The following is a 55,901-nucleotide window of genomic DNA, read 5'->3' as shown; positions in this document are numbered from 1 at the left end:
GGGCCACTGGCGATGGCGGACAAACACATTCCCAATACGGTGCGGGTGTCGCGCGGGTCGATCACCCCGTCGTCATAGAGCATCCCCGACAGCACGAGCGGCAGCGACTCGGCTTCGATCTGCCCTTCGACCATGGCGCGCATGGCGGCATCGGCCTCCTCGTCGACCTGCTGCCCGCGGGCCTCGGTGGCCGCCCGGTTCACGATCGAGAGCACGCCGGCGAGCTGTGCTCCGCCCATCACCGAGGACTTGGCCGACGGCCAGGCGAACAGAAAACGGGGATCGTAGGCGCGGCCACACATGCCGTAGTGCCCGGCGCCATAGGAGGCGCCGAGCAGCAGCGAGATGTGCGGCACCGTCGAGTTGGATACGGCGTTGATCATCATCGAGCCGTGCTTGATCATGCCGCCCTCTTCGTAGTCCTTGCCCACCATGTAGCCGGTAGTGTTGTGCAGGAACAACAGTGGCGTGTCGGAGCGGTTGGCCAACTGGATGAACTGGGTGGCCTTCTGGGACTCTTCACTGAACAGCACACCGCGCGCATTGGCCAGGATTCCGATCGGATATCCGTGTAACCGTGCCCAGCCGGTCACCAACGATGACCCGTAGAGCGGCTTGAACTCATCGAAGTCGGAACCATCGACGATCCGGGCGATCACCTCGCGCGGGTCGAACGGGATGCGCAGGTCTGCGGGCACGATGCCGATCAGCTCTTCGGAGTCGAACAGCGGCTCGGTCACCGACTTTGGCTTCGGGCCCTTTTTTACCCAGTTCAGCCGGGCCACGATCCGCCGACCGATCCGCACCGCGTCGAGTTCGTCGTTGGCGAGGTAATCACCCAGGCCTGAAGTGCGCGAGTGCATCTCAGCACCACCGAGCGATTCGTCATCGGACTCCTCACCGGTGGCCATCTTCACCAGCGGCGGCCCGGCCAGGAACACCTTGGACCGTTCCTTGATCATCACCACGTGATCGGACATGCCGGGCACGTAGGCCCCGCCGGCGGTGGAGTTGCCGAACACCAGCGCGATGGTCGGGATGCCGGCGGCCGACAGTCGAGTCAGGTCGCGGAACATCTGACCGCCTGGGATGAAGACTTCCTTCTGGGTGGGCAGGTCCGCTCCGCCGGATTCCACCAGGGAGATCACCGGAAGCCGGTTCTCCAAAGCGATCTTGTTGGCCCGCAGGATCTTTCGGAGCGTCCAAGGGTTGGACGTGCCGCCCTTGACCGTCGGGTCGTTGGCGACGATCATGCACTCCACGCCTTCGACCGCGCCGATCCCGGTGACCAGGCTGGCCCCGACCTGGAAGGCGCTGCCCCAGGCGGCCAGCGGGCACAGCTCCAGGAACGGTGAGTCGGCGTCGATGAGAGCTTCGATGCGCTCTCGGGCGGTGAGCTTGCCGCGGGAATGGTGGCGCTCTACGTACTTGGGTCCGCCGCCGGCGAGTGCCTTGGCGTGCTCGGCATCGATCTCGGCGAGTTTGTCGTTCAGCGCCTCCGCCGCTTCGGTGTAGGCGGGGGAGGTGGGGTCCAGGGTGGACTTCAGGGTCGTCACGCTTGGTATCCCAGGGTCTTGGCGGCCAGTGAGGTCAGGATCTCGGTGGTTCCACCGCCGATGCCGATGATGCGCATGTCCCGATACTGACGCTCCACCTCGGATTCGGCCATATAACCCATGCCGCCGAACAGCTGCACCGCCTGGTTGGCCACCCACTCACCGGCCTCCACCGCGGTGTTCTTCGCGAAACACACCTCCGGGATGAGGAAGGCCTCGCCGGCCAGCTGCCGCTCGACGACGTGGCGGGTGTAGACCCGGGCCACATCGATGCGGCGGGCCATCTCGGCCAGCGTGTTCTGCACCGCCTGCCGCGAGATCAGTGGCCGGCCGAACGTCTCGCGGTCCCGGCACCACGTCAGGGTCAGGTCCAGGCAGCGCTGCGCACTGGCATACGCCTGCGCGGCCAGCCCGACCCGCTCGGAGACGAACGCCGCGGCGATCTGGGCGAAGCCGGTGTTCTCGACACCGACCAGGTTGGTCACCGGCACCCGAGCGTCGACGTAGGACAGTTCGGCGGTGTCCGAGGATCGCCAGCCCATCTTGTCCAGCTTGCGACTCACCTCAAACCCCGGCGTGCCCTTCTCGACCACCAGCAGCGACACCCCGGCCGCTCCCGGCCCGCCGGTGCGCACCGCGGTGACGACATAGTCGGCGCGCACCGCGGAGGTGATGAAGGTCTTGGAGCCGTTGACCACGTAGTGGTCGCCGTCCAGGCGCGCCGTGGTGCGCAGGTGCCCGACGTCCGAGCCGCCACCGGGCTCGGTGATGGCCAGCGAACCGATCTTCTCGCCGGCCAGCGTGGGGCGGACGAACTCGTCGATCAGCCGCGCGTCGCCCGAGGCGATCATGTGGGGCACCGCGATACCGCAGGTGAACAGGGAGGCGAACACCCCGCCCGGCGCCCCGGCCTGATGCATCTCCTCGCAGACGATCACCGCGTCGGCGCCGTCGCCGCCACTGCCGCCGACCTCCTCGGGGAAACCCGCCCCCAGCAGGCCGATTTCGGCGGCCTTGCGGTGTAGTTCGCGCGGCAGCTCGCCGGAGTGTTCCCACTCGTCGACGTGCGGCAGAATTTCGCGCTCGACGAACCCGCGCACGGTCTTGCGTAGCGCTTGGCGCTCGGTGGTGGTCCAGATACTCACAGTTCCCCTTCTGACAGCAGCTGCTCGGGTATCTCGAGATGACGGCTGCGCAGCCATTCGCCCAGCCCCTTGGCCTGCGGGTCGAATCGGGCCTGGTAGGCCACGCCCTGCCCGAGGATGCCCTCGATGACGAAGTTCACCGCGCGCAGCTTCGGCAACAGGTGACGGGTGACCGGCAACTCGGCGGTCTCGGGCAGCAGTTCGCGTAGCTTGTCCGTGGTCAACGTGTGGGCCAGCCAGCGCCATTGCTCAGCGGTGCGCACCCAGACCCCGACGTTGGCCGAGCCGCCCTTGTCGCCGCTACGGGCGCCGGCGATCGCCCCCAGTGGGGCCCGACGGTTCGGGCCGGCCGGCAACGGCTCGGGCAGCTCCGGCTCGGCGGCCGCAGCGAGTTCCAGGGTCTGGGCGGCAGGCGGAATGTCCACCCGGGTCCCGTCGGCGTGAACCGCGACGTGCGGCACCTGCGTGGCATCGACGTAGCCGGGGGTGAACACCCCGTAGACCTGGCCGTCGCCGGGCGGGGCGGTGACGCAGAACCCGGGATAGCTGGCCAGCGCGAGCTCGATCCCGGCCGCGGAGAACTTGCGGCCCACGTTGGCCGGGTCCGGGTCGCGCACCACGCAGTGCAGCAGGGCACTGGCGGTCTCTTCGGTGTCGGCGTCGGGGTGGTCGGTGCGGGCCAGCGTCCACTGGAGCTCGGCCGGGCGGACCGTCATCGCCGCCTCGAGCTGGGTGCGCAGCAGTTCGGCCTTGGCCTCGATGTCCAGGCCGGTCAGCACGAATGTGGTGGAGTTGCGGAACCCCCCGATGCTGTTCAGCGACACCTTGCACGTGGGTGGCGGGGGTTCGCCGGTAACGCGTGAGATCCGCACCCGGTCCGGGCCGTCGGGCGACAACTCGATGCTGTCCATCCGGGCGGTGACGTCGGGGTTGGCGTAGCGGGCCCCGGTGACTTCGTAGAGCAACTGCGCGCTGACGGTGTCGACGCTGACCAGCCCGCCGGTGCCGGGATGCTTGGTGATCACCGATGATCCGTCGGCGTGGATCTCGGCGATCGGGAAGCCGGGGTGCAGCAGCTGCTCGGTGGGAATCTCGGTGAAGAACGCGTAGTTGCCGCCGCTGGCCTGGGTGCCGCACTCGATGACGTGGCCGGCCACCACCGCCCCGGCGAGCCGGTCGTAGTCGGTGCGCTCCCAGCCGAAGTGGGCGGCGGCGGGCCCGACGATCACCGAGGCGTCGGTGACCCGGCCGGTGATCACGACGTCCGCCCCGCCGCTCAGGCATTCGGCGATGCCCCAGGCGCCCAGGTAGGCGTTCGCCGTCAGCGGCGACCCCAGACCCAGCTCGGCCGCCCGGGGGAGCAGGTCGTCGCCCTCGACGTGGGCCACCCGGGCCGGAACGCCGAGCCGGTCAGCCAGCTCCCGCACCGCGTCGGCCAGGCCGGCCGGATTGAGTCCGCCGGCGTTGGCGACGATGCGGACACCCTTGTCGTGGGCGAGCCCCAGGCACTGTTCGAGCTGGGTGAGGAAGGTCTTGGCGTAGCCGCGCTCCGGATGCTTCATCCGGTCGCGTCCCAGGATCAGCATGGTCAGTTCGGCCAGGTAGTCGCCGGTGAGGTAGTCCAGGTCACCGCCGGTCAGCATCTCGTGCATCGCGGCATGCCGGTCGCCGTAGAAGCCCGAGCAGTTGCCGATTCGAACCGCTGCTGTCATCCGCAATCCCATCACTCAACCAACCGGTAGGTTAGCCGGTACCGTCGGTGCCACGTCAAGGTGGGCGACGGCCGAGCAGAGCATTCGGCCCAGGCGCCGGTCCCGGCTTCGCCTCTCCTTCGTCGAGCCTCGCTGAACCGGCGGGTTGATAATTTTGGAGCCGACGCTGGTCACCCGCTATCCTTTCAAAAGTCCCGCCGCTGGCGTCTAGCGGCGATATGTCAATTTGAGGAGAGGCTCGACCATGGCCGTGCCGAAGCGCAGGATGTCGCGCGCGAACACCCGTAGTCGCCGCGCGCAGTGGAAGGCCGAGGCAACTGGCCTGGTCAACGTGTCGGTCGCCGGCCGTGCATACAAGGTGCCGCGTCGGTTGCTGAAGGCGGCTCGCCTGGGTCTGATCGACCTCGATCGTCGCTAATAACGCTCCGACACGAGCGGTGCTTTACCCACCAGATCGTTCATCAATGATTGGATAGCAGTTATGGCTACCCGGGTACTGGTTGTTGATGATGACCGCGCGGTGCGCGAGTCGCTGCGCAGATCGCTGTCGTTCAATGGTTACGCCGTCTCATTGGCTACCGACGGCGTCGAGGCGCTCGAGGCGATCACCAGTGACCGGCCGGACGCGATGATTCTGGATGTCATGATGCCGCGCCTGGACGGCCTGGAAGTCTGTCGCCAGCTGCGCAGCACCGGTGACGACCTGCCGATCCTGGTGCTGACCGCCCGCGACTCGGTCTCCGAGCGGGTCGCCGGCCTGGACGCCGGCGCCGACGACTATCTGCCCAAGCCGTTCGCGCTGGAGGAACTGCTGGCGCGGATGCGCGCGTTGCTGCGCCGCACCACCGCCGAGGACCTGTCCGAGTCGGTGGCGATGTCCTTCGAGGACCTCACGCTGGACCCGGTGACCCGCGAGGTCACCCGCGGCGACCGGCAGATCAGCCTGACCCGCACCGAGTTCGCGTTGCTGGAGATGTTGATCGCCAACCCGCGCCGGGTGCTCACCCGCAGCCGCATCCTGGAGGAGGTGTGGGGCTTTGACTTCCCCACCTCGGGCAACGCGCTGGAGGTCTACATCGGGTATCTCCGTCGCAAGACTGAAGCCGAAGGCGAGCCGCGGCTGATCTACACCGTTCGCGGGGTGGGTTACGTGCTTCGCGAGACACCACCCTGATGCAATTTTTCCACCGGCGACAGGACGGCGCTTCGGCGCAGAACACCTCCCTGTCGCTGCGCTGGCGGGTGATGCTGCTGGCGATGTCGATGGTCGCGCTGGTGGTGGTGCTGATGGCCGTGGCCGTCTACGCGGTGATCTCGGCGGCGCTGTACAACGACATCGACAATCAGCTGCAGAGCCGCACCGAGATGCTGATCGCCAGCGGCTCGCTGGCCGCCGATCCCCGCAAGGCGATCGAGGGCACCGCCTACTCCGACGTCAACGCCATGCTGGTCAATCCCGGGCGGTCGATCTACACGGCCAACCAGCCCGGCCAGCGATTGCCGGTCGGTCCGCAGGAGAAGGCCGTCATCCGTGGCGAGCTGTTCCTGTCGCGGCGGACCGCGGCCGGTCAGCGGGTGCTGGCCGTGCACCTGCCCAACGGCAGCACGCTGCTGATCTCCAAGAGCTTGGCGCCCACCCGGGCGGTGACGATGAAGCTGCGCTGGGTGCTGCTGGTCGTCGGCGGCGTGGGTGTCGTGGTGGCCGCGGTGGCCGGCGGCATGGTCACCCGGACCGGGCTGCGGCCGGTGGGCCGGCTGACCGAGGCGGCCGAACGGGTGGCGCGCACCGATGACCTGCGGCCTATCCCGGTCTACGGCAGCGACGAATTGGCCCGGCTCACCGAGGCGTTCAACGCGATGTTGCGAGCGCTGGCCGAGTCGCGAGAACGGCAGGCGCGGCTGGTCGCCGACGCCGGTCACGAACTGAAGACCCCGCTGACTTCGTTACGCACCAACGTCGAACTGCTGATGGCGTCCGCCGCGCCCGGCGCCCCGCAGCTGCCCGACGAGGAGATGGCCGATCTGCGCGCTGACGCAATCGGTCAGATCGAGGAATTGTCCACGCTGGTAGGCGATTTGGTGGACCTCACCCGCGATGACCGGCGCGAGGCCGCGTTCGAGCAGGTCGACATCACCGAGGTCGTCGACCGCAGCATGGAGCGAGTACGGCGGCGCCGCAACGACATCGAGTTCGACATCCAGGTGATCCCCTGGCACGTGTACGGCGATGCCGCGGGCTTGTCGCGGGCGGTGCTCAACATGCTCGACAACGCCGCCAAGTGGAGCCCATCCGGCGGAATCGTGGGTTTGCGGATGCGTCAGATCGACCCGACGCACGTCGAGCTGGTGGTCTCCGACCAAGGTCCGGGCATTCCCGAGAATGAGCGTGAGTTGGTGTTCGAACGCTTCTTTCGCTCCGATCAGGCCCGCGCGATGCCCGGGTCCGGCCTGGGGCTGGCGATCGTCAAACAGGTGGTGCTCAAGCACGATGGCGCGATCACCGTCGAAGACACCGTCCCCGGGGGCCAGCCGCCGGGAACGACGATCCGGATGGTGTTGCCCGGTGGACCCACCTCAGCGGGCAAGATGCCGGCCACGGCTGTCACAGGCGGTTCTCAGTCCACGTAGGCATGGTGGTTGAGGCAACTTCGCGTCCCTAGGAGCAGGCAACGACATGATGAACCACCCGGGGTATCCCCCGCCGCGTCAGCAGCCGCATCGGTCCGATCCGACGGGCGCGTCAGCGGCGGAGCAGCGTGGGCCGGCCGGCTATCCGGGCCGGGGCGCGCAGGGCCCGTACTCGCAGTCGTACGACTGGCGCTACGCCCAGTCGCCGGGCCAGCAGGCCCAGCAGCCGGCCTACCGCTCGGTCTATGACGGCTCCTACGGCCGGCAGCCGATCCCGGGTCCGGGCGTCCCCTCGAGACGCCCGCGCTCGGGCGCGCTGGTGCTCGGTGCCGTCGCCATCGCGGCGCTGTCGGGCGTGATGGGCGGCGTGGTGGGCTCGGCCCTGCACTCAGACCACAAAACCGTCGCCGGGGGCAGCCACACCAGCCTCCAGTCGCCGGGTGTGCCCGCCGCGGTGACCCTGCCCGACGGTTCGGTCGAGAAGGTCGCGGCGAAGGTGGTGCCCAGCGTCGTGATGCTGGAGACCGATTTGGGCCGCCAGTCCGAGGAGGGCTCGGGCATCATCTTGTCGGCCGACGGAATGATCCTGACCAACAACCACGTGGTGGCCGCCGCGGCCAAGGCTGATGCGACCTCCAAGGCGCCGCCGAGGACTACGGTGACGTTCTTCGACGGACGCACCGCATCGTTCAGCGTGGTGGGCACCGATCCGGCTAGCGACATCGCCGTGGTGCGCGTGCAGGGCGTTTCCGATCTGACCCCGATCACCCTCGGTTCCTCGGCGGATTTGCGGGTGGGGCAGCACGTGGTGGCCGTCGGGTCGCCGCTGGGCCTGGAGGGCACGGTGACGACCGGCATCGTCAGCGCGCTCAACCGGCCCGTTTCCACCAGCGGTGAGGCGGGCAACCAGAACACCGTGCTGGACGCGATCCAGACCGATGCCGCCATCAACCCGGGCAACTCCGGTGGGGCGCTGGTCAACATGAACGGCGACCTGGTGGGGATCAACTCGGCGATCGCGACGATGGGCGGGGACTCCGCCGAGGCCCAGAGCGGGTCCATCGGACTGGGCTTCGCGATTCCGGTGGACCAGGCCAAGCGGATCGCCGACGAACTCATCAACTCGCCGGATCACACGGCGTCGCACGCCTCGCTGGGGGTGCGGGTCAGCAGCGAGCGCAGCCTGCACGGCGCGAAGGTGGTCGAGGTGGTGCCGGGGGAGGCGGCGTCCAAGGCCGGTCTGCCCGAAGGCGTGACGGTGACCGCGTTCGACAAGCGCCCGATCGGCAGTGCCGACGCGCTGGTGGCCGCGGTGCGCTCCAAGGCCCCCGGCGACCAGGTGACGCTGACCTACCTGGATGCCGGCGGCGCCTCCAAGACGGTGCAGGTCACCCTGGGTAGAGCCCAGCAGTGACTTGACTCGCGGGCCGGCCGGTCCGTTGCGGCGGCCCCAGCTTCGGCTCTCCTTCGTCGAGCCTCGCTGAACCGCTCGGCTGATGCGGCGGTCCCAGCTTCGGCTCTCCTTCGTCGAGCCTCGCTGAACCGCTCGGCTGGTGCGGCGGTCCCAGCTTCGGCTCTCCTTCGTCGAGCCTCGCTGAACCGCCGGTGGATTCCGCGATATACGGTTGCACCCATGGAACAGACCTCAGAACTCGCCGGCCGCGCGCTCGTCGTCGTCGTCGACGACCGCACCGCGCACGGCGATGAGGACCACAACGGTCCGTTGGTCACCGAACTGCTCGCCGAAGGCGGGTTCATGGTCGACGGTGTGGTCGCCGTCGCCGCCGACGAGGTCGAGATCCGCAATGCGCTGAACACGGCGGTGATCGGGGGAGTCGACCTGGTCGTGTCGGTCGGCGGCACCGGGGTCACCCCGCGCGACGTCGCCCCGGAGGCCACCCGCGACATCCTGGACCGCGAAATCCTCGGCATCTCCGAGGCGCTGCGGGCATCCGGCCTGGCCGCCGGGGTTTCCGACGCCGCACTGTCGCGGGGCCTGGCCGGGGTCTCGGGCAGCACCCTGGTGGTCAATCTGGCCGGTTCCCGGGCCGCCGTGCGCGACGGGATGGCGACGCTGAACCCGCTGGCGGCGACGATCATCGGCCAGCTGTCCAGCCTGGAGATCTAGGTGTCCACGCCCGGCCTCGGCGAACACCAGGAGTCCTCCGACGAGCGCGATCCGGACGACGCCCGGGAGATCGAGGAGCGGGAGCGGTGGCTGCGGGACAACATCCCGCCACATCACGGTTGAGATCCGACTTCGCCCAATCACCCGCGCCGACGCGCCGGCGGCCATTACGGTTCGCTTGGGCAGTGCAGGGCTGTCCGCAGTGGTTCCGGGCGGAAGGGGTGCACCGGTGTTCAAAGGGTTCAAGAATTTTCTGATGCGCGACGACGTCATCACCGTCGCCATCGGTCTGGTGGTGGCGCTGGCGTTTTCCAACCTGGTCAAAGCCTTCACCGACAGCGTTATCAACCCGCTGGTCTCGGCTGCCCAGCCGGACACCGCCGGACTGGGGCTGGGTTACCAACTGGGGGCGGAGGGCAACGAGGCGACCTTCATCGACCTCGGTGCGTTCATCTCGGCGATCGTCTACTTCATCGTGTTCATGGCGACCGTCTATTTGTTTATCGTGTTGCCCTACAAGCACATTCAAAAGCGGCGCGGGAAGACGGTGTTCGGCGACGCGCCGCCCACCAAGACCTGCCCGGAATGCGTGTCCGAAATCGCCGCCGAAGCGACCAAGTGCAAGTTCTGCGCCAGCTCGCAACCGGCCGCCGCGGCGTGACGATTCAGCGCAGCGTGAGCGTCACCGACTGAGCCAATGTGGCACCGGCCACCGCCACAGCGGCGGTCGCCGGCAACGCCACCAGCACCACCCGATCGTCGTGATTCTGCTTGTCCGACACCAGCACCACGATCCCACCGGACGCCACCACCCTGGGTGCGCCCGGTGGGTCGGCTGCGTCGTCGGCCGTCACGACGTCGACGACGTCACCGGGGCGCACCAGGTCGACCAGTGCGGCGTCGGCCGGGTGCACGCCCACGATGCGGGCGTCCGGACCGGCGGCCGCTTCGGTGAGCCGGCTGCCCAGTAGACGGACATCGGTGAGTACCTCGCCGCGGCGCGCCGGTCCGGCCAACGTGGTGTGCAACACCGACGACAGGTCGGTGGCGACACCGTCGGGAACCGTTCGCGCGGGACGACTTTCAAGCGAAACGTCATCGGCGGTCAACGCCGCGCCGGGGGGCAGGTCGCGACTGGTCACCACCACCTCGACCCGTTCGCCGTGCGGATCGGGGCGGATCGCTGCGAGGCCGGCCAACACCACGAGGGCGCCGGCGGCAACCCGCCGTGCGCGTACCGTGCGCATCCAGTCCGGACGCAGCGCCTGCGAGACACGCGAGATCAATGTCGGGTTGAGCGACTCGCCCATGCCGTCACGCTAAACGGCCGGCCCGCCCGGGATGGCCGGCCCGGGTGCCGACCTGTGGATAACGCGTTAAGCCGAGGCGGCAGCAGGCGTGGATGCCGCGCCGGTCTTGGGCTTGTCGGCGGACTTGGTGCCGCTGTCCGCCGAGGACTTGTCGGCCGACTTGGTGCCACCATCGCCGGAACCGCCGGACCCCGAATCCGATGCCGTGGACTTGGCGGAGCCGCCGCCGTTCGTCGAGGTCTTGCCCGCATCCCGGCTGTCGGTGCGGTAGAAACCGCTGCCCTTGAACACGACGCCGACCTTGCCGAAGATCTTGCGGAGGCGACCGTTGCACTCCTCGCAGGTGGTCAACGCGTCGTCGGTAAAGGCCTGGACCACATCGAAGCGGTTGCTGCACTCGGTGCAGGCGTAGCTATAGGTGGGCACGCGAACCTCCGTGAATCGAACGATCGGGTTAGCACTCTACCGTGCTAAGTGCTAGAACCGCTATTTGGCATTGAGCATTCCGGGCCATTGCGGGCCGTTCCGGGGCCGTCGGGGCTTCCGGCCAGGGGCACCAGCCCGAGTCCGGGGGTCAGGGCGTGGGTCATCGGCACGTCGTGCGGTTCGGCGGGCAGTTCCAGGCGGTCGGGGAGCAGTTCCTCGTCGCGCACGACCGCCACCAGCGGGGTCCGCGGCCGGCGCAGCAGCAGGGAGCGGTCGTAGAAGCCCGCACCGCGGCCCAGTCGCACGCCCCGGCGGTCGAGGGCCAGTGCCGGGACCAGGACCAGATCCGCCTCCGCCAGCGTCTCCGCGGGCAGCCACGGCTGCGCCGGTTCGAGCAGCCCGAACCGGGCGGAAACCAGGGTGTCGGGCCGATAGTCGCCCCACAGCAGCGCCAGGGGCGTGCCGTCGTCCCCGGTGCGCACCACCGGCAGCAGCACCCGGATCCCGCGCCGGGTCAGGCCGTCGAGCATGGCGGCCGAACCGGGCTCATCGCCCACCGGCAGGTAGGCGCAGACCGTGCGGGCGCTGCCCGCCAGCTGTTCCAGGTGGCCGGCCAGCGCGCGGGCTTCGGCGTCGTGCAGGTGAGGCGGAACCGCACGGCGGGCTTCGAGGACTCGCGCGCGGATCGCGGACTTGGTGGCCACCGCCGAGTTGTCGGTCACGCCGTTCAGCCTGTCAGCACCGGCTCGCCCACCGCCAGGGGGAGGAGATGGAGTTGATTGCGGTTATCGTGTGAACAATGCCCACGCCGAAGGTTCCGATTCCGCGTACTGCCATTGTGCCCGCGGCCGGTCTGGGTACCCGGTTTCTACCGGCGACCAAGACGGTGCCCAAGGAGTTGCTGCCCGTCGTCGACACCCCCGGCATCGAGCTGGTCGCCGCCGAGGCGGCCGAGGCCGGGGCCGAGCGGCTGGTGATCATCACCTCCGAGGGCAAGGACGGCGTTGTCGCGCACTTCGTCGAAGACCTGGTGCTGGAAGGCACGCTGGAGGCACGTGGCAAGAAGGCCATGCTGGCAAAGGTGCGCCGGGCCCCGCAGTTGATCAAGGTGGAGTCGGTGGTGCAGGCCGAGCCGTTGGGGCTGGGCCACGCCATCAGTTGCGTGGAACCCACCCTGTCCGCCGACGAAGACGCCGTCGCCGTGCTGCTTCCCGACGACCTGGTGTTGCCCACCGGGGTGTTGGAGACGATGTCGGCGGTGCGGGCCAGGTGGGGCGGCACCGTGCTGTGCGCGATCGAGGTCAGCCCCGAAGAGGTCAGCGCCTACGGCGTTTTCGACGTCGAGCCCGTCCCCGGTGGTGACAACCCCGACGTGCTGCGGGTCAAGGGGATGGTCGAGAAGCCCAAGGCCGCCGACGCGCCGTCGATGTACGCCGCCGCGGGCCGCTATGTGCTGGACCGGGCCGTGTTCGACGCGTTGCGGCGGATCGACCGCGGCGCCGGCGGCGAGGTGCAGCTCACCGACGCCATCGCGCTGATGATCGCCGAGGGCCACCCGGTTCACGTGGTCGTGCACCGCGGATCGCGACACGACCTGGGAAATCCGGGCGGCTACCTCAAAGCTGCGGTTGACTTTGCCTTGGATCGTGATGACTACGGTCAGGACCTGCGCCGGTGGCTGGTGGCGCGGCTGGGCTTGGCGGAGACCTGAGGCAAAGTCAGTTCGAGCCGGCCCGGAATCGGAGCGAGGCTTTGAGAAAGGCGCACCGTGCGTTCGGTTGAGGAGCAGCAGGCTCGGGTTTCGGCTGCCGCGGTGGCGCCGCGTCCGGTCCGGGTGGCGATCGCCGAGGCGCAGGGCCTGATGTGTGCCGAAGAGGTGATCGCCGAGCGGCCGATGCCCGCCTTCGATCAGGCGGCCATCGACGGTTACGCGGTGCGCAGCGTCGACGTCCTGGGTGCCGATGCGATCGGTGACAGCTCCGATGCGGCCGAGCGCGATGCTGCCGCGGTGACCCTTCCGGTGTTGGGCACCATCGAAGCCGGGGCGCGCACGCCCACCCGGCTGCAACCCAAACTGGCGACCCGGATCCAGACCGGGGCTCCGATGCCCACCCTGGCCGACGCGGTGCTTCCGCTGCGCTGGACCGACGGCGGCAATTCGCGGGTCCGGGTGCTGCGCGGGGTGCGCCCGGGCGACTACGTGCGCCGCGTCGGCGACGACGTGCAGCCCGGCGATGTCGCCGTCCGCGCCGGCACTGTCGTCGGCGCCGCCCAGGTGGGTCTGCTGGCCGCGGTCGGCCGGGACCGGGTCCTGGTCCATCCGCGGCCCCGGTTGTCGGTCATGGCGGTGGGCGGCGAATTGGTCGACGTCACCCGCACCCCCGGCAACGGGCAGGTCTACGACGTGGACTCCTACGCGCTGGCCGCCGCAGGCCGTGATGCGGGGGCCGAGGTGAACCGGGTCGGCATCGTCAGCAGCGAACCCAAGAAGCTGCGCGAGGTGGTCGAGGGACAGCTCAACCGCGCCGAGGTGGTGGTGATCGCCGGAGGGGTGGGCGGTGCGGCGGCCGAGGAGGTGCGTGCGGCGCTGTCGGACCTCGGCGAGATGGAAGTCGCCCGGATCGCGATGCACCCCGGTTCGGTGCAGGGTTTCGGCCAGCTCGGGCCGGAAGGGGTTCCGACATTCCTGTTGCCGACCAGCCCGGTCAGTGCGCTGGTGGTGTTCGAGGTGATGATCCGTCCGCTGATCCGGTTGTCGCTGGGCAAGCGCGAGCCGATGCGCCGGATGGTGCGGGCCCGAACGCTCGGGCCGATCAGTTCGATGCCCGGGCGCAAGGGCTATCTGCGGGGCCAGCTGATGCGTGATGAGGGAACCGACGAGTACCTGGTGCAGGTGCTCGGGGCGACCGGGGGCACCTCGTCGCACCTGCTGGCGACCCTGGCTGAGGCGAACTGCCTGGTGGTGGTCCCCGAGGAGGTCGAGCAGATCGCCGCCGGCGAGCTGGTGGACGTCGCTTTTCTGGCGCAACGGGGCTGAGTCCGAGGACATGCTGGTCAACCTGTGGCCCTTCAAGGCCGTCCAGCACCCCGGATGGCCCACGGTGCTCGGGCCGCTGCGGGTCGCCGCCGGGGTGCTGCGGCTGCGGCCGGTGCGGATGCGCGACGGCGTGGCCTGGAGCCGGATCCGGTTGGCCGACCGGGCCCACCTGGAACCCTGGGAGCCCAGCGTCGAAGCGGACTGGATTACCCGGCACAGTTCGGCCGCCTGGCCGCCGGTGTGCTCGAGCCTGCGCACGGAGGCCCGGTACGGGCGGATGCTGCCGTTCGTGATCGAGCTCGACGGCCGATTCTGCGGCCAGCTCACGGTCGGCAACATCGCCCACGGTGCGCTGAGGTCGGCCTGGATCGGCTACTGGGTGTCCAGTTCGGCGGCGGGCGGGGGCGTGGCGACCGGCGCGGTGGCGCTCGGTCTCGACCACTGTTTCGGGCCGGTGGGACTGCACCGGGTGGAGGCCACCGTCCGGCCGGAGAACGGGGCCAGCCGGGCCGTGTTGACGAAGGTCGGCTTTCGTCAGGAGGGTCTGCTGCGGCGCTATCTGGACGTCGACGGCGCGTGGCGGGACCACCTGCTGGTGGCGATAACGGTCGAGGAGGCGGCCGGATCGGTGACCTCGGCACTGGTGCGGTCGGGTCGGGCCGCATGGGCCTGACCGAGATAGGCCGCCGTGTTGCCCGTGTGATAGTTGTGACTATCGAGGTCAGCGAGTAAATTACAACTGTGTAATTGGCTCGGCGCGCCAACCGAGGTCGTGTGGGTCAGAAGACCTAGCCTTGGCTGGGAAAGGAGCAGGCCACCATGCCCAGCATCCCGCAATCATTGCTCTGGATCTCACTGGTCGTCCTCTGGCTGTTCGTACTGGTGCCGATGCTGGTCAGCAAGCGCGACGCGGTGCGTCGCACCAGTGACGTGGCGCTGGCGACCCGTGTGCTGACCAGCGGGGCCAGCGCCCGGCTGCTCAAGCGCGGCGGCCCGGCCGCCGGTCATCGCAGCGACCCCGACTGGCAGCGCAGCGCCGCCGACACCGACCTCGACGACGTCGAGGACATCGACGAAGACGAGCCCGCCGAACCGGCCGGGGGTGGCTCGCGGGTGTTCGCCGCCACCGCCGGCGAACAGGGCGAACTCGACTACCTCGACGTCCTGGACGTCGAAGTCGTCGCCGACGATTCCGACGTGTTACCGCTGTCGGAGGCGGGTTTGGCTGCCGAGGCCGAAGCTCAGGCCCGCGCTCAGGCGCAGGCCGAAGCCCAGGCGCAAGCCGAAGCCGAGGCTCAGGCGCAGGCCGAAGCCGAGGCTCAGGCGCAGGCCGAAGCCGAAGCTCAGGCGCAGGCCGAAGCCGAAGCCGAAGCCGAGTCCGAACCGGAAGCCGAATCCGACGGCTACGAGTACGAATACGTCGAGGACAGTTCAGGTTTGGAGGCCGAAGCCGACTCGCCGGCGCCGGCGGCGGCGCGTCCGCGGCGCTACGACACCCAGACGGCCGCCGCCGTCAGCGCCCGCAAATACGAGTTCCGCAAGCGGGTGCTGATGTCGCTGGCGGTGGTGCTGGTGTTCTCGGCGCTCACCGCGTTCACCGTGGCGCCGACCGCGTGGTGGATCTGCGGCGGGGCGGCCGGCGCGACGGTGCTCTATCTGGCCTACCTGCGGCGGCAGACCCGCATCGAGCAGCAGGTGCGGGCGCGGCGAGCGCGGCGGGCCGACCGGCCGCGTGCCCGCCGGGAGAATGTCGGTGCCGAGGCGTTCGAGGTGGTGCCGTCGCGGCTGCGTCGCCCCGGCGTCGCGGTGCTGGAGATCGACGATGAGGACCCGGTCTTCGAGCACCTGGAGTACGCGGCGACCGCGCGCGGGTACGCCTGGGGTGGGGACCTGCCGCGGGCGTCGGGTCAATAGCGTCTCGGTTTCAGGGGACCGGCCGGGGGCTGGTAGCCTGCTACCGGTCAAGGGGCTATAGCGCAGTTGGTAGCGCGTCTCGTTCGCATCGAGAAGGTCAGGGGTTCGATTCCCCTTAGCTCCACAGAGTTTGGGCAGGTCAGGACTGTTCCGTGATCGTCAGCCTGCCGAGGCCGGGTCCCGATCGTAGGGCGGGCCGAGGAAACGTCGTACCGCAGCCTTTTCGGCGTCGCCATCCTTGAGGGGCCAGTACCAGAGCGCCAGAAACACGCGGATCAGCCACTGCGCGGCCAGCGGGTCGGGATTGTCGGCGCCGACCATCTCACCGGCGAAGCGGGCGACGACGGGAGAGTCGGTCAGCCACCCGGTACCCGGCGGGCCGGTCATGGAGCTCATGATCTTAGCGAGCGGGTCGGCTCGCATGCGCTGCAAGGCGACGGTGGTGGCGGTGACGATGCGCTCCGAACCCGTCAACCCGGTGATGGCGTCGCGCACCGAGTCGAGGATGCGTTCGGCCTGCCTGCTCAGCACGGCATCCCGGATCGCGGCTTTGCCTCCGACATGACGGTAGATGGTCGCCGGCGAACAGTGAACGATGGCCGCCAGCGCGTCGATGCTGAAGCCGTCGTAGCCGCGACGCGACATCAGGTCGGCGGCTGCTGTGTAAATCCGCTCGGCGCCGGCACTGCGTCGATCCCGACCGATCAGCCAGTCGTTTGCCACGGCCATCGCACACTTCCTCCCGGCGAAATCATGACAGGGATTTATCACCGTGAGAATGATTTCGGTATTTCTCTCAGAGGTGGTGCTGGTCGGCGCGGCGGCTGAGAACGTTGGTCCGTAGCGTCACCGCGCCCGCCTTGCAGGTTCCGCGCAAGCTGTTGACGCAGCTCACGGGCCCGTACAGCCTTGGGCTATGTGTGCCGTGGTGAACGCGACCGACTTCTTCGGCAGCGCCGCAATCCAGGACCCCTACCCGCTCTATGACGTGATGCGCCGCCGCGGCGGGGTGAATCGGATCGGTGAGTCGGTGTTCTACGCGGTGTGCGGCTGGGACGCCGTGGTGGAAGCCGTCAGCCGCGTCGAGGACTTCTCGTCGAACCTGACCGCGACGATGGTGTATCACGACGACGGGACCGTGACGCCCTTCGAGATGGGCCAGCTTGGTGGGCCGATGCAGGTACTGGCCACCGCGGACGATCCGCTGCACGCACAGCACCGGAAGTTGCTGCTGCCGCATCTTTCCGCGAAGCGGGTGCGGGTGATCGAGGAGTTCGCCGAGGCCACCGCGAAGCGGCTCTGGTTCGAGGCCAGCGGTGACGGGCGCATCGAATGGATGAGCGCCATGGCCAACCGGCTGCCCATGATGGTGGTCGCTCGCCTGCTCGGGCTCCCCGACGACGACGTCGACGAGCTGATCCGGCTGGGATATGCGACCACCACCCTGCTCGACGGAATCGTCAGCGAGGATCAGCTCTCCGCCGCCGGCGTCGCGGCCATGCAGCTGTCCGGTTACGTTCTCGAGCACTTCGAGAAGGCCACCGAAGACCCCCAACCGGGCCTGATCGGCGACCTTGCCGCGCGCACCAAATCCGGCGAGTTGGAACAGCTTCCGGCGCTGGCGATCATGCTCACCTTGTTCAGCGCAGCCGGTGAATCCACCGCCTCGCTACTCGGCAGCGCCGCCTGGATTCTGGCCACGCGCCCCGACGTGCAGCAGCAACTCCGAACCCGCCCCGAACTGCTGGGTGCGTTCATCGAGGAGACCCTGCGCTATGAGTCGCCGTTTCGCGGCCACTATCGCCACGTGGTCAAAGACACCACCCTCGCCGGCGTCGAGGTGCCCGCTGATTCGCGCCTGCTGTTGGTCTGGGGCGCGGCCAATCGCGATCCCGAGCACTTCGAGACCCCCGACGAGTTCCGGCTCGACCGCAGCGCCGGGAGGGGACATGTGGCCTTCGGCAAGGGCGCGCACTTCTGCGTAGGCACCCCGCTGGCCCGCCTGGAGGCTCAGATCGTCCTGCGCACGCTGCTCGAAGAGACCACCTGGATCGACGCGGCCACGGTCGGCCAGTGGCAGCCCAGCATCTTGGTGCGTCGGCTCGAACGGCTGGAGCTGGACCTCCGCTGACTCGCCAACGGACTGAATTCCCTACGGGTGCCTGATGAGATACGTCTCGTTGTCTAGCCCATCAGTGAGTTCCCGCACGTCGAACGGTCGGTTCAGCCGTGCGCGCAGGGCCTTCGGGTCGATCAGGAGGCTGATCTCGGCGGTCTGCCGCGCGACCAGTCGCCCGATCAGCGGGTAGAGCCGGCGCATGATCGCCCGCTCGATCGAGGTGCAGCGCGATGCGCAGTAGCCGACATGTCCGACCTCGTCGGTGAGAATCTCGCTGTAGAGCAGGTTGATTCGTTCTGCGACTTCGGGTTCATCGGCGAACAGCTCGATACCGACGCGCCGCAGTTCGTCGAACATGATGCAGCCCACCATCTCTGCGGCTCCGACGAACGTGAAGCCGATTCGCGCGGGGAGAAATACACCGGTCTTGACGAACTGCCGCATGACCAGCGGCGGGGGCACGACCTGGAATGTCAGATCGAATACGTCGAGGGCGTAGGCCAACAGGCGGGTGTGGTAGTGCTCCTCGAGTTCGAGGTAGACGTTCTCGGGAGGCAAACTCTCGTCGCTGTTGCGCCCGTAGGTCTCGCCCAGTCCGACGCCGAACCGCTCCGCCTGATTGAGTTTGGCGGTTGCCAGCAAGAACAGCATTTTGCGGTCCAGGCCGGGCTCGGGTCGCCGGCGGCGCAGGTTGCGAAGGAAGGTCGCCCGGTCGGCGGGTTGAGCGGACCGGACCGGGTTCGCTTCAAGCTCGTCGAAGAACAGTTCTCGGTTGGCCAACCGCCGGTTCAGCAGGTCCGCTTCGCCATCCCGTCTGGCCAGGAATTCCCGGTAGCCCTCGATGCCGGAGTGATTCATCGGCTCTCCATTCCCTTGACAATCGTTGTGACGTAACGGTTTAGAAGTGCTGCATCGTGCGCTCCGGTGGCCAACAACGCAAACAGGCCGGAGAGGAAAAATGTTGCGAGTTCGCCCCCATCGAGCTCCGAGGACACCTGCCCGCAGTCCTGCGCTCGGCCGATCACGCCCACCAGGAACTCCGCGACCGGGTGCTGGGCCAATTCGTCTTCGACGGGACGAGACGAGGTGAAATGCAGCCCGAGCATGTCTCGGAGAACCACGGTTCCCAAGCGACGTTTGGCGCTGAGCACGTGGTTCACCACCTGTGAGAGCACCGAGGTCAAATCGCCGTCGGCCGCGCCGAGTTCATCGACGATCCGGGTCTCCTCGTTGCGCTCGAGTTCGATGAGGACGTGTTCCTTGGTGGGGAAGTGGAAGTAGAACGTTCCCCGCACCACCCCTGCCGCTGCGGCGATGGCGCTGACGTCGGCGCCGGCCAGCCCGTGCTGGGCGATCTCGGTCAGCGCGGCGTCGAAAAGTCGCGCGCGGGTTTCGAGTCGCCGAGCCTCCCGAATGCCCCCGGCGCCCGATGGCGGAGAGGTCAGTTCACCCAGCGGCTGCATGCACGCACCGTACGCCCTTTTGCTGACGATCGTCAATGACAGTCGTCAGCGAATTCTCGTCGGTAGGCTGCGGTCGTGGCCGATATCGTCCCGACCGGCATGTCCGAGTACGAGCGCAAGGCCTGGGAAGCGCTGCTTGACGCGGCCACCGGCGCCGAGCGATCCGGCCGGTTCGAAAGCCTGAGCCAGGGCATCACCGGACGGGCCAAAGCGGTGGCCGCCCAAGCCCGCTCCACGGTCGAGCAGATCCCGGGCGCCAGCGCCGCTATCGGCGCGCTCGACGACATGACCGCCAAGGCCATGGAGACCCTGTATGTCGTCCTGGTCGAGCGGGGACTCAATTCGGTGAAGCCGGCCGACGTGTTTGCGATGTTCGCCGATGAGGGCGTGGCGGTGGCGTCCTACGACGAGATGAAAGAACTCGACTTGAGACACTGCGACTGTTCGGTGCCGCGCCGCAAGGAGCGCTACATCGCGCTGGCGGTGGCCGAAGGCGCGGCGTCGTCGCTGGCGGTGACGGGCGCGACGGTGTCGAGCACGGTCACCGGCGGAACCACACTGCCGGTCGCGGCCTCGGCGGTGGTCGCCGACGTGACCGCCGTGATGGTCGGGATGGGTCGCATCGTGGCACTGGTTGCCGCGCACTACGGTTACGACGTCCGCGAGCCGGGCGAGCAGGCCTTCGCCTCCGGCGTGATCGCCTATTCGGCCGCCGGCAACTCCGCGGAGAAGGCCGCGGCGCTGTCGTCGCTCTCGCGGTTGACCCAGCAGATGATGCGCCGTGCGACCTGGCGGCAGCTCCGGCAACACCAGACGGCCAGCGTGGTGCAGCAAATGTTCACGGCATTGGGATTTAGGCTCACGAAACGGAAACTGGCGCAGGCGGTTCCGATCTTGGGTGCGGTCGTCAACGGCGGGCTCAACGCCCGCATCGCCCATCGGACGTTCGAGCGGTCCCAGCAGGCCTATCGGCTACGTTTTCTCACCGAGAAACATGACCTGGACGCCGGTCAGTGGGCGCCGGTGGTGGTGGCGGACGGTGTCATCGACATCCCGTTGATCGATGAGGTGCTCGATGCGGAGCTCGGTTCGGAACCCGGGGGCGCCGAGGGCGTTACCGACTAGGTCAGGGTTTCAGGGCACAGTTCGTGCTGGGCGATGTCGATCACCGGGCGCAGGTTGACTGTCAGGTCATCGACCATCGAGGGTCCCCCGAACGAGGGCCGGCGCGGGAACGTGGCGATGATCTGTTCGGGAGTTTCGCCGCTGCGCAACTGGTTGCAGAACCGGTGTCCCGCCGACAGTCGTGCGTTCGGTGGACCGGACCGGAAGACGCCGTTGGCGTCGAGGGCGGCGATATAGCTGGCATCGTCGGCGTGGGCCGGCGCGCTGCCGAGCAGCGCCATGGACGCGGCACCGGCGAGTGCGGCAGTGCGCAGAATCCAACTCATACCGGCGATGCTACGTCGGAGGGCTCGAAAAGACGTTGACTCTGCGTTCACGGCGGAAAAGTGCGAGTGCACCCCGCCGTGAACGCAGAGTCAACGAGAACTAAATCAGGCCGAGCGCGGTCATCGCGTCGGCAACCTGGATGAAGCCGGCGATGTTGGCGCCGACCACGTAGTTGCCGGGGGCGCCGTATTCGTCGGCGGTCACCAGGCAGCGGTGGTGGATGCTCTGCATGATCGCGGCCAGCCGCTGCTCGGTGTACTCGAAGCTCCACGAATCCCGCGAGGCATTCTGCTGCATCTCCAGCGCGCTGGTGGCCACACCACCGGCGTTGGCGGCTTTGCCCGGGGCCACCGTCACCCCGGCGTCGGTGAACAGCTTGACGGCCTCCGGGGTGCACGGCATGTTGGCGCCCTCGGCGACGATCTTGCAGCCGTTGGTGGCCAGCGTGGCGGCGTGGCTGCCGTCGAGCTCGTTCTGGGTGGCCGATGGCACCGCGATCTGGCAGGGCACGTCCCAGATGGAGCCGCCGTTGACGAACTGTGTCGCGCCGCCGCGGGCGCTGGCGTAAGTCTCGATGCGCTCGCGCTTGATCTCTTTGATCTCCTTGAGCAGCTCCAGGTCGATGCCCTTCTCGTCGACGATGTAGCCGGACGAGTCCGAGCAGGCCACCACGGTGCCGCCCAGCTGGTGGATCTTCTCGATGGCGTAGATGGCCACGTTGCCCGAACCCGAGACCACGGCCCGCTTGCCCTCGAAGGAGTCCTTGGCCGTCTTGAGGATCTCGTCGGCGAAGAACACCGCGCCGTAGCCGGTCGCCTCGGTGCGGACCTGTGAACCGCCCCAGGTCAGCCCTTTGCCGGTCAGCACCCCGGACTCGTAGCGGTTGGTGATCCGCTTGTACTGGCCGAACAGGTAGCCGATCTCGCGGCCGCCGACACCGATGTCACCGGCCGGGACGTCGGTGTACTCGCCCAGGTGGCGGTAGAGCTCGGTCATGAATGACTGACAGAACCGCATGATCTCGTTGTCCGAGCGGCCCTTGGGGTCGAAGTCCGACCCGCCCTTGCCGCCGCCGATCGGCAGGCCGGTCAGCGAGTTCTTGAAGATCTGCTCGAAGCCGAGAAACTTGATGATCCCGAGGTACACCGACGGGTGAAACCGCAGCCCGCCCTTATACGGTCCCAGAGCCGAGTTGAACTCCACCCGGAAACCCCGGTTGATCTGCACGTTACCGTTATCGTCGAGCCACGGAACCCGGAAGATGATCTGACGTTCCGGTTCGCACATCCGACGGATGACGGCGCTGTCGACGTAGTCGGGGTGCTTGGCCACCACCGGACCGAGGCTGCTGAGCACCTCGAAGACTGCCTGGTGAAACTCGGCCTCACCGGGGTTGCGCCGCAGCACCTCGTCATAGATGTCGTGCAGCTTCGGATTCAGTTGACTCATGTCTGGTGATCTCTTCCTCGCGTGTCGCTGTCAGCGGGCACAGGCTAGCCGCCTTCCCCGTGAACGCCGAATCCGGTCCGTTCCATCGCTGTAAATCATTACCGGTCCGGTCGTACCGGCTAGCCTTGATTGGCGAACAAAGGCGGAGTAATCCATGGTGATGTCGCGGCGAGACCGGGTGACTGAGGCGCTGCCCACCACCGAACTCGCCGCGATAGAGATCTTCGCCGGATGCACTGACGCCGACCTGAGGCCGCTCGCGGCCATTCTACAACCGCTGCAGGCCAAGCCCGGTACCGAGCTGATGCGGCAGGGCGAGCGGGCCGTGTCGTTCCTGCTGATCTCGTCGGGCTCAGCCCAGGTCAAACACCTCGGGGACGACGGAGCGGTGGTGGTCAACGAGGTCTCGGCCGGGATGGTGGTCGGGGAGATCGCCCTGCTGCGCAAGGGCCGCCGCACCGCGACGGTCACCACCTCGACGCCGTTGACCGGCTGGATCGGCGATGAGCACGCCTTCGACGAGATGGCGCAGATCCCGGAGGTGATGGACCGGCTGGTGCGCACCGCGCGCCAACGGCTGGCCGCCTACATCGACGCCGTGCCGATCCGGGCCCGCGACGGCACGCAGCTGTTGCTGCGGCCGGTGTTGCCCGGCGACAGTGCGCGCACCGCCCAGGCCCATGTCGAGTTCTCCAGCGAGACGCTCTACCGCCGGTTCATGTCCACCCGTACCCCGAACCCGGCGCTCATGCACTACTTGTTCGAGGTCGACTACGTCGATCACTTCGTCTGGGTGGTCACCGAGCTGGACGGCTCATTCGTCGCCGACGCGCGATTCGTCCGGGACACCGAGGACCCGACGGTCGCCGAGATCGCGTTCATCGTCGGTGACAGCTACCAGGGTCGGGGTATCGGCACCTACCTGATGGGGGCGGTGGCGGTGATCGCCCGGTTGGAGGGCATCGAGAAGTTCACCGCACGAGTGCTGTCCGAGAACGCGCCGATGCGCGCCATCCTGGATCACCAGGGCGCTTACTGGGAGCGCGACGACCCCGGCATCGTCACCACCGTGATCGACGTACCCGGTGAGGACCAGCTGCCGTTCGGTAGAGATATTGCCGATCAGATCAAAGAGGTTGGCCGCCAAGCGATCCAGGCCGTGGGGTGACCACCGCCGGCCAGACCCGCCGCGTTGGGTAGATTGGCTGCGATGTTGAACTTTCGCGCGGTGCTGGCAATCGGCGGTGTCGGTTTGCTCGCCGCCTGCAGCTCCGGCCCCGGCGAGGTGACCGCCGACATCGACAAGGTGGCCGACGTCAAGTCCTCCTTCGGTCCGGAGTTCAAGGTCAAGAACATCGCGCGCACCGGGCTTGACCCAAAGTTGCTGGCGGCCAACACCTTGCCCCCGGGCCTGAAGTTCGAACCCGCCGACTGTTCGAGGTTCGCGGTCGGCCAGCAGCTGCCGCAGGGCGTGCAGGGCAACATGGCCGCGGTGGCCGCTGAAGGCAACGGCAACCGCTTCATCACCATCGCCCTGGAGACCTCCGAGCCGGTCGCGTTCAGCGAGCCGGGACGATCCTGCCGCCGGATCGGATTCGCCGGGGACCGGATGCGCGGCCTGGTCGAAACGGTTGAGGCGCCGCGCATCGACGGGGTGCAGACCCTGGGAGTGCACCGGGTGGTCGAGGCGCTCGCCGGCGGCAAGGCCCGCGTCGGGGAGCTCTACAACTACTCGGCCTATTTCGGTCCGTACCAGGTGCTCGTGACCGCCAACCCGCTGGTGGCACCCGACACGCCCGTCGTGCCCGTCGACACCGAACGCGCCCGCGATCTGCTGGTGGCCGCGGTAGCCGCGGTGCGCGGCTAGCGTCCTGACCCGGCGCGAATTAGCGCACGCCGCGCGGGCGGAACTGGATGCTGATCCGCGGGCCGGTCGGTGTGGCCGTCTTGGGGATCGAATGCTCCCAGGTCCGCTGGCATGAGCCGCCCATCACCAGCAGGTCACCGTGGCGCTGCGACAACCGCAGCGCGACACCGCCTCCGCGGGGGCGCAGCGCAAACGTCCGGGTGGCGCCGACACTGACGATCGCGACCATGGTGTCCTGGTTGGCGCCGCGGCCGAGGGTGTCGCCGTGCCAGGCCACGCTGTCGCCGCCGTCGCGGTACAGGCACAGCCCCACCATGGTGAACGGCTCGCCGAGTTCTCCGGCGTAGATGTCGTTGAGCCGCCGGCGCAGCCGGGCGATCACGGGGTGCGGCGCCTCCTCGACGGCCAGGTCGTGGAAGCTGACCAGCCTGGGGACGTCGAGCACCCGGTCATACATCCGGCGGCGCTCGGCCCGCCAGGGGATGACGGAGCGCAGCTCGCCGATCAGCTCGGCGCCGTCGGACAGCCAGTTGGAACGAACATCGAGCCAGGCGCCGTCGCCCAGCTGCCGGCGTTCGCTCAGCTCGAACAGCGACTCCTGTACCGGTACCGCCACGACACCCAGTTTATCGCACACCAGTTCGATTCGTCGAGACCGCGCCGGCGGGCGCGAACCACTACGACCAGCTGGGCAGCCAGATCTCCATGTTCCAGGTGGCCGGCGAGATCGGCACGCCGGTCAATATCGGGTAGAGCCAGGCGAAGTTCGTCAGCACCAGCGCGACGTAACAACAGACCGCGAGCAGCCCGAGGGTCTGGCGCTCTTCGCTGCGGTGGCGACCCTCATCGACGATGTCGAGGCAGATCAACGCGAGCAGCACCGCCAGAAACGGCGCCATCGGCACGGCGTAGAAGAAGTACATCTGCCGGTCGATGTCGGCGAACCACGGCAGCCAGCCGGCGCAGTAGCCGACCAGCGCAGCGGCGTAGCGCCAGTCATGGCGCACCAGTGTTCGCCAGATCGCATAGGCCAGCACCGGCACAGCGAGCCACCACATCGCCGGTGTGCCCACCATCATCACCGCCTTGACGCAGGACTGGGCGCCGCAGCCGGGAACGTCGTGCTGGTCGATCGCATAGAGCACCGGGCGCAGCGACATCGGCCAGGCCCACGGCTTGGACTCCCACGGGTGATGGTTGCCGGCGGCGTTCGTCAGGCCGGCGTGGAAGTGATACGCCTGATAGGTGTAGTGCCACAGCGAGCGCAGCGCGTCGGGCACCGGGAACCGGCTCTCCAGCCCGATCGACTGGCCCTCCTCGTGGCGGTCCACACCGGTCTCGGAGGCGAACCACGCCCCGTACGACGCCAGATACACCCCGAACGGGATGACTGCCATGGCGTACCCGGTGGGGAAGAGGTCGCGGCGCAGCGTTCCCAGCCAGGGCCGGCGCACCCGGTACTGCCGGCGAGCGGCGATGTCGAACGCCAGGGACATCGCCGCGAAGAACACCACGAAATACAGCCCGGACCATTTGGTGGCGCAGGCCAGTCCGAGAAGTACCCCGGCGCCGAAGCGCCACCAGCGCACCCCGAGCCGGGGTCCCCACGGCGTTGCGCCGCAACGGCCGTCGGTCAGCACGGTGTGCATCCGCATCCGCACCTGGTCGCGGTCGACGATCAGCGCGCCGAACGCCGCCACCACGAAGAAGGTCAGGAAGCCGTCCAGCAGCGCGGTGCGTGCCGCGACGAAGCTGACCCCGTCGCCGACCAGCAACAGCCCGGCGATCCCGCCGGCCAGGGTCGAGCGGGTCATCCGGCGCACGATCCGCACCAGCAGCGCGATCGCCAGCACGCCGAGCAGCGCACTGGTGACGCGCCAGCCCAGCCCGTTGTAGCCGAACAGTGCTTCGCCGATCGCGATCAGCTGCTTGCCGACCGGCGGGTGGACCACCAGGCCGTAGCCGGGGTTGTCCTCCACCCCGTGGTTGTGCAGCATCTGCCAGGCCTGCGGCGCGTAGTGCTTCTCGTCGAAGATCGGGGTGCCCGCGTCGGTCGGTGTGTACAGGTTCGAGAACCGGGTCACCGCCGCCAGCATGGTGACGGCCGCGGTCACCGCCCAGCCACGGGCGCGGTCGGTCGGCCCGAAATCGGCCACCGGCACCAGCAGTCCCGGGCTGATCACCGGAGCGGTGCGCTCGGCCGCGGCCGCGGGCACGGTGGCGGTCGGGGCGCTCATCTGCACGATCGTAGGCTGTGCGCCATGGCCGATGGTCGATTGCTGCTGGGCGCCACCCCGCTGGGTCAGCCCGCCGACGCGTCGCCCCGGCTGGTCGCGGCACTGGCCACCGCCGACGTGGTGGCCGCCGAGGACACCCGGCGGGTGCGGCTGCTGGCCAAGGCGCTCGAGGTGCAGATCACCGGCAAGGTGGTCAGCCTGTTCGACGCCAACGAGGCGGCCCGGGTGCCCGCGCTGCTGGCCGAGATCGAGTCCGGCGCCACCGTGCTGGTCGTCAGCGACGCCGGGATGCCGCTGATCAGCGACCCGGGTTACCGCCTGGTGGTCGCCTGCGCGGAGGCCGGCCTGCCGGTGAGCTGCCTGCCCGGCCCCTCCGCGGTGACCACCGCGCTGGCCGTCTCGGGGCTGGCCTCGGACAAATTCTGCTTCGAGGGCTTCGTGCCGCGGAAGGCCGCGGCCCGCCGGGCCTGGCTGGCGACGCTGGCCGGCGAACGGCGCACGTGTGTGTTCTTCGAATCGCCGCGCCGGCTGGCCGACTGCCTACGTGACGCGGTCGACGAGCTCGGTGCCGACCGGCGGGCCGTGGTGTGCCGGGAGCTGACCAAGACCCACGAGGAGGTGCGGCGCGGCACGCTGGCCGAGCTGGCCGACTGGGCCGCCGAGGGCGTGCTGGGGGAGATCACCGTGGTGCTGGCCGGGGCGACCCCGCGCGTCGACCTGCCGGCGTTGGTGGCCGAGGTCGACCGGCTGACCGCCGAGGGCATGCGGGTCAAAGACGCTTGCGCACAGGTGATCGCGAACCTGCCCGGTGCGGTGTCGCGGCGCGAGCTCTATGACGCCGTGCTGCGTTCGCGGGAGTGAGGGTCAGCCGAACGGGCAGGAACCCGCCCGCTGCTCGGGGACCGCGAACGTCTCCAGGCCGTAGCGGTCGTAGAAGTCGGCGAGCCAGGAGTTCTGCCGCTGCAGGCGTTGGGCCGCCCGGTCGAGGCGGGCCCGGGCGCGAGCGGTGCCGTCGAGGCGTTCGCGCAGTGCGTCAAGACGTAGCCGGTTGTAGTGGATGGGTTCGAGCAGCAGCCGGTCGGGAAGCAGGTGCCAGGCCAACTGGAGCAGCCGCGAGTAGACGGCGAATTCCCAGTGGTGGCGACGTTTGAGTTCGAACCCGATCAGCGCCAGCACATCCGGGTGCATGGTCTTGGCGGAGCAGACCTGGACAACGTGCCCCAGCAGTGGCCGCACCACCAGCCACGGTGGGGTGAGTGCCGGGCGAAGCCACCGGGGCAGCAGCAGGGCGGGCAGCGGCAGCCGGGTCAGCGTGCTGAACTGGTCGCGGAGAAACCCGTTGCCGGCCAACGCGGTTGCCACGGTGTCCTCGTAGTAGGTGTTGAACGCCTCGAAGGTCTCCGGCAGCCGGCCGCGCTTGCTGGGCAGTTCCAGGTCGGCGAACAGGTGGCGCAGGTATTGATAACCCGCCTCGCTTTCGGCGGGCCGCAACGTGGTTCCGCTGCACACCGGGTACGACACGATGATCGCGTGCACCGCACTGGCGATGATCCACAGCCACAGGTCGGGGTCCAGTGCGCTGTAGCGGATCCCGTCGTATTCGCCGACTCCGGCGCCGCGCACGCTGCGGTGCTGGTCGATCAGCCATTGGGCGTGCTTCTTGCGCTGCTCGGCGCCGGCGAGTATCGCCTGTCCGCTGAAGGCGCTGCGCAGCGCGCGGTCGGTGAAGTTGTCGCGGAATCGGCCGGTGCGATCCACCGAGGCCGCGATCGGCAGCATCGCCACCTCGTCGAAGAGGACCCCACCGAACACCCCGTTCAGCACGCTGCCCAGATGTTTGCGGAAATCCGCCATGACCCGGGGGCGCAACCCCTCACCGCGCAGCAGGGACAGGCCGTCATCGTCTGTCGGGCCGGTTGTTTGGGCCGCGGGCAGCCGGCGATCCACGGGGGACAACAGTTCCGGCACGACAACCTCCTGATGTTAGTAAGTTATTGAAACGCTAACATCATCACGCCCGGAGGGAAAGCTTCGCTGTGGAAAGATCGGCTCATGCCTGTCGATCAGACCGGCGAGCGCATCTTGGACGCCGCCCTGCAGGCGATCCTCGATTTCGGTGTACGCCGGGCCTCCGTCGAGGAGATCGCCCGCCGAGCGGGCGTGTCACACATGACCGTGTACCGGCGCTGGCCGACCAAGAAGGAGCTGCTGGCCGCCGTGCTCAGCCGGGTGGCCGACTCGATCTTCGCTGCCGTCGATGCGGAGGTGGCGGCGCTCGAGGGCTACGAAGACCGGTTCGTGGCCGGCTTCACCGGAATCTACTGGCGGGTCTGCACCCATCCGATGCTGAGCCGCACCCTGGAAACCGATCCCGAAGCCGTGCTGCCCGCACTGACCACCGGCGCCGGACCGGCATTGGAACTTGCCACCGGCTATCTCGCCGGGCACATCGCCGAAACCGCCCGGCGTAACGGCGTCACCGTCGAAGACCCGCAGGGGCTCGCGGAGATCTTCGTGCGCCTGACCCACTCGTTGGTGCTCACCCAGCGGGTCGGCGCACCGCTCAAGAGTCGTGCCGACACCGAACGTTATGCGCGCCAACATCTTTTGCCGCTGGCCCTGGCGGCGGTCCGCCCGGCCGGCACCGACACCAGGTGACGCCGATCGCTGCGAGTTCTACGACGCTATGACGCCGTGCTGCGTTGCCCGGACCGGTCGGCGGCCACGATCGACGCGGCCTTGTGTAGGCATTCCTGCCATTCGGCGTCGACGTCGGAGTCCGCGGTGATCCCGCCGCCGACTCCGAGCACTGCACCTCCGGCGGCGTCGAACTCCACGGTGCGGATCGCCACATTGAGTTCGCATCCGGCCACCGGTGATGCCAAACCCACGGTGCCGCAGTAGATTCCGCGCCGGTGCGGTTCCCATTGGGTGAGCAGCTGCCGGGCCCGGAGTTTGGGTGTGCCCGTGACCGACGCGGGTGGGAACGCCGCATCCAGCAGGGCCGCCATGCCCAGCCGCGGCGGCACCCGGGCCGACACCGTCGACACCAGATGCCACACTCCCGGCGCGGGCCGCACCGCCAGCAACTCGGGAACGCCGACGGTACCGGTGATCGCCACCCGGCCCAGGTCGTTGCGCACCAGGTCCACGATCATGATGTTCTCCGCGACGTCCTTGGCCGACGCGCGCAACGCCGACGGGCGGGCGTCGGACGGCAGGGTGCCCTTGATCGGGCTCGACGTCACGACCTCGCCGCGGCGGCGCAGGAACAGTTCCGGGGACAACGAGGCCACCGCACCCCAGTCCCCGGCGAGGTAGGCCGCACGCGCCGGCCCGGTGCGCGCCACCGCGTCGGCGAAGAAGTCCAGGGGGGCGCCGGTGACGGTTCCGGTGAAGCGGGTGCACACGCAGGCCTGATACACCTCACCGGACCGGATGGCCTCCAGGCAGGCCAGCACCCCGGCCCGGTGCGCCCGCCGGTCCGGGGTCTTCCAGTAGATGCGGCACCCGCGGGCCGGGGCCGGAGTCGTCAGTGCCTCGGCCAGCCAGCTCGGCATCGGCGCGCCGGACAGGCTCTCGAACCACCACTGCCCGTCGTCGTCCTGACGCAGCACGCAGTCGGTCCAGCCCCCGGCCGCCTGGGGAATCCGGGAAGCCCGGCCGTCGGCGCCGGGATCGGGGTAGGACAGATAGCCGATCCAGCCGCCGCCCACCGCGCCGGCCCGGGCACCCGGAGCCGGCACAAGCCCGCAGTCGAACACCTCGCCGGGACGGACCGACTCGACGGCCACGCTGGGCGCGATCACCGCCCGGGCGTCGAACCATTCGCCGGTCAGTGCGGCCGGCGGCGGCAGCCCGCACCTGCCGGCGGCGTCGCCGACCGCGCGCAGCACGTCCGGTGCCGCACCCAGGCCGCCGAGCCGTTCGATTCGCACCGCTCTAGCTTGTCAGACGTTTCAGCTGCGGGTGATCTCCCGGGCAGCGGCCACCGCCGCCAGCTTGTCCGGGTTGCGCATCGCGTAGAAGTTGGTGATCAGGCCGTCGACGATCTCGACGGTGAACACGCCCTCCAGGACGTCGGCGCTGTAGAGCAGTACCGCCGGGGCGGAGTTGCAGACTCCGATGTCCACCCGAACACCCGGCATCTGCGCGCCCTGCCGCAACAGCCCGATGACCGTCCGGGCGACCTTGTCGGCTCCGACGACCGGCCGCCGCGCCGCACTGGCCTTGCCGCCGCTGTCGGCGGTCCACACCACATCGGGCGCCAGCATCGACAACACGGCCGAGATGTCGCCGCCGGCGGCCGCGGTCATGAACTGTTCGGTGATGCGGGCGTTCTCGGCCGGGTCCACCGGGGTGAACCGGGGCCGCCGGGCCTGGACGTGGCCCCGGGCCCGATGCGCGACCTGACGCGCCGCGGTGGGCGACTTGTCCACCGCGGCCGCGATCTCGCCGTAGTCGAACCCGAACACCTCGCGCAGCACGAACACCGCCCGCTCCTCGGGGCTGAGCGTCTCCAGCACCACCAGCATCGCCATCGACACCGACTCGGCGAGCACGACGTCGGCCGAGGGATCCTGCTCGTCGAGCAGCAGCGGCTCGGGCAGCCATGGGCCGACGTATTCCTCCCGGCGCCGGGCACCCGCCCGCAGTGCGTTGAGTGCCTGGCGGGTGACCAGCTGGGCCAGATAAGCCTTGGTGTCGTGCACCCCCGCCAGATCCACTTCCGCCCACCGCAGGTAGCTGTCCTGCAGCACATCGTCGGATTCGGTTGCCGAGCCGAGGATCTCGTAGGCGATGGTGAACAGCAGCGGCCGTAACTCGGTGAACCGATCGGCGTGTTCGCTTCTCACACCGCAGCCCCCCGTTCCGCTTGTTCCTGTGCGATCCGGGCCGCCCGGGTGCCGCCCTTCATCCAACGGTACGAGCCCGGCTTGGTCGCCTCATCGCGAATCCACTTCACCGTGTACTTGCAGATCGACTCCTTGACCACGGCGCCGAGCCGGCCGCCGACGAACGCCTTGATCGGGGTGTCGTCGCGGCGGGACAACTGCACGGTCGCCGCATCGCGGCCCACGCTGATGCACTGGGCGGCGAACGCCTGATCCACTGCGACCGGTGAGGTGCCGGCGATGCGGGCCAACACGGTGTTGGCGGCTTGGGCGCCCAACGGCAGTGCGGCCTGGCAGCTCATCCGCAACGGCTGGCCCGCGGGCGCGACCGCATCCCCGGCCGCCATGATCCACGGGTTGTCGACACTGGTCAGGGTCTCGTCGGTGAGCAGCCGGCCCAACGCGTCGGTGGCCAGTCCACTGGCCGCGGCCAGATCCGGCACGCCGAAGCCCGCCGTCCAGACCGTCACCGCGCTGGGCAGCACGGTGCCGTCGCGCAGCACCAGCGCGTCGGCCCGCACTTCGGCGACGACCGCCGCCTCGCGCACGTCGACACCCAGCTTGCGCAGTGCCTTGGCCACCGAGCGCCGGCCCGCCGCGTGCAGGGACGGCCCCAGCACTTCGCCGCAGACCAGGGTCACCGGCCGCCCCTGTCCGGCCAGTTCGGAGGCCGCCTCGATTCCGGTCAGTCCACCACCCACCACGGTTACCGAGGCGTCCGGTGCCAGCTCGCCGAGCCGGGTCAGCAGCCGGGCCGCGGACTCGAATTCGCCGATGGAATAAGCGAATTCGGCGGCGCCGGGAACGGCCGGGGTGATCGCGCCGGTGCTGCCCACCGCGTAGATGAGGTAGTCGTAGCGCAGCACGGTGCCCGAGGCCAGGTGGATGCGCCGATCGGCGGCGTCGATCCGGGTGGCGGAGTCGACCAGCAGCCGGACTCCGTCGCCCAGCAGTTCGGGGTAGTCGATGGTGGCCGTCCCGGTGCCGGCGACGTACTGGTGCAGCCGGATCCGCTCGACGAAGGCCGGGCGCGGGTTGACCAGGGTGATGTCGACGTCCGGGTGCTGGCGCAGCCGGTTGGCTGCCAGGGTGCCGGCGTAGCCGCCGCCGACGATGACGACCTGGATGCGGGTCATGAGGTGCTCCTGTCTCTCGGGTTATGCCCTCAAGACACCGCGGACCGCCCGTCTGTGACAGATTGTGAGCTGGTTCACCGCCGTACTGTGGGGCCATGGGGTTTGGCGGGCCGGCGCGGATGTTCATCCGGGCGTTCAACGCGGTGACGACGTCGCTGGTCACCGCGCCGCTGCTCGGTCCGCGGTTGGGCCGGCGGCTCACCATGATCAGCTACGTCGGGCGGCGGTCCGGGCAGACCTTCAGTCTTCCGGTGGGTTACTGGCGCAGCGGTGATCAGGTCACCATCGGGGTCGCCCTGCCCGATGCGAAGACCTGGTGGCGCAACTTCTCCGGGGACGGCGCGGCGTTGAAGATCCGGCTCGACGGAGCCGACCGGTCCGGGCACGCCGTCGCAGAACGCGACGAGCAGGGCCGGGTGAAGGTTCTCGTACGGCTGGACCCGCAGTAGGCAGGTCCGCGGGCCTCACGGCTGGTAGCGCGGGAACACCCCGGACGGGGCCGGCAGTGTCCGGCCCGGCGCCAGCCGCCCGGCTACGGCGGTGAACATCCGCTGCTCGCTCGGCTGACCCAGCAGGTCCAGCAGCTTGCCCGCCGATTCGGGCATCACCGGCTGCACCAGCAGCGCCGCGATGCGCACCACCTCGAGCGTGGTGTACAAAACGGTGCCGAAGCGGGCCCGATCCGCCGCGGATTCGCTCTTGGCCAGCTTCCAGGGTTCGTGGGCGGAGAAATACCGGTTGGCCGCGCCCAGCATCAGCCAGATCGCCTCCAGCCCCAGGTGCATGGCCTGGGTGCCGAATGCCGCCCGCACCTTCTCCAGCAACCCGTCGGCCAGCGCGAGCAGTTCCTCGTCGTCTCCGGTCGGCGCGACCGGCTCGGGCACCACCCCGTCGAGGTTCTTGGCCACCATCGACAGCGACCGCTGCGCCAGGTTACCCAGCTCGTTGGCCAAATCGGCGTTGACCCGGCTGATCATCGCCTCTTCGGAAATACTGCCGTCCTGGCCGAACGGGATTTCCCGCAGCAGGAAATAGCGCACCTGGTCGACACCGAACTTCTCGACGAACTCGGCCGGGTCGATGACGTTGCCCACCGACTTGCTCATCTTCTCGCCGCTGTTGAGCAGGAAACCGTGCGCGAAAACCTTGCGCGGCAGCTCGATTCCGGCCGACATCAGAAACGCCGGCCAGTACACGGTATGGAATCGGATGATGTCCTTGCCGATCATGTGTAGATCGGCCGGCCAGTACCGGCGGAAGGACTCGGAGTCGGTGTCGGGGTAGCCGACCCCGGTCAGATAGTTGGTCAGGGCGTCCACCCAGACGTACATCACGTGGTCGGGGTGGCCGGGCACCGGCACACCCCAGTCGAACGAGGTGCGGGAGATCGACAGGTCGCGCAGCCCGCCGGAGACGAAGCTGACCACCTCATTGCGGCGCACCTCGGGGGCGATGAAACCCGGGTTGGCCTCATAGTGCGCCAGCAACCGGTCGGTGTAGGCCGACAGCCGGAAGAAGTAGGTCTGCTCCTCGGTCCAGGTCACCGGCGCCCCGGTTTCGGCCGCCACCCGCGTACCGTCGTCGAGCGCCCGGGTCTCGCCCTCGGTGAAGAACCGCTCGTCGCGCACCGAGTACCAGCCCGAGTAGGCGTCCAGGTAGATGTCCCCGGCGTCGACCATGCGTTGCCAGATCGCCTTGGAGGCCTCCAGGTGATCGGGGTCGGTGGTGCGGATGAACCGGTCGAAGGAGATGTTGAGCTTACGCTGCAGACGCTCGAACACATCGGAGTTGCGCCGGGCCAGTTCCGCGGTCGGAATACCTTCGGCGGCGGCGGTTTCGGCCATCTTCAGCCCGTGCTCGTCGGTGCCGGTCAGATACCGCACGTCGAACCCGTCGAGCCGGTGGAACCGGGCGATCGCGTCGGTGGCGATGTACTCGTAGGCGTGGCCGATGTGCGGGTCACCGTTGGGGTAGGTGATCGCGGTGGTGACGTAGAAGGGCTGCATCGTGCTCATCGCTCCCCACCCTATGGTGTGCGGGTGAGCTCGAAACGATCAGCCAAAACTCCACCGCCCGCGCCGGAGCCGCTGAGTCCGCTGGTCGACGCGCACACCCACCTGGATGCCTGCGGCGCCGACGACGACTCCACGCTGCGCGCGATCATGGACCGGGCCGCCGCCGCCGGGGTGCAGGCCGTGGTGACCGTTGCCGATGACCTGGATTCGGCGCGCTGGGTGACCCGGGCCGCCGACGCCGACGAGCGGGTCTATGCCGCGGTGGCTCTGCACCCCACCCGCGCCGATGCCCTGACCGGCGACGCCCGCACCGAGATCGAAGCGCTGGTCGCCCACCCGCGGGTGGTGGCGGTCGGCGAGACCGGGCTGGACCTGTACTGGCCGGGCCGCCTGGAGGGCTGCGCCGACCCGCGCACCCAGCGCGAGGCCTTCGCCTGGCACATCGACCTGGCCAAACGCACCGGCAAGCCGCTGATGATCCACAACCGCGACGCCGACGCCGCGATACTGGACGTGTTGCGCGCCGAGGGCGCTCCCGAGACGGTGATCTTCCACTGTTTCTCGTCGGGCCCCGAGATGGCTCACACCTGCGTCGACGCCGGCTGGATGCTGAGCCTGTCCGGCACAGTCAGCTTCAAAAACGCCCGTGACCTGCGGGAAGCCGTTCCGTCGATCCCGGCCGAGCAGTTGCTGGTGGAGACCGACGCCCCGTTTCTGACCCCGCACCCCTACCGTGGCGCACCCAACGAGCCGTACTGCCTGCCATACACTGTGCGTGCGCTGGCCGAGCTGCTGGGGGTGTCGGCAGCCGAACTGGCGCAGGTCACGAGCCGCAACGCCCGTCGGGTGTACGACTTGCCGTGAAACGTCGAGCTGGTCACATTCGGTTGCCCCACGCTGGTGGGTTCGTTACCGTCTCGTTATCAAACACGGGACACCGCAAGGGTCCCTTTGTCGTGTCGTGAGGTCGTTTTCTTGAACACTTTGACCAGGCTGCATCAGGCCCCCTCGCCGATGCTGCGGATGCTGGTCGGCGCGTTGCTGTTGGTGCTGGTCTTCGCCGGCGGTTTCGCGGTCGCCAGTTCCAAGACGGTGACGCTGGATGTCGACGGCACCCCGGTGACCGTGACCACGATGCGGTCGCGGGTGATCGACGTCGTCGCCGAGAACGGGTTCGACATCGGCGAACGCGACGACGTGACCCCCGCGGCGGACGCCCGGGTGCACGACGCCGACACGATCGTGGTGCGTCGCAGCCGGCCGCTGCAGCTGTCACTGGACGGCCGCGAGCCCAAGCAGGTGTGGACGACGGCGCTGTCGGTCGACGAGGCGCTGGCGCAACTGTCGATGACCGACACCGCCCCGGCAGCGGCGTCCCGCGGCAGCCGGGTGCCGCTGGCGGGCATGGCGCTGCCGGTGCTGAGCGCCAAGAACGTCCGGATCGACGACGGCGGTGCCGTGCGCAACGTGCGGCTGGCCGCCCGGAACGTCGCCGAACTGCTGGCCGCCGACGGGGCCCCGCTGGAACAGGCCGACAAGGTCAGCCCGCCGGCCTCGACGCCTGTCACCGAGGGCATGGCGATCCAGGTGACCCGTATCCGGGTCAAGCAGGTCACCGAGCGGGTGCCGCTGCCCCCGACCGCGCGGCGCGTCGAAGATCCGACGATGAACATGAGCCGGCAGGTCGTCGAGGACCCGGGCACCCCGGGCACCCAGGACGTGACCTACTCGGTGGCCACCGTCGACGGCGCCGAGACCGGCCGGCTGCCGGTGTCCAACGCGGTGGTGACCCCGGCCCGTGACTCGGTGCTGCGGGTCGGCGCCAAGCCGGGCACCGAGGTGCCGCCGTCGGTCCACGGCGCGGCGTGGGACCGCATCGCCAACTGCGAGTCCCACGGAAACTGGGCGATCAACACCGGCAACGGCTTCTACGGCGGGGTGCAGTTCGACTACGGCACCTGGATCGCCAACGGCGGGCTCAAGTACGCCCCGCGCGCGGATATGGCCACCCGCGAGGAGCAGATCGCGATCGCCGAGGTCACCCAGGCCCGGCAGGGCTGGGGCGCCTGGCCGGTGTGCAGCGGGAGACGCTGACCATCGGGCTACTCGGGGCCGGCGACATCAGAGCCCTGGCCTCAGAACTGGACCTGCGGCCCCGCAAAGCCTTGGGGCAGAACTTCGTTCATGACGCCAACACCGTGCGCCGGATCGTCGCCGGTGCCGGAATCACCCCCGCCGATCATGTCCTGGAAGTCGGTCCCGGACTGGGATCGCTGACCTTGGCCCTGCTCGAGCATGGGCCTACGGTCATCGCCGTGGAGAAGGATCCGGTACTGGCCGGCCGGCTCCCGGCGACCGTCGCCGAGCACGCACCCGCCGATGCCGACCGCTTGGCGGTGCTGGGCCGCGATGTCTTGACCGTGCGCCGCGACGAGGTGGCCCCCGAGCCGACGGCGGTGGTGGCGAACCTGCCCTACAACGTCGCCGTCCCGGCCCTGCTGCACCTGCTGGCCGAATTCGCCTCCATCCGCACCGTGATGGTCATGGTGCAGTTGGAGGTGGCCGAGCGGCTGGCCGCCGAGCCGGGCGGCAAGGACTACGGGGTGCCCAGCGCCAAGGCACGGTTCTTCGGCGAGGTGCGCCGTTGCGGCACCGTTCCGCCGAGCGTGTTCTGGCCGGTGCCGCGGGTGAACTCCGGACTGGTGCGCATCGACCGGTACGACACCGCGCCGTGGCCGGTCGACGACGCGTTTCGCCGGCAGGTCTTCGCGCTGATCGACCTGGCGTTCGCCCAGCGCCGCAAGACCCTCCGCAACGCCTTTGCCGACTGGGCGGGATCGGGCGAACAGGCCGCCGAGCGGCTGGAGGCGGCCGGTATCGACCCGGCGCGACGCGGTGAGACCCTGTCGATCGCCGACTTCGTGCGCCTGCTTCAGGTCTCGCATCAGGCCGGCGGTTCAGCGAGCCTCGACGGAGGAGAGGCGAAGCTGGGACCGCCGCATCAGCCGAGCGGTTCAGCGAGCACCCGGGACAGCTGTTCGACGAACTCGGTGCAAGAGCCGTAGCGCCGGGCCGGGAATTTCGCCATTGCCCGCTCCACCACCACGTCGAGGGCCCGGGCCGCCGGGCCGAACGCCTCCGAGACCGGCGGTGGCAGCGACCGCAGGTGCGCATCCACCAGCTCGGCCGCGCTCGGCGCGGGGAAGGGCGGCGCCCCGGTGAGTAACTCGACCGCGGTACAGGCCAGCGCGTATTCGTCGGTGGCGGCCGACGGGGCCTTGCCGCACAGGATCTCCGGCGCGGCGTAGGGCAGCGAGACCTCGGGGTTGCCGGCATGTCGGGGCTTTCGGAGTCGCGGCCGGGCGTCCTCGACAACCGCGTGGGCCGAACCGAAATCGGTCAGCACCGCCCCGCTGCGCGGGAAGTCCGCGGGGATCAGGATGTTGGCGGGTTTGACGTCGCTGTGCACGATGCCGCGGCGGTGGGCGTAGTCGAGGGCGTCGGCGATCTGGGCCAGTGCGGTCAATTGGTCCGGCAACGTCTGCAGGCCGGTCGACTTTCCGCCGTCGACGAACTGCATCGCCAGCCAGAACGACCCGAGGCCGTAGACCGTGACGATGTTGGGGTGGTCGAGGACGCGCGCGAACTCGAACTCGCGTTCCAGCCGGGCCTGCTCGACGGGGGTGCGGTGCGATTCGTCGAGGACCTTCAGAGCCACCGGCGGGTCGGGATCGGCCCGCGGTGGGCAGTGATGGGCCAGGTACACGGTGGCATGCCCCCCGCGCCCGACCTCCCGGTCGATCAGGTAGCCGTCGTAGTCCCCGCCGGCCTCACCCATGTTCTCCAGGTTATGGCGGCGGCACCGACTTCGGCGCCCTAGTGCGCCGATACCGGGCAAGCTAAGAAACAGATGATCGAATAGCTAAAAATGGATGACATTTCGCTGACACAGCGCAATAATCATCCGACCGTCATCTTGGGAGGTTCGCTATGACAACGCTGTCCCGGCCTGACCTGCGCACCTGGGGTGCCGTGCCCCTGGCTCTCGCCGGCATCCTCGCGCTCGGGGCGGCGCCCGCGGTGACGCCCGGGGTGACAGCGAGCGCGAAAACCGTGGTGGCCCAGGCGACTTTGCTGGACACCGAGTCGTGGATCATGGGTGGCAGCGGGTTGCCCGTCCCACCGCCGCAGTACCTGGCCGCCCTCACCGATCGGTTCCTGGACCCCGCGACGCCCAAGTTCGCCGGCCAACCGCTGTTCCCGGTGGACGTCACCAACCCGCTGTTCACCCCGGAGGGCCTCTACCCGCTCACCGGCGTGAAGTCGCTGCCCCTGGACACCTCGCTGGCCCAGGGCGTCTCGATTTTGCACCAGAAGATCATGGACGAGACCGCCGCCGGCAATAACCTTGTCGTGCTGGGCTATTCGCAGAGCGGTGTCATCAATGCGATGGAGATCAAGCAGCTGCTGAGCCTGCCCGAGGCCGAGCGGCCGGACGCCGATCAGCTGTCCTTCGTGATGCTGGGCAGCCCCAGCACCCCTGACGGCGGTCTGCTGTCCCGCTTCGACCTGACCAGCATCAACCCGAACCTGCCGGAGCTGACGCTGCCCAGCCTCGGCGTCACCTTCAACGGCGGCACCCCGGCCGACACCCCGTGGGAGACCGCGTTCTACACCCAGGAGTACGACGGCTTCGCCGACTTCCCCAAATACCCGCTGAACTTCATATCGGACCTCAACGCCTTCATGGGCATCATGTACGTGCACGGCACCTACCCGACGCTGACCGACGAGCAGCTGGCGTCGGCCATCGAGCTGCCGGTCAGCGACGACTACACCGGTAACACCCAGTACTTCATGATCCCCACCGAGGACCTGCCGCTACTGCAGCCGTTGCGTGGCAGCGGATTCGGCAACGCGATCGCCGACCTGCTGCAGCCGAGCCTGCGGGTGCTGGTCAACCTCGGCTACGGGGACATCGAGCACGGCTGGTCCCAGGGGCCGGCCGATGTGTCCACCCCGTTCGGCGTGTTCCCGGACGTCAGCCTCCAAGATGTGTTCACCGCCCTGGTCAACGGCGCGCAGCAGGGCTGGACCGACTTCACCGACGACCTGCAGAACCTCTCGTCGAGCAGCGCAGCGGACCTGTTGGGTTTCGGCCTGGGCAGTGCGGATTTCGTCATGCCCAGCCTGACCGACATCGTCAACACGCTCACCAGTGCCAGCGCGACCCTGTACAGCACGCTGCTGCCGACCGCCGACATCCTCAACTCCTTGATCACCACCCTGCCGGCCTACAGCGCGACGTTGTTCGCCCAAGAGTTGGCGTCGGGTGACCTGCTCAACGCGATCGGCCTGCCGCTGGCGGCCACCACCGGGCTGGTCACCATGGCGGCCGGCTTCGAGTTCATGGTGATGAGCAGTGCGCTGAGCTCGATCCAGGCCGACTTCGCCGATCTGTTCGGATAAGGCCCGCACGGATGCACCCGCTAGTCTCATCGGCGTGACCGCATCCGACGGAAATGCCGCCACCGAGTGGTCCCCGACCGGGTCGGTCACCGTGCGGGCGCCGGGAAAGCTCAACCTCCACCTGGCCGTCGGCGACCGTCGCGACGACGGCTACCACGAGCTGACCACCGTTTTCCACGCCGTGTCACTGGTCGACGAGGTGACCGTCCGCGATGCCGACGTGCTGTCGTTGCGGATCGCCGGCGAGGGCGCCGACGTGCTACCCACCGATGAACACAACCTGGCCTGGCGTGCCGCCGAACTGATGGCCGAGCACGTGGGCCGAGCCCCCGACGTGGCGATCTCGATCGACAAATCCATCCCGGTGGCCGGCGGCATGGCCGGCGGCAGTGCCGATGCCGCGGCGGTGCTGGTCGGGATGAACGTGCTCTGGGAGCTGGGCGTGCCGCGCCGCGACCTGCACGCCCTGGCCGCCCGGCTGGGCAGCGACGTGCCGTTCGCCCTGCACGGCGGCACCGCACTGGGCACCGGCCGCGGTGAGGAACTGGCCACGGTGCTGACCCGCGAGACGTTCCACTGGGTGCTGGCCTTCGCCGAGGGCGGCCTGTCCACGCCCGCGGTCTTCGCCGAACTGGACCGGCTGCGCGACACCGGGCGTGCCCTGCCGGAGTTGGGCGAGTCCGAGCCGGTGCTGGCGGCGTTGGCCGCCGGTGATCCGCAGCGGCTGGCCGATCTGCTCGGCAATGACCTGCAGGTGGCGGCGGTCAGCCTCAAACCCGCCTTGCGGCGCACGCTGCGGGCCGGCGTGGAAGCAGGTGCGCTGTCGGGAATCGTGACCGGTTCCGGACCGACGTGTGCGTTCCTGTGCGCCTCGGCCGCGTCGGCTGCCGATGTCGCCGTGGAGCTCGCGGCGGTCGGTGCCGGCCGTGCGGTGCGGGTGGCCAGCGGCCCGGTCTACGGTGCCCGGGTGGTGCCGTCGTCGGTGACCGGAGTGTGACGGCGGCCCCAATCCGCCCCAAGATTTGCCCCTCGATTAAGAGGAGTTTAAGATACTGCGCGGTGACTAGTTGCGGCCAGGAATTCCCTGCCAACCAGATGTATGCCGATCTGGTCGGGCGCACATTACGGTATCGAGATGCAAACGCCACCTATTTGTGCGTGCGCGCCTCTCGCCAAGTGGTCTCCAGCAGGTGGAACATGAAATCTCAGCCCGTTGGCAAAGTACCGGTGCCGGCTAGGAGGCCGTCGTGAGCAGGTTTACCGACAACATGTTCCGCAGCGCACGCGAATCCACCAAGGGCATGGTCACCGGTGAGCCGCACGAACCCGTCCGGCACACCTGGGCCGAGGTCCACGAGCGCGCTCGTCGCATCGCCGGCGGATTGGCCGCGGCCGGCGTCGGCCCGGGTGACGCGGTCGGTGTGCTGGCCGGCGCCCCGGTAGAAATCGCCCCCACCGCGCAGGGCGTCTGGATACGTGCAGCCAGCCTGACGATGCTGCACCAGCCCACTCCGCGCACCGACCTGGCGGTATGGGCAGAAGACACCATGACCGTCGTCGACATGATCGACGCCAAGGCCGTGATCATCTCCGACCCGTTCCTGGCCGCGATGCCGATTCTGCAGGAGAAGGGCCTGAAGGTCCTGACCGTCGCGGAGCTGCTGGCCGCCGACCCGATCGACCCGGTGGAGGCCGGTGAGGACGACCTGGCGCTGATGCAGTTGACGTCCGGATCGACCGGGTCGCCGAAGGCCGTGCAGATCACCCACCGCAACATCTACTCCAACGCCGAGGCGATGTTCATCAGCGCCGAGTACGACGTCGACAAGGACGTCATGGTCAGCTGGCTGCCGTGCTTCCACGACATGGGCATGATCGGCTTCCTGACCGTGCCGATGTACTTCGGCGCCGAGCTGGTCAAGATCACCCCGATGGACTTCCTGCGCGACACCCTGCTGTGGGCCAAGCTGATCGACAAGTACAAGGGCACCATGACCGCCGCCCCGAACTTCGCCTACGCGCTGTTCGCCAAGCGGCTGCGCAAACAGGCCACTCCGGGCCAGTTCGACCTGTCCACGCTGCGGTTCGCGCTCTCGGGCGCCGAGCCGGTCGAGCCCGCCGACGTCGAGGACCTGATCGACGCCGGTAAGCCGTTCGGCTTGAAGCCCGAGGCGATCCTGCCGGCCTACGGCATGGCCGAGACGGTGCTGGCGGTGTCGTTCTCCAAGTGCGGAGCGGGCCTGGTCGTCGACGAGATCGACGCCGACCTGCTCGCCGCGTTGCGCCGCGCGGTGCCGGCCACCAAGGGCAACACCCGGCGGCTGGCATCGCTGGGCCCGCTGCTCAAGGGCATCGAGATCCGGATCGTCGACGAGAACGGCAACGCGTTGCCGGCGCGCGGGGTGGGCGTCATCCAGCTGCGCGGCGAGCCGGTGACCCCGGGGTACCTGACGATGGCGGGCTTCCTGCCGGCGCAGGACGAGCACGGCTGGTATGACACCGGGGACCTGGGCTACCAGATGGAGAACGGCCACGTCGTGGTGTGCGGCCGGGTCAAGGACGTCATCATCATGGCCGGCCGCAACATCTACCCGACCGACATCGAGCGGGCCGCGGGCCGGGTCGAGGGGGTGCGGCCGGGCTGTGCGGTGGCGGTGCGCCTGGACGCCGGGCACTCCCGCGAGACGTTCGCGGTCGCGGTGGAGTCCAACGCCTGGCAGGATCCGGCCGAGGTGCGCCGGATCGAGCACCAGGTGGCGCACGAGGTGGTCACCGAGGTCGACATGCGGCCCCGCAACGTGGTGGTGCTGGGGCCGGGCAGTATCCCCAAGACCCCGTCGGGCAAGTTGCGCCGGGCCAACTCCGTCGCCCTGGTCACCTAGACCCCTCTTTCCGCGAGCAGACACAGAATCGCGTCCCAGCGGGCCGATTCGTGCGAGTCTGTGTCTGCTCGCGGGGGCTAGGCCCAGGCGTGGACGATGTTCTGGGCCGGTTCCAGCCCCAGCTCGATCAGTAGTTCGGTGGCGTCGGCGGCCTGCTCGCAGATGGTCGGCACCTCGTCGCGCTCACGCGCACCGAACGCCTGCAGCACGAACGCCGCGGGATCCTGACGTCCGGGCGGCCGGCCGATTCCCCAGCGGACCCGCTGAAAGTCCTTGCTGCCCAACACGGTTGCGATGGAGCGCAGCCCGTTGTGGCCGCCTTCGCCGCCGCCCTGTTTGAGCCGGATCCGGCCGAAATCCAAGTCGAGATCGTCGTGAATGACCACCATGCCGCTCACCGGCACCGAGTAGAACCTGGCCAGCGGCCCCACCTGGCGGCCCGACTCGTTCATGTAGCAGCGCGGACGGGCCAGTACCACCGCACGTCCGCTCAGCCGTCCGGTGGCCACGTCGGCCCCGGACTTCTTGTGCAGCTTGAACGGCGACCCGATCCGCTCGGCGAGCAGATCGGCGACCATGAAGCCCACGTTGTGCCGGGTGCGGGCGTAGTTCGGCCCGGGGTTGCCCAGGCCGACCACCAGTACCGGCGGCGACTCGGCCACGCCGTGCTCGGCCTACTCCGCCTCGGGAGCCGCGGCCTCGCCGGCCTGCTCGGCGGGGGCCTCCTCCGCTGCTTCGGTCTCGGCCTGCTCCTCGACGACCGGCTCGATCACGTTGACCAGCAGCAGCTCCGGGTCCGAGATCAGGGTCACGCCCTTGGGCAGCTCGAGGCCACCGGCGGTGAACTGGGTGCCGGCTACGGCGCCCTCGATCGAGAGGGTCAGCTGCTCGGGAATCGACAGCGCCTCGGCTTCGATCTCCACCGCGGTGGCGTCCTGGGTGACCAGGGTGCCGGGGAACGGTTCGCCCTCGACGAGGATGTTGACCTCGACGATGACCTTCTCGCCGCGGCGCACCACGATCAGGTCCGCGTGCTGGATGCTGCGACGGATCGGGTGGATGTCCAGCGCCTTGGTCAGCGCCAGCTGCTCGGTGCCTTCGATGTCGAGGGTGAGCACCGCGTTGGCGCCGGAGTGCCGCAGCACGGCCGCGTAGTCGTGGGCATGCAGCTCCAGGTGTTGCGGGTCGGTGCCGTGGCCGTAGAGCACCGCGGGGACCTTGCCCTGGCGGCGGGCCCGGCGGGATGCACCCTTGCCGGTCTCGGAACGCACCGCGGCGGTGAGCTTGTTCGGGGTGGTGGACTTGGCCATCGGTACTCCTGTGGTTGCTTCGGTGTGCATGAGGCACGGCCAGATCGCGACAACCACCTAGGAAGTCCTCGCCGATAACGGCGACCGCAATGGGCCGCCCTCGCCGTGACGCCTGGTCAGGCTAGCGCATCCGCCCCTCAGAGCGGAAATTGCACCCCGGTGAGCTGGGTGGACAGCTCCCACAGCTCGGCGGCGGTGGAGCCGCGCTTGGCCAGCAGGCTGCGGCCCACCGATCCGGTGCGGCCGAGGAAGGCGAACCGCGGCCCGACGTAGGTGTTGCCCGACAGATCCTGCGACGCCGCATAGAGGGTCTGGCGGGCCCCGAAATCAGGGCTGGTGGCAAACAGGCCGTTGCCGATCGTGCGCATCAGCGCATCGCCGACCCGATTGCCGGTGTGACCTTGCAGATTGGTGCTCGAATAGCCCGGGTGGGCGGCCAGCGCGAGCAGCGGCGAGCCGGCCGCCACCAGCCGGCGCTGCAGCTCGCTGGTGAACAGCAGATTGGCCAGCTTGGACTGGCCGTAGGCCAGCCACGCCGAATACCGACGCGATTCCCAGTTCAGGTCCTTGCAGCTGACGTAGCCCATCCGGTGCATGAACGACGACACCGTCACCACCCGGTCGGTGAGTTTGGGCAGCAGCAGGTTGGTCAGCGCGAAGTGGCCCAGATGGTTGGTGCCGATCTGACTCTCGAACCCGTCGACCGTGTTGGCGTACGGCACGGCCATGATCCCGGCGTTGTTGATCAGCACGTCGACACCCGAGGTCTCATCGGCGAACCGCCGCACAGAGGACAGGTCCGCCAGATCCAGGGCGCGCACCGCCACGTCACCGGGCATGCTCGCCGCGGCGGCCTGGCCCTTGGCCGTGTCGCGGACCGCCAAGGTGACGCCGGCCCCCGCCCGGGCCAGCTCACGGGCGGTCACGGCGCCCAATCCGCTGTTGGCGCCCGTGACGATGACGGTGCGGCCGGAGAACGAGGGCAGATCCGCAGCTGTCCAGGAGGTCATGGCTGACACAGTAGTGATCGCCGCGCTGCTCAGTGGCAGTTGTTGGTGTCGATCCAGCGGCCGTTGTAGCCGACGCAGGTCTGCGGCGGGGGAGGTGGTGGTGGGGGCACGTCTTCGGGTAGCGGGGCGTAATAGGCCGGCGGCGGGGTGAGGTCGGTGCATCCGCTGATGTGGATGCGGCGCCCCACTCCGACGCACACGTCGGCGGCTGCGGTGCCCACCGGCGTGATCACCCCGGCGGCGCCCGGCAGCCCGACCAGTGCCAGTGCGGCGGCGGCGCGGATCCGGCTGGGCATCACTGGCCCAGCAGGGGTCGGTCGGCGTCGGGCAGTCCGCAGCGGCTACGGAAGTCGGTGAGGGGGCGGCGCAGGGCGAGTAAGTCGGCGTGGGCCTGCGGGTTGGTGTCGAAGTAGCTGCGGATGGCCTCGGGCACCTCGTCGTCGGGCCGGTTGTTCAGACCGGTGTAGAACTCGTTGACGTCGGGATGGGCGAACAGGTAGCCGGAGGTCGAGGCGGCGACGCCGGCGGCCACATCGGCGAGGTCGGCGGCGGTGCAGCCCGGGGGCGGGTCGGCCATCGCCGCCGACGGGGCCAGCAGGCCCGCGGTGAATACGGTCAGGCCGACACCGCAGAGGCGCGGCAACGTCCGGCGGGTGAGGGCAAAGGCCATGGTAGAACTCCCTTTTCGGTGGCCCGGTGCACGTTAGCAGCCCCGATCGCCGCGTGGGGTCAGTTGGCGCGACCCGCCGCGGGTCACTTCGCGGCGACGGTGAACCCGTGCATGATCGCCTCAACTTCGGCGGCCTGTTTGGACGCCTCGTCGTTGAAGCCGGTGACCGCCAACTGCACCAGATAGCGCTGGTCGGCAGGCGCCGAACCGGTGGCGATCACCATCCGGAACCAGCTGTGCAGGCGCTGACCGTCCATCTCATGGGTGCCCTGGACCATCGACGACGGGAAGCCCTGGTAGTCCTCGTTGGAGGCGTCGAGCAGCCGGAATTTCGGCGAGAGCTGGGCGTCGACCACCCCGTGTTTGATGGCCTCGCGCGAATCGAAGTCGCCGGTGAGTTTGACCACGCTCAGGATCGCCCGCGGAAGCTTCTCGCCTTTGCCGATGACCAGTGTGGTCGCCGGCAACGTCGGGCTCTCCTTCTTCGTCCAGCCCGGCGGTGTCGGGATCGACACGGTCAGGTCGGTCAGTGCGTTGGGGGCCATCGCCTCGGCGGCCACGCCCTGGTCTTCCAGGTAACGGCCCACCGTCACCGGCGCCTGCGGCTCCTCCGACGTGGTGGTGGAGCTACCGTTAGTCCAAATCGACTGGTAATCAGGGGCTTTGGCGCCGCATCCGGCCGCTGCGCCGACCAGCGCCGCGCAGGCCAGCGCCGCGGTGCACGCCCGGGCGGCCCGGCGGATCACAGGATCTCGCGGACCGCGTCAATCGGGCGGGCCAGCCGGGTTCCGTTGTCGGTGACGACGAACGGCCGCTGGATCAGGATGGGATGGGCGGCCATCGCGTCGAGCAGTTCGTCATCAGAGGCGTCAGCAAGGTTCAGCTCGGCGTACACCGCCTCGCCGGCGCGCACCGCGTCGCGCACCCCGATCCCTGCGGCGCGGATCATCTCCGCCAGCTCCGCACGCGAGGGTGGGTCCTTCAGGTACTCCACGATCGTCGGCTCGATGCCGTTGTCGCGCAGCAGCTCCAGGGTCTTGCGCGAGGTGGAGCAGCGCGGGTTGTGGTAGATGGTCCCGTCGGTCATTCAGGCGTCTCCGTCGAAAAGTCCGGTCACCGAGCCGTTTTCGAACACAGCCCGGATCGTACTGGCCAGCAGCGGGGCGATCGACAGCACGGTCAGCTGCGGGAACAACTTGTCCTCGGTGATCGGCAAGGTGTTGGTGACGATCACCTCGCAGGCACCCGAGGCCGCCAGCCGCTCGGCGGCCGGGTCGGACAGCACCCCGTGGGTGGCCGCGATGACGACGTCGCGGGCGCCGTCCTCCCGCAGCAGGTTCACCGCCGCCGCGATGGTGCCGCCGGTGTCGATCATGTCGTCGATCAGCACGCAGGTCTTGCCCGCCACCTCACCGACGACCCGGTTGGACTTCACCTGGTTGGGCACCAGCGGGTCGCGGGTCTTGTGGATGAAGGCCAGCGGCACCCCGCCCAGGGAGTCCGCCCACTTCTCGGCGATGCGCACCCGGCCGGAGTCGGGGGAGACCACCACGACGTCGGAGTTGCCGTAGTTCTCCTTGATGTAGCCGATCAGCAGCGGCTGGGCGCGCATGTGGTCGACCGGGCCGTCGAAGAACCCCTGGATCTGGTCGGTGTGCAGGTCCACGGTGACGATCCGGTCGGCGCCGGCGGTCTTGAGCAGGTCGGCCACCAGGCGCGCGGAGATCGGCTCGCGGCCACGGTGCTTCTTGTCCTGGCGGGCATAGGGGTAGAACGGCAGGATCGCGGTGATCCGCTTGGCGCTGCCCCGCTTGAGCGCGTCGATCATGATCAGCTGTTCCATCAGCCACTTGTTCAGCGGCGCCGGATGCGACTGCAGTACGAAGGCGTCGCAGCCTCGCACCGACTCCTCGAAACGCACGAAGATCTCGCCGTTGGCAAAGTCGCGGGCGGTCTGCGCGGTGACCGGGACATCCAGTTCTTTGGCGACCTGATCTGCCAGCTCCGGGTGCGAGCGACCAGCGAAGAGCATCAGGTTTTTGCGGTTGTCTGTCCACTCGTGGCTCACGTGCTGCCCCCGCCGTTGGAGATCTGGGAAATTGGTCGAGTTAACTCGGGCCTTATGGTACGTAGCCCGATGTGTGATTTCGCCTCGGGCTGCCTCAACGCGACCAACATCACGATGGCTCGTCGGGTTGATGCGTGCCCGGTCCGCCGGACGCGCGGGCCTTCTCGGCCGCTTCGGCGGCCGGGGTGCCGGGCCGCTTGTGCTGTACCCAGTTCTCGATGTTGCGTTGCGGGCCGGCCGACACCGCCAGCGCGCCCGGCGGCACATCGTCGCGCACCACGGTGCCGGCGCCGGTATAGGCGCCGTCGCCGATGGTGACCGGCGCGACGAACATGGTGTCCGAGCCCGTCCGGACGTGCGAGCCGACCGTGGTCCGCCGCTTGGTCTGGCCGTCGTAGTTGACGAACACGCTGGAGGCGCCGATGTTGGAGTGCTCGCCGATGTCGGCGTCGCCGACGTAGGTCAGGTGCGGAACCTTGGTCCCGGTGCCGATGGTGGAGTTCTTGGTCTCGACGAACGCCCCCAGCTTGGCGTCGGCGCCCAGCGTGGTGCCGGGACGCAGATAGGCGAACGGCCCGACCGTGGCGCCGGCTCCGATCGACGATGAGGCGGCGTGGCTGCGGATCACCGATGCGCCGTCGTCCACCGTGACGTCGGTCAGGGTGCTGTCCGGCCCGACCTCGCAGTGCGTGCCGATCCGGGTGTTGCCGAGCAGCTGGGTTCCGGGTGCGACGGTGGTGTCGCGCCCGATGGTCACGTCCACGTCGATCCAGGTGGTGGCGGGGTCGACGACGGTGACACCGGCCCGCTGATGGGCGGCGATGAGCCGGTGGTTGAGTTCGGCGGCCAACGCGGCCAGCTGCACCCGGTCGTTGACGCCGGCCACCAGGGCGGCGTCGTCGACATGACGGGCGCGCACCGGTTGGCCGTCGCCGCGCACGATGCCGATCACGTCGGTGAGGTACAGCTCGTGCTGGGCGTTGTCCGAGCCGAGCCGGCTCAGCGCCGAGCGCAGCGGCGTGATGTCGAAGGCGTACACCCCGGCGTTGACCTCGCGGATCTCCCGCTGGGATTCGGTGGCGTCGGCCTGTTCCACGATCCCGGTGACCGTGCTGTGGGCGCCGTCGTGCTCCCGCAGGATGCGTCCGTAGCCGGTGGGGTCTGCCAGGGTGGTGGTCAGCAGGGTGACCGCGGCCGGGGCGCTGCGGTGGGTGTCGACCAGCGCCTGCAGCGTTGCGGTGTCCAGCAGCGGAATGTCACCGGAGGTGACGACGACGGCGCCCGCGAAGTCCTCCGGCAGCGCCGACAGTCCGCACAGCACCGCGTGCCCGGTGCCGAGCTGCTCGTCTTGCAGAGCGATGTCGATGCGGCAGCCCAGTGTCTGCGCCAGCTCGGCGACCGAACCGGCGGTGCGTTCGTGGGCGTGGCCCAGCACCACCACCAGGTGGCGCGGGTTGATTCCGGCGGCCGCGCGCAGGCAGTGCGACAGCATGCTGCGCCCGGCCAGGGTGTGCAGCACCTTGGGGGTGTCGGAGACCATCCGGGTCCCGGCCCCGGCCGCCAGCACTATGACCGCGGCCTCCTGGCGCGTGGGTGCGTGTTTGTCCGTCGACACGCCGCCTAGCCTGTCATTCTCGGCACGCTCGCGGCAAAGGGTGGGCAGAGAAACCCGGATCGGGAAGCTCCGTCGCCAGGACTCGAACCTGAACTATCTGAACCAAAATCAGAGGTGCTGCCGATTACACCACGACGGATGGAGTGCATGAAGACTCTACCGAACTGGATATCCTGGGTATCGTGGCTGCTCTGGACAGGGATGGTAGGCCTCCGCGGGCCCGGATGACCGGCAGCGAACGCCGTCACCAACTCATCGAGGTCGCCCGGTCGCTGTTTGCCGAGCGGGGCTACGAGGGCACCTCCATCGAGGAGATCGCACTGCGCGCCAATGTGTCCAAACCGGTGGTCTACGAGCATTTCGGCGGCAAGGAAGGGCTGTACGCCGTGGTGGTCGACCGGGAGATGTCGGCGTTGCTGGACGGCATCACCACGTCGCTGACCAAATCCACCAACAATCAGTCGAGGCTGCGGGTCGAACGGGTCGCGCTGGCGCTGCTGACCTACGTCGACGAGCACACCGACGGTTTCCGGATCCTGATCCGCGATTCCCCGGCGTCGATCAGCTCCGGCAGCTATTCCACCCTGCTCAACGATGCGATCGGCCAGGTGTCGTCGATCCTGGCCGGCGATTTCTCCCGGCGCGGCCTGGACCCCGAGACCGCGCCGCTGTATGCCCAGGCGTTGGTCGGTTCGGTGTCGATGACGGCCCAGTGGTGGCTGGATGTGCGCGAACCCAAGAAGGAAGTGGTGGCCGCGCACCTGGTCAACCTGTGCTGGAACGGCCTGTCGCACCTGGAGGCCGATCCGGCCTTGCACGACGAATAAGGCATGTACCCCAACGCAAATCGGCGCCCGGCCCAGCACCGCCTAGAATTGTCCGCATCATGACCGCAACGGGGCTCGCACCTGTCCAGACCCCGATCGCGGGGCTCGTCGACGCCGCACTGAGCGCGCCGACCTTCGCCGATCTCATCGCGCACGCCGGTGACCGGCCGGCCGAGCTCAACCTGGTCGGCCCGGCCGCGGCCCGGCCCTTCGCCGCCGCCGCGCTGGCCCGCAACAGCGCGCTGCTGGTGGTCACCGCCACCGGCCACGAGGCTGACGATCTGACCAGCGAACTGCGTGGGGTCTACGGCGACACGGTGGCGCTGTTCCCGTCCTGGGAGACGCTGCCGCACGAGCGGCTCTCACCCGGCGTGGACACCGTGGGGGCCCGGATGCTGCTGCTGCGCAGGCTGGCGCGGCCCGACGACGCCCGGCTGGGGCCGCCGCTGCGTGTGGTGGTGACCACGGCCCGTTCGCTGCTGCAACCGTTGATCCCGGAGCTGGAGGCGATCGAACCGGTCATCCTGGCCGTCGGCGACGAGACACCCTTCGAGGCGGTGATCGCCCGGCTGGTCGAGCTGGCCTACACCCGGGTGGACCTGGTCGGCAAACGCGGCGAGTTCGCGGTGCGCGGCGGGATCCTCGACGTCTTCCCGCCGACCGCCGAGCACCCGGTGCGCGTCGAGTTCTGGGGCGACGAGATCACCGAGATGCGGCCGTTCTCGGTGGCCGACCAGCGCTCCATCCCCGAGATCGAGGCAGGCACCGTGGTGGCGGTGGCGTGCCGGGAGCTGCTGCTCACCGATGACGTGCGGGCCCGGGCCGCAGCGCTGTCGGCACAAGCACACGACCGGTCGCACGTCGACGACAACGCCGTCACCGGCACCGTCGGTGACATGCTGGCCAAGCTCGCCGAGGGCATCCCGGTCGACGGCATGGAGGCGCTGGGCCCGGTGCTGCGGCCCGGCCGTCAGGCACTGCTGACCGACCAGCTCGGCGCGCGCACCCCGGTGCTGGTCTGCGATCCGGAGAAGGTACGCGCCCGCGGCGCGGACCTGATCAAGACCGGCCGCGAATTCCTGGAGGCGTCCTGGTCGGTCGCGGCGATCGGCGGCGACGCGCCGATCGACATCGAGCAGCTGGGTGGATCGGGATTCCGTGAGCTCGACGAGGTTGCCGAGGCTGCGACGGCCGCGGGACATCCGTGGTGGACGTTGAGCCAGCTCTCCGACGAGGCGGCGATCCAACTCGACGTGCGCCCGTCGCCGTCGGCGCGCGGCCGGCAACGCGATATCGACGAGATCTTCGCCATGCTGCGCGCGCACACCGCGACCGGCGGCGCGGCAGCGGTCGTGACCCCCGGCGTCGGTACGGCGAGACGGCTGGTGGAGCAGCTCGCCGAATCCGACACCGCGGCAACCTTGTTGGAGCCCGGCGCGGCACCCAAGCCCGGCGTGGTCGGGGTGCTGGCCGGTCCCCTGCACGAGGGTCTGGTGATCGCGGGCGCGAACCTGGTCATCGTCACCGAGACCGACCTGACCGGCAACCGGGTCGCCGGACCCGAGGGCAAGCGGCTGGCGGCCAAGCGCCGCAACGCCGTCGACCCGCTGGCGCTGACCGCCGGCGACCTGGTGGTGCACGACCAGCACGGCATCGGCAAGTTCGTGGAGATGACCGAACGCACCGTGGGTGGGGCGCGGCGCGAATATCTGGTGCTCGAATACGCGTCGGGCCGGCGGGGCAGCGCGGGCAACACCGACAAGCTCTATGTGCCGATGGACTCCCTGGACCAGTTGTCCCGCTACGTCGGCGGGCAGGCCCCCGCGCTGAGCAGGCTCGGCGGCAGTGACTGGAGCCAGACCAAGACCAAGGCCCGCAAGGCGGTGCGGGAGATCGCCGACGAACTCGTCGCGCTCTACGCGAAGCGCCAGGCCGCACCCGGACACGCCTTCGCCCCGGACACCCCGTGGCAGGCCGAGATGGAGGACGCGTTCGGGTTCACCGAGACCGTCGACCAGCTCACCGCCATCAGCGAGGTCAAGGCCGACATGGAGAAACCGGTACCGATGGACCGGGTGGTCTGCGGCGACGTCGGTTACGGCAAGACCGAGATCGCGGTGCGGGCGGCGTTCAAAGCCGTCCAGGACGGCAAGCAGGTCGCGGTGCTGGTGCCCACCACGCTGCTGGCCGATCAGCACCTGCAGACGTTCGCCACCCGGATGGCCGGGTTCCCGGTCGTCGTCAAGGGCCTGTCCCGGTTCACCGACGCCGCCGAGTCCAAAGCGGTGATCGACGGGCTGGCCGACGGCGGTGTCGACGTGGTGATCGGCACCCATCGGCTGCTGCAGACCGGGGTGCGCTGGAAAGACCTCGGCCTGGTGATCGTCGACGAGGAGCAGCGGTTCGGCGTCGAGCACAAGGAGCACATCAAGGCGCTGCGCACCCACGTCGATGTGCTCACCATGAGTGCCACCCCGATCCCGCGCACCCTGGAGATGAGTCTGGCCGGCATCCGGGAGATGTCGACGATCCTCACCCCGCCCGAAGACCGCTACCCGGTGCTGACCTACGTCGGCGGCCACGACGACAAGCAGGTGGCGGCCGCCCTGCGCCGGGAACTGCTGCGCGACGGCCAGGTCTTCTACGTGCACAACCGGGTCAGCTCCATCGACGCGGCCGCCGCCCGGGTGCGCGCGCTGGTGCCCGAGGCCCGGGTCGCAGTCGCGCACGGCCAGATGCCCGAGGAACTGCTGGAGACCACCGTGCAGGGCTTCTGGAACCGCGAGTACGACATCCTGGTGTGCACCACGATCATCGAGACCGGCCTGGACATCTCCAACGCCAACACGCTGATCGTCGAGCGCGCCGACACCTTCGGGCTCTCCCAGCTGCACCAGCTGCGGGGCCGGGTGGGCCGCAGCCGCGAACGCGGCTACGCCTACTTTCTCTACCCACGGGACACGCCGCTGACCGAGACCGCCCACGATCGGCTGGCCACCATTGCGCAGAACAACGAACTCGGCGCCGGGATGGCGGTGGCGATGAAGGACCTGGAGATCCGCGGCGCCGGCAACGTGTTGGGGGTGGAGCAGTCCGGGCACGTCGCCGGGGTGGGGTTCGACCTGTATGTGCGGTTGGTCGGCGAGGCCGTAGAGGCCTATCGAGCGGCGTTCAACGGCGAGACGGTCACCACCGAGGAGGTCAAGGACGTCCGCATCGACCTGCCCGTCGACGCTCACCTGCCGCCGGAGTACATCAACTCCGACCGGCTGCGGCTGGAGGCCTACCGGCGGTTGGCCGGCGCCCTCGACGACGCCGCCATCAACGCGGTCGTCGACGAGCTGACCGACCGCTACGGGCCGCTGCCCGAGCCGGCGGGCCGGCTGGTCGCGGTGGCCCGGCTGCGGCTGTCGTGCCGCGCAGTGGGCATCACCGAGGTCTCGGCGGCGTCGGCGACAACGCTGCGGCTGGCCCCGATCACCCTGGCCGACTCCGCCCAGTTGCGGCTCAAGCGACTGCACCCGTCCGCCAGTTACCGCGCCACCACGGCCACCGTGCAGGTTCCGATACCGCGGGCCGGCGGTGGTGTCGGCGCGCCCCGCATCCGCGACGTCGAACTGGTCCAGATGGTGGCCGATCTGATCTCGGCGCTGGACGGCAAGCCGCGGGGCCTCATCGACGTCACCGGCGCGGTGCCCGCAGTACGGTAACCACGATGACCGTCGTCCTGGTCGACCCCCGCCGGCCGTCGCTGGTGCCGGTTGAAGCTCTCGGGCTGCTGGCCGGTGAGGTCGTCTACACCGAAGAGCTGCCCATCGCGGTGCCCTGGTCCCTGCCGGCCGCGCGATCGGTGCTCTCCGGGCCCTGCACCGACGTCCCGGTGCTGCTGTCCTCGGACCGCAACCATCCCGACGTGGTCGCTCGTCTGGCAGCCGGGGAGGCACTGATCGCCGCACCGGACGCACCGGCGGGGGAGCGGCTGATCGACGCGGTCGCGATCATGGACCGGCTGCGCACCGCCGGCCCGTGGGAGAGCGAGCAGACCCACGATTCGCTGCGGCGGTTCCTGCTCGAGGAGACCTACGAGTTGTTCGACGCGGTCCGCAGCGGGGATGCCGAGGAATTGCGCGAGGAGCTCGGCGACGTGCTGCTGCAGGTGCTGTTCCACGCGCGTATCGCCGAGGACGCCCCCGAGCACCCGTTCGGCATCGACGACGTCGCCGACGCGCTGCTGCGCAAGCTCGGCAATCGGGTGCCCGCGGTTCTTGCCGGGGAGGAGATCTCACTCGAAGACCAGGTGGCGCAGTGGGAGGAACGCAAAGCGCTGGAGAAGGGCTCCAGGAACTCGATCATGGACGACCTGTCGACCGCCCAGCCGGCGTTGGCGTTGGCCCAGAAAGTGCTGCAGCGCGCCGCACGCGCCGGCCTGCCCGCCGAGCTGGTCCCCGGCCCGGTGACCACCGTTACCGTCTCCGCCGCTGTCGATGCGGAAAACGACTTGCGCACAGCGGTTCTGGAGTTCATGGACACCATTCGCGCCGTCGAGACGAAGATCGCCGCGCAGCGGCGCGGCGGAAACGATGTCCTCGACGATCCCGCTCCGCTGGGCGAGGTCAGCGAGCAGGAGTGGCGCCGCCACTGGCCGGCGCCGGACGAGGGGGCTCCCGAACCGCCCGCGGTGCCCGATCCGGCTCAGGACGGGAAGTAGATCACCTGGTTGGCGAAGAGCGCGGCCGGCTCGCTGATGTGGTTGGCGGCCGCGACGACCGACGCCCGGGTGTCCAGATCGGCGTCGCCGTATTCCTCGCGGCACAGTGACACCAGGGTGTCCCCGGCGATGTGGCGGCGCCGGTTGAGCCCGGGGACGATGAGTACCTGGCCCGGGGTCGGTTCGGTGTTGGTGGGCAGGTTGTTCGCCAACGCGATCACCGTCGCGAGGTGATCGTCGCCGTACCACCGGGCGGCCAGCCCCGCCAGGCTCTCCCCGTCCACGACCGTGTGGTGTCCCACATCGGACAGATCGGGGATGTGCAGCCAGCTGCCCTGCTGTATCTCCCGCTGGGCGACGCCGTTGACGATCTCCCAGATCAACTGCACGTTGGTGTCGTCGGTTCCGTAATACTGCTGGGTGATCCCCTTGCGCGATGCGGTGGAATCCGGCGTGGTGACGAAGTGCCGGTACGTCACGTAGGGGATCAGCAGCTCTTGTCCCGACAAGATCAGGTCCGGGTTGGCGAGGTGGTTCTGCCTTGCGATCACCGGGTACAAGGTGCTGTCGCCGTACTCGCGCCGGGCCAGGGCGAACAGAGTGTCGCCCGGCTGGACTTGGTAGGTCTTCACGGTTGTTATTCCTTCCTATCGGACGCTAGGGAATCCGCAGTACCTGCCCGACCCGGATCAGGTCGGGATCATCGATGCGGTCTCGGTTGGCGATGAACAGCCGCTGCCACAGGTTGCCGTCGCCGTAGCGGTCCTGCGCGATCGTGAACAGGGTGTCGCCGGAGACGACGCGGTGCAGGGAGAAGCTGTGGAATGGCTCGCCCAGCAGCGGGCGACCGAAC

Annotated in this window: 56 protein-coding genes, 2 tRNA genes and 1 pseudogene (2 of these 59 only partly in view); 28 read left to right on the top strand and 31 right to left on the bottom strand. The window is 69.0% G+C overall.

The window, feature by feature from the left end:
- The 3 genes in view from G6N23_RS15675 to G6N23_RS15665 are tightly spaced (each overlapping or abutting the next) and all read right to left on the bottom strand, a layout consistent with a single transcriptional unit that may run on beyond the window.
- Window positions 1-1,556, bottom strand: partial view of an acyl-CoA carboxylase subunit beta gene (locus G6N23_RS15675; protein ID WP_085262571.1) — the 5' portion only. 40 nt of this gene lie to the left of the window's left edge; only the first 1,556 of its 1,596 coding nucleotides appear in the window; it begins with the start codon at window positions 1,554-1,556; its stop codon lies off the left edge, out of view.
- Window positions 1,553-2,701 (bottom strand): acyl-CoA dehydrogenase family protein, encoded by a 1,149-nt coding sequence (locus G6N23_RS15670; protein ID WP_085262570.1) that lies wholly within the window; start codon window positions 2,699-2,701, stop codon window positions 1,553-1,555. Before G6N23_RS15670 ends, G6N23_RS15675 begins: the two co-directional genes overlap by 4 nt.
- Entirely contained in the window at window positions 2,698-4,413 is a 1,716-nt protein-coding gene (locus G6N23_RS15665) for an acyclic terpene utilization AtuA family protein (RefSeq protein WP_095174144.1), read from the bottom strand. Before G6N23_RS15665 ends, G6N23_RS15670 begins: the two co-directional genes overlap by 4 nt.
- A 244-nt stretch (window positions 4,414-4,657) precedes the next feature.
- Between G6N23_RS15665 and rpmF the strand changes: the two genes are divergently transcribed.
- The 7 genes and pseudogenes from rpmF to G6N23_RS15635 all read left to right on the top strand — a co-directional run bounded on the left by rpmF (window position 4,658) and on the right by G6N23_RS15635 (window position 9,830).
- Complete coding sequence (rpmF, locus tag G6N23_RS15660) at window positions 4,658-4,831, top strand: 50S ribosomal protein L32 (protein WP_064920133.1); 174 nt, start codon at window positions 4,658-4,660, stop codon at window positions 4,829-4,831.
- A 63-nt stretch (window positions 4,832-4,894) separates the two neighbouring features.
- Window positions 4,895-5,587, top strand: coding sequence for a response regulator transcription factor (locus tag G6N23_RS15655; protein ID WP_085262568.1), 693 nt, complete (start codon window positions 4,895-4,897; stop codon window positions 5,585-5,587).
- Window positions 5,587-7,008: pseudogene (locus tag G6N23_RS15650) on the top strand (ATP-binding protein); the annotation flags it as partial. The gene G6N23_RS15655 and the pseudogene G6N23_RS15650, both read left to right, overlap by 1 nt.
- A 79-nt stretch (window positions 7,009-7,087) precedes the next feature.
- Window positions 7,088-8,455: a S1C family serine protease gene (locus G6N23_RS15645; RefSeq protein ID WP_085262566.1), complete on the top strand. Its 1,368-nt coding sequence runs from the start codon at window positions 7,088-7,090 to the stop codon at window positions 8,453-8,455.
- Between the two features lie 219 nt (window positions 8,456-8,674).
- The gene (locus tag G6N23_RS15640) at window positions 8,675-9,169 is read left to right on the top strand and encodes a MogA/MoaB family molybdenum cofactor biosynthesis protein (RefSeq protein ID WP_085262565.1); all 495 of its coding nucleotides are present in this window, start codon (window positions 8,675-8,677) and stop codon (window positions 9,167-9,169) included.
- Window positions 9,170-9,292: a hypothetical protein gene (locus tag G6N23_RS22435; RefSeq protein ID WP_264070215.1), complete on the top strand. Its 123-nt coding sequence runs from the start codon at window positions 9,170-9,172 to the stop codon at window positions 9,290-9,292.
- Between the two features lie 79 nt (window positions 9,293-9,371).
- Entirely contained in the window at window positions 9,372-9,830 is a 459-nt protein-coding gene (locus G6N23_RS15635; protein WP_328822077.1) for a large conductance mechanosensitive channel protein MscL, read from the top strand.
- A 4-nt stretch (window positions 9,831-9,834) separates the two neighbouring features.
- Here G6N23_RS15635 and G6N23_RS15630 read toward each other — a convergent pair whose 3' ends face one another.
- From G6N23_RS15630 to G6N23_RS15620, 3 genes are all read right to left on the bottom strand, one after another.
- Window positions 9,835-10,479 carry an SAF domain-containing protein gene (locus G6N23_RS15630; protein WP_085262563.1) on the bottom strand — a complete coding sequence of 215 codons (645 nt, stop codon included), beginning with the start codon at window positions 10,477-10,479 and terminating at the stop codon, window positions 9,835-9,837.
- A 66-nt stretch (window positions 10,480-10,545) separates the two neighbouring features.
- Window positions 10,546-10,905, bottom strand: coding sequence for an FmdB family zinc ribbon protein (locus G6N23_RS15625; RefSeq protein WP_085262562.1), 360 nt, complete (start codon window positions 10,903-10,905; stop codon window positions 10,546-10,548).
- A 44-nt stretch (window positions 10,906-10,949) separates the two neighbouring features.
- Entirely contained in the window at window positions 10,950-11,627 is a 678-nt protein-coding gene (locus G6N23_RS15620; protein WP_085262561.1) for a 5-formyltetrahydrofolate cyclo-ligase, read from the bottom strand.
- A gap of 77 nt (window positions 11,628-11,704) precedes the next feature.
- Between G6N23_RS15620 and G6N23_RS15615 the strand changes: the two genes are divergently transcribed.
- From G6N23_RS15615 to G6N23_RS15595, 5 genes are all read left to right on the top strand, one after another.
- On the top strand, window positions 11,705-12,616 hold the full coding sequence (locus G6N23_RS15615; protein ID WP_085262560.1) for a UTP--glucose-1-phosphate uridylyltransferase: 912 nt from the start codon (window positions 11,705-11,707) through the stop codon (window positions 12,614-12,616).
- Between the two features lie 57 nt (window positions 12,617-12,673).
- Window positions 12,674-13,942 (top strand): molybdotransferase-like divisome protein Glp, encoded by a 1,269-nt coding sequence (gene glp, locus G6N23_RS15610; RefSeq protein ID WP_085262559.1) that lies wholly within the window; start codon window positions 12,674-12,676, stop codon window positions 13,940-13,942.
- Window positions 13,943-13,952: 10 nt separating this feature from the next.
- Window positions 13,953-14,615: a GNAT family N-acetyltransferase gene (locus tag G6N23_RS15605; protein WP_085262558.1), complete on the top strand. Its 663-nt coding sequence runs from the start codon at window positions 13,953-13,955 to the stop codon at window positions 14,613-14,615.
- A gap of 146 nt (window positions 14,616-14,761) precedes the next feature.
- The gene (gene sepX / locus G6N23_RS15600; protein ID WP_085262557.1) at window positions 14,762-15,856 is read left to right on the top strand and encodes a divisome protein SepX/GlpR; all 1,095 of its coding nucleotides are present in this window, start codon (window positions 14,762-14,764) and stop codon (window positions 15,854-15,856) included.
- A 51-nt stretch (window positions 15,857-15,907) separates the two neighbouring features.
- A tRNA-Ala gene (locus tag G6N23_RS15595) sits at window positions 15,908-15,980 on the top strand.
- Between the two features lie 35 nt (window positions 15,981-16,015).
- On the opposite strand, the gene G6N23_RS15590 is transcribed toward G6N23_RS15595, so the two are convergent.
- Complete coding sequence (locus G6N23_RS15590) at window positions 16,016-16,585, bottom strand: TetR/AcrR family transcriptional regulator (protein WP_085262556.1); 570 nt, start codon at window positions 16,583-16,585, stop codon at window positions 16,016-16,018.
- Window positions 16,586-16,772: 187 nt separating this feature from the next.
- On the opposite strand from G6N23_RS15590, the gene G6N23_RS15585 reads away from it, so the two are divergent.
- Window positions 16,773-17,987, top strand: a complete 1,215-nt coding sequence (locus G6N23_RS15585; protein WP_085262555.1) for a cytochrome P450 — start codon at window positions 16,773-16,775, stop codon at window positions 17,985-17,987.
- A 21-nt stretch (window positions 17,988-18,008) separates the two neighbouring features.
- Here the strand turns inward: G6N23_RS15585 and G6N23_RS15580 are convergent, their stop codons facing one another.
- Window positions 18,009-18,833, bottom strand: a complete 825-nt coding sequence (locus G6N23_RS15580) for a hypothetical protein (protein WP_085262554.1) — start codon at window positions 18,831-18,833, stop codon at window positions 18,009-18,011.
- A complete protein-coding gene (locus G6N23_RS15575) occupies window positions 18,830-19,438 on the bottom strand; it encodes a TetR/AcrR family transcriptional regulator (RefSeq protein WP_085262553.1) in 609 nt (202 codons plus the stop codon). Before G6N23_RS15575 ends, G6N23_RS15580 begins: the two co-directional genes overlap by 4 nt.
- 75 nt (window positions 19,439-19,513) lie before the next feature.
- On the opposite strand from G6N23_RS15575, the gene G6N23_RS15570 reads away from it, so the two are divergent.
- On the top strand, window positions 19,514-20,563 hold the full coding sequence (locus tag G6N23_RS15570; protein ID WP_085262552.1) for an EcsC family protein: 1,050 nt from the start codon (window positions 19,514-19,516) through the stop codon (window positions 20,561-20,563).
- Here G6N23_RS15570 and G6N23_RS15565 read toward each other — a convergent pair.
- Window positions 20,560-20,889: a DUF732 domain-containing protein gene (locus G6N23_RS15565; RefSeq protein ID WP_085262551.1), complete on the bottom strand. Its 330-nt coding sequence runs from the start codon at window positions 20,887-20,889 to the stop codon at window positions 20,560-20,562. The two genes, G6N23_RS15570 and G6N23_RS15565, sit on opposite strands and share 4 nt — an antisense overlap.
- A gap of 100 nt (window positions 20,890-20,989) precedes the next feature.
- Window positions 20,990-22,339, bottom strand: a complete 1,350-nt coding sequence (gene gdhA / locus G6N23_RS15560; RefSeq protein WP_085262550.1) for an NADP-specific glutamate dehydrogenase — start codon at window positions 22,337-22,339, stop codon at window positions 20,990-20,992.
- Window positions 22,340-22,493: 154 nt separating this feature from the next.
- Between gdhA and G6N23_RS15555 the strand changes: the two genes are divergently transcribed.
- A complete protein-coding gene (locus G6N23_RS15555; protein WP_085262549.1) occupies window positions 22,494-23,507 on the top strand; it encodes an acetyltransferase Pat in 1,014 nt (337 codons plus the stop codon).
- A 42-nt stretch (window positions 23,508-23,549) separates the two neighbouring features.
- Window positions 23,550-24,206 carry a DUF5642 family protein gene (locus G6N23_RS15550; RefSeq protein ID WP_085262548.1) on the top strand — a complete coding sequence of 219 codons (657 nt, stop codon included), beginning with the start codon at window positions 23,550-23,552 and terminating at the stop codon, window positions 24,204-24,206.
- Window positions 24,207-24,225: 19 nt separating this feature from the next.
- Here the strand turns inward: G6N23_RS15550 and G6N23_RS15545 are convergent, their stop codons facing one another.
- Window positions 24,226-24,822 (bottom strand): alpha-ketoglutarate-dependent dioxygenase AlkB, encoded by a 597-nt coding sequence (locus G6N23_RS15545; protein ID WP_179961138.1) that lies wholly within the window; start codon window positions 24,820-24,822, stop codon window positions 24,226-24,228.
- A gap of 61 nt (window positions 24,823-24,883) precedes the next feature.
- Window positions 24,884-26,443, bottom strand: coding sequence for a dolichyl-phosphate-mannose--protein mannosyltransferase (locus G6N23_RS15540; protein ID WP_085262546.1), 1,560 nt, complete (start codon window positions 26,441-26,443; stop codon window positions 24,884-24,886).
- A 24-nt stretch (window positions 26,444-26,467) separates the two neighbouring features.
- Here G6N23_RS15540 and rsmI point away from each other — a divergent pair, with 24 nt between their 5' ends.
- The gene (gene rsmI, locus G6N23_RS15535; RefSeq protein ID WP_085262545.1) at window positions 26,468-27,304 is read left to right on the top strand and encodes a 16S rRNA (cytidine(1402)-2'-O)-methyltransferase; all 837 of its coding nucleotides are present in this window, start codon (window positions 26,468-26,470) and stop codon (window positions 27,302-27,304) included.
- A gap of 3 nt (window positions 27,305-27,307) precedes the next feature.
- On the opposite strand, the gene G6N23_RS15530 is transcribed toward rsmI, so the two are convergent.
- A complete protein-coding gene (locus tag G6N23_RS15530; protein WP_372508936.1) occupies window positions 27,308-28,297 on the bottom strand; it encodes an oxygenase MpaB family protein in 990 nt (329 codons plus the stop codon).
- 198 nt (window positions 28,298-28,495) lie between these two features.
- On the opposite strand from G6N23_RS15530, the gene G6N23_RS15525 reads away from it, so the two are divergent.
- Window positions 28,496-29,101: a TetR/AcrR family transcriptional regulator gene (locus G6N23_RS15525; protein ID WP_085262544.1), complete on the top strand. Its 606-nt coding sequence runs from the start codon at window positions 28,496-28,498 to the stop codon at window positions 29,099-29,101.
- 26 nt (window positions 29,102-29,127) lie between these two features.
- Here the strand turns inward: G6N23_RS15525 and G6N23_RS15520 are convergent, their stop codons facing one another.
- Genes G6N23_RS15520 through G6N23_RS15510 form a run of 3 tightly spaced genes read right to left on the bottom strand, consistent with a single transcriptional unit; the run spans window position 29,128 to window position 32,474 of the window.
- Window positions 29,128-30,381 (bottom strand): aminodeoxychorismate synthase component I, encoded by a 1,254-nt coding sequence (locus tag G6N23_RS15520; protein ID WP_085262543.1) that lies wholly within the window; start codon window positions 30,379-30,381, stop codon window positions 29,128-29,130.
- A 21-nt stretch (window positions 30,382-30,402) separates the two neighbouring features.
- The gene (locus G6N23_RS15515) at window positions 30,403-31,299 is read right to left on the bottom strand and encodes an RNA polymerase sigma-70 factor (RefSeq protein WP_085262542.1); all 897 of its coding nucleotides are present in this window, start codon (window positions 31,297-31,299) and stop codon (window positions 30,403-30,405) included.
- The gene (locus tag G6N23_RS15510; protein ID WP_085262541.1) at window positions 31,296-32,474 is read right to left on the bottom strand and encodes an NAD(P)/FAD-dependent oxidoreductase; all 1,179 of its coding nucleotides are present in this window, start codon (window positions 32,472-32,474) and stop codon (window positions 31,296-31,298) included. Before G6N23_RS15510 ends, G6N23_RS15515 begins: the two co-directional genes overlap by 4 nt.
- A 95-nt stretch (window positions 32,475-32,569) precedes the next feature.
- On the opposite strand from G6N23_RS15510, the gene G6N23_RS15505 reads away from it, so the two are divergent.
- The gene (locus G6N23_RS15505) at window positions 32,570-32,923 is read left to right on the top strand and encodes a hypothetical protein (RefSeq protein WP_085262540.1); all 354 of its coding nucleotides are present in this window, start codon (window positions 32,570-32,572) and stop codon (window positions 32,921-32,923) included.
- Window positions 32,924-32,938: 15 nt separating this feature from the next.
- Here the strand turns inward: G6N23_RS15505 and metG are convergent, their stop codons facing one another.
- Window positions 32,939-34,480, bottom strand: coding sequence for a methionine--tRNA ligase (gene metG, locus G6N23_RS15500; protein WP_085262648.1), 1,542 nt, complete (start codon window positions 34,478-34,480; stop codon window positions 32,939-32,941).
- Between the two features lie 27 nt (window positions 34,481-34,507).
- On the opposite strand from metG, the gene G6N23_RS15495 reads away from it, so the two are divergent.
- From G6N23_RS15495 to rsmA, 3 genes are all read left to right on the top strand, one after another.
- A complete protein-coding gene (locus tag G6N23_RS15495; protein ID WP_173675007.1) occupies window positions 34,508-35,353 on the top strand; it encodes a TatD family hydrolase in 846 nt (281 codons plus the stop codon).
- A 111-nt stretch (window positions 35,354-35,464) separates the two neighbouring features.
- Window positions 35,465-36,583, top strand: a complete 1,119-nt coding sequence (locus G6N23_RS21545) for a resuscitation-promoting factor (RefSeq protein ID WP_085262539.1) — start codon at window positions 35,465-35,467, stop codon at window positions 36,581-36,583.
- Window positions 36,565-37,554 carry a 16S rRNA (adenine(1518)-N(6)/adenine(1519)-N(6))-dimethyltransferase RsmA gene (rsmA, locus tag G6N23_RS15485; protein ID WP_173674997.1) on the top strand — a complete coding sequence of 330 codons (990 nt, stop codon included), beginning with the start codon at window positions 36,565-36,567 and terminating at the stop codon, window positions 37,552-37,554. Before G6N23_RS21545 ends, rsmA begins: the two co-directional genes overlap by 19 nt.
- On the opposite strand, the gene G6N23_RS15480 is transcribed toward rsmA, so the two are convergent.
- On the bottom strand, window positions 37,491-38,327 hold the full coding sequence (locus G6N23_RS15480; protein WP_085262538.1) for a serine/threonine-protein kinase: 837 nt from the start codon (window positions 38,325-38,327) through the stop codon (window positions 37,491-37,493). The two genes, rsmA and G6N23_RS15480, sit on opposite strands and share 64 nt — an antisense overlap.
- 152 nt (window positions 38,328-38,479) lie before the next feature.
- On the opposite strand from G6N23_RS15480, the gene G6N23_RS15475 reads away from it, so the two are divergent.
- From G6N23_RS15475 to G6N23_RS15465, 3 genes are all read left to right on the top strand, one after another.
- Window positions 38,480-39,958: a PE-PPE domain-containing protein gene (locus G6N23_RS15475; RefSeq protein ID WP_165758731.1), complete on the top strand. Its 1,479-nt coding sequence runs from the start codon at window positions 38,480-38,482 to the stop codon at window positions 39,956-39,958.
- Between the two features lie 34 nt (window positions 39,959-39,992).
- Window positions 39,993-40,955, top strand: coding sequence for a 4-(cytidine 5'-diphospho)-2-C-methyl-D-erythritol kinase (locus G6N23_RS15470; RefSeq protein ID WP_085262537.1), 963 nt, complete (start codon window positions 39,993-39,995; stop codon window positions 40,953-40,955).
- Between the two features lie 250 nt (window positions 40,956-41,205).
- Window positions 41,206-42,840: a fatty acyl-AMP ligase gene (locus G6N23_RS15465; RefSeq protein WP_085262536.1), complete on the top strand. Its 1,635-nt coding sequence runs from the start codon at window positions 41,206-41,208 to the stop codon at window positions 42,838-42,840.
- 77 nt (window positions 42,841-42,917) lie between these two features.
- Here G6N23_RS15465 and pth read toward each other — a convergent pair whose 3' ends face one another.
- From pth to G6N23_RS15415, 10 genes are all read right to left on the bottom strand, one after another.
- Complete coding sequence (pth, locus tag G6N23_RS15460; protein ID WP_085262535.1) at window positions 42,918-43,502, bottom strand: aminoacyl-tRNA hydrolase; 585 nt, start codon at window positions 43,500-43,502, stop codon at window positions 42,918-42,920.
- Between the two features lie 12 nt (window positions 43,503-43,514).
- On the bottom strand, window positions 43,515-44,150 hold the full coding sequence (locus tag G6N23_RS15455) for a 50S ribosomal protein L25/general stress protein Ctc (protein WP_085262534.1): 636 nt from the start codon (window positions 44,148-44,150) through the stop codon (window positions 43,515-43,517).
- 137 nt (window positions 44,151-44,287) lie between these two features.
- Window positions 44,288-45,160, bottom strand: a complete 873-nt coding sequence (locus tag G6N23_RS15450; protein ID WP_085262533.1) for an oxidoreductase — start codon at window positions 45,158-45,160, stop codon at window positions 44,288-44,290.
- A 29-nt stretch (window positions 45,161-45,189) separates the two neighbouring features.
- Window positions 45,190-45,456, bottom strand: a complete 267-nt coding sequence (locus G6N23_RS15445) for a hypothetical protein (RefSeq protein WP_085262532.1) — start codon at window positions 45,454-45,456, stop codon at window positions 45,190-45,192.
- Complete coding sequence (locus tag G6N23_RS15440) at window positions 45,456-45,830, bottom strand: heme-binding protein (RefSeq protein ID WP_085262531.1); 375 nt, start codon at window positions 45,828-45,830, stop codon at window positions 45,456-45,458. The genes G6N23_RS15445 and G6N23_RS15440 overlap by 1 nt, the downstream gene beginning before the upstream one ends.
- Before the next feature lie 83 nt (window positions 45,831-45,913).
- A complete protein-coding gene (locus G6N23_RS15435) occupies window positions 45,914-46,576 on the bottom strand; it encodes an LpqN/LpqT family lipoprotein (protein WP_085262530.1) in 663 nt (220 codons plus the stop codon).
- On the bottom strand, window positions 46,573-46,917 hold the full coding sequence (gene arsC / locus G6N23_RS15430) for an arsenate reductase (glutaredoxin) (protein WP_085262529.1): 345 nt from the start codon (window positions 46,915-46,917) through the stop codon (window positions 46,573-46,575). Before arsC ends, G6N23_RS15435 begins: the two co-directional genes overlap by 4 nt.
- Window positions 46,918-47,898: a ribose-phosphate diphosphokinase gene (locus tag G6N23_RS15425; protein WP_085262528.1), complete on the bottom strand. Its 981-nt coding sequence runs from the start codon at window positions 47,896-47,898 to the stop codon at window positions 46,918-46,920.
- A 109-nt stretch (window positions 47,899-48,007) separates the two neighbouring features.
- Window positions 48,008-49,438 carry a bifunctional UDP-N-acetylglucosamine diphosphorylase/glucosamine-1-phosphate N-acetyltransferase GlmU gene (gene glmU / locus G6N23_RS15420; protein ID WP_234808724.1) on the bottom strand — a complete coding sequence of 477 codons (1,431 nt, stop codon included), beginning with the start codon at window positions 49,436-49,438 and terminating at the stop codon, window positions 48,008-48,010.
- 142 nt (window positions 49,439-49,580) lie between these two features.
- Window positions 49,581-49,652, bottom strand: a tRNA-Gln gene (locus G6N23_RS15415).
- Between the two features lie 85 nt (window positions 49,653-49,737).
- On the opposite strand from G6N23_RS15415, the gene G6N23_RS15410 reads away from it, so the two are divergent.
- From G6N23_RS15410 to G6N23_RS15400, 3 genes are read left to right on the top strand one after another with little or no spacing between them, the layout of a single operon-like run.
- Entirely contained in the window at window positions 49,738-50,340 is a 603-nt protein-coding gene (locus G6N23_RS15410; RefSeq protein ID WP_085262526.1) for a TetR/AcrR family transcriptional regulator, read from the top strand.
- Window positions 50,341-50,399: 59 nt separating this feature from the next.
- On the top strand, window positions 50,400-54,050 hold the full coding sequence (gene mfd, locus G6N23_RS15405; RefSeq protein ID WP_085262525.1) for a transcription-repair coupling factor: 3,651 nt from the start codon (window positions 50,400-50,402) through the stop codon (window positions 54,048-54,050).
- Between the two features lie 5 nt (window positions 54,051-54,055).
- A complete protein-coding gene (locus tag G6N23_RS15400) occupies window positions 54,056-55,048 on the top strand; it encodes a nucleoside triphosphate pyrophosphohydrolase (protein WP_085262524.1) in 993 nt (330 codons plus the stop codon).
- Here G6N23_RS15400 and G6N23_RS15395 read toward each other — a convergent pair.
- On the bottom strand, window positions 55,033-55,680 hold the full coding sequence (locus tag G6N23_RS15395) for a LysM peptidoglycan-binding domain-containing protein (protein WP_085262523.1): 648 nt from the start codon (window positions 55,678-55,680) through the stop codon (window positions 55,033-55,035). The two genes, G6N23_RS15400 and G6N23_RS15395, sit on opposite strands and share 16 nt — an antisense overlap.
- A 25-nt stretch (window positions 55,681-55,705) precedes the next feature.
- Window positions 55,706-55,901 carry the 3' portion of a LysM peptidoglycan-binding domain-containing protein gene (locus G6N23_RS15390; RefSeq protein ID WP_157997512.1) on the bottom strand. Its footprint extends 311 nt past the window's final position, so 196 of the gene's 507 nt are visible here — the last part of the coding sequence; the start codon falls outside the window, past its right edge — the gene reads right to left on this strand; its stop codon occupies window positions 55,706-55,708.

It is taken from the genome of Mycolicibacter terrae, assembly GCF_010727125.1.
GTDB classification, from domain to species: Bacteria; Actinomycetota; Actinomycetes; order Mycobacteriales; family Mycobacteriaceae; genus Mycobacterium; species Mycobacterium terrae.
Note: the sequence above shows the minus strand (reverse complement) of the source record. Positions and strands in the feature narration are given on the sequence as shown.

Coding starts and splice junctions, on each gene's coding strand:
- G6N23_RS15665 (WP_095174144.1), bottom strand. CDS start 4,413: ATGACAGCAGCGGTTCGAATCGGCAACTGCTCGGGCTTCTACGGCGAC.
- rpmF (WP_064920133.1), top strand. CDS start 4,658: ATGGCCGTGCCGAAGCGCAGGATGTCGCGCGCGAACACCCGTAGTCGC.
- G6N23_RS15655 (WP_085262568.1), top strand. CDS start 4,895: ATGGCTACCCGGGTACTGGTTGTTGATGATGACCGCGCGGTGCGCGAG.
- G6N23_RS15645 (WP_085262566.1), top strand. CDS start 7,088: ATGATGAACCACCCGGGGTATCCCCCGCCGCGTCAGCAGCCGCATCGG.
- G6N23_RS15640 (WP_085262565.1), top strand. CDS start 8,675: ATGGAACAGACCTCAGAACTCGCCGGCCGCGCGCTCGTCGTCGTCGTC.
- G6N23_RS15630 (WP_085262563.1), bottom strand. CDS start 10,479: ATGGGCGAGTCGCTCAACCCGACATTGATCTCGCGTGTCTCGCAGGCG.
- G6N23_RS15615 (WP_085262560.1), top strand. CDS start 11,705: ATGCCCACGCCGAAGGTTCCGATTCCGCGTACTGCCATTGTGCCCGCG.
- G6N23_RS15605 (WP_085262558.1), top strand. CDS start 13,953: ATGCTGGTCAACCTGTGGCCCTTCAAGGCCGTCCAGCACCCCGGATGG.
- sepX (WP_085262557.1), top strand. CDS start 14,762: ATGCCCAGCATCCCGCAATCATTGCTCTGGATCTCACTGGTCGTCCTC.
- G6N23_RS15590 (WP_085262556.1), bottom strand. CDS start 16,585: ATGGCCGTGGCAAACGACTGGCTGATCGGTCGGGATCGACGCAGTGCC.
- G6N23_RS15585 (WP_085262555.1), top strand. CDS start 16,773: ATGTGTGCCGTGGTGAACGCGACCGACTTCTTCGGCAGCGCCGCAATC.
- G6N23_RS15580 (WP_085262554.1), bottom strand. CDS start 18,833: ATGAATCACTCCGGCATCGAGGGCTACCGGGAATTCCTGGCCAGACGG.
- G6N23_RS15575 (WP_085262553.1), bottom strand. CDS start 19,438: ATGCAGCCGCTGGGTGAACTGACCTCTCCGCCATCGGGCGCCGGGGGC.
- G6N23_RS15565 (WP_085262551.1), bottom strand. CDS start 20,889: ATGAGTTGGATTCTGCGCACTGCCGCACTCGCCGGTGCCGCGTCCATG.
- gdhA (WP_085262550.1), bottom strand. CDS start 22,339: ATGAGTCAACTGAATCCGAAGCTGCACGACATCTATGACGAGGTGCTG.
- G6N23_RS15555 (WP_085262549.1), top strand. CDS start 22,494: ATGGTGATGTCGCGGCGAGACCGGGTGACTGAGGCGCTGCCCACCACC.
- G6N23_RS15550 (WP_085262548.1), top strand. CDS start 23,550: ATGTTGAACTTTCGCGCGGTGCTGGCAATCGGCGGTGTCGGTTTGCTC.
- G6N23_RS15540 (WP_085262546.1), bottom strand. CDS start 26,443: ATGAGCGCCCCGACCGCCACCGTGCCCGCGGCCGCGGCCGAGCGCACC.
- rsmI (WP_085262545.1), top strand. CDS start 26,468: ATGGCCGATGGTCGATTGCTGCTGGGCGCCACCCCGCTGGGTCAGCCC.
- G6N23_RS15530 (WP_372508936.1), bottom strand. CDS start 28,297: ATGGCGGATTTCCGCAAACATCTGGGCAGCGTGCTGAACGGGGTGTTC.
- G6N23_RS15525 (WP_085262544.1), top strand. CDS start 28,496: ATGCCTGTCGATCAGACCGGCGAGCGCATCTTGGACGCCGCCCTGCAG.
- G6N23_RS15510 (WP_085262541.1), bottom strand. CDS start 32,474: ATGACCCGCATCCAGGTCGTCATCGTCGGCGGCGGCTACGCCGGCACC.
- G6N23_RS15505 (WP_085262540.1), top strand. CDS start 32,570: ATGGGGTTTGGCGGGCCGGCGCGGATGTTCATCCGGGCGTTCAACGCG.
- metG (WP_085262648.1), bottom strand. CDS start 34,480: ATGCAGCCCTTCTACGTCACCACCGCGATCACCTACCCCAACGGTGAC.
- G6N23_RS15480 (WP_085262538.1), bottom strand. CDS start 38,327: ATGGGTGAGGCCGGCGGGGACTACGACGGCTACCTGATCGACCGGGAG.
- G6N23_RS15475 (WP_165758731.1), top strand. CDS start 38,480: ATGACAACGCTGTCCCGGCCTGACCTGCGCACCTGGGGTGCCGTGCCC.
- G6N23_RS15455 (WP_085262534.1), bottom strand. CDS start 44,150: ATGGCCAAGTCCACCACCCCGAACAAGCTCACCGCCGCGGTGCGTTCC.
- G6N23_RS15450 (WP_085262533.1), bottom strand. CDS start 45,160: ATGACCTCCTGGACAGCTGCGGATCTGCCCTCGTTCTCCGGCCGCACC.
- G6N23_RS15445 (WP_085262532.1), bottom strand. CDS start 45,456: ATGCCCAGCCGGATCCGCGCCGCCGCCGCACTGGCACTGGTCGGGCTG.
- G6N23_RS15440 (WP_085262531.1), bottom strand. CDS start 45,830: ATGGCCTTTGCCCTCACCCGCCGGACGTTGCCGCGCCTCTGCGGTGTC.
- arsC (WP_085262529.1), bottom strand. CDS start 46,917: ATGACCGACGGGACCATCTACCACAACCCGCGCTGCTCCACCTCGCGC.
- glmU (WP_234808724.1), bottom strand. CDS start 49,438: ATGGTCTCCGACACCCCCAAGGTGCTGCACACCCTGGCCGGGCGCAGC.
- G6N23_RS15410 (WP_085262526.1), top strand. CDS start 49,738: ATGACCGGCAGCGAACGCCGTCACCAACTCATCGAGGTCGCCCGGTCG.
- mfd (WP_085262525.1), top strand. CDS start 50,400: ATGACCGCAACGGGGCTCGCACCTGTCCAGACCCCGATCGCGGGGCTC.
- G6N23_RS15400 (WP_085262524.1), top strand. CDS start 54,056: ATGACCGTCGTCCTGGTCGACCCCCGCCGGCCGTCGCTGGTGCCGGTT.